The 57189-nt window shown below is 67.8% G+C and carries 53 protein-coding genes and 2 tRNA genes (2 of these 55 running past the window's edge); 24 read left to right on the top strand and 31 right to left on the bottom strand.

The genetic code is table 11. The annotated features are described in order from the left end of the window. Together WFM69_RS15570 and WFM69_RS15565 are read right to left on the bottom strand one after the other, a co-directional pair. On the bottom strand, positions 1 to 1130 hold the 5' portion of the coding sequence (locus WFM69_RS15570) for a DUF1254 domain-containing protein (protein WP_337006240.1). Its footprint begins 211 nt before the window's first position; 1130 of the gene's 1341 nt are visible here — the first part of the coding sequence; it begins with the start codon at positions 1128 to 1130; its stop codon lies off the left edge, out of view. Between the two features lie 156 nt (positions 1131 to 1286). Next, positions 1287 to 1369: transfer RNA gene (locus WFM69_RS15565), tRNA-Leu, on the bottom strand. A gap of 112 nt (positions 1370 to 1481) precedes the next feature. On the opposite strand from WFM69_RS15565, the gene WFM69_RS15560 reads away from it, so the two are divergent. Together WFM69_RS15560 and WFM69_RS15555 are read left to right on the top strand one after the other, a co-directional pair. After that, positions 1482 to 2777, top strand: a complete 1296-nt coding sequence (locus WFM69_RS15560; protein WP_337006238.1) for a M20/M25/M40 family metallo-hydrolase — start codon at positions 1482 to 1484, stop codon at positions 2775 to 2777. A gap of 41 nt (positions 2778 to 2818) precedes the next feature. Continuing rightward, positions 2819 to 3643 carry an undecaprenyl-diphosphate phosphatase gene (locus tag WFM69_RS15555; RefSeq protein ID WP_337006236.1) on the top strand — a complete coding sequence of 275 codons (825 nt, stop codon included), beginning with the start codon at positions 2819 to 2821 and terminating at the stop codon, positions 3641 to 3643. A 7-nt stretch (positions 3644 to 3650) separates the two neighbouring features. On the opposite strand, the gene WFM69_RS15550 is transcribed toward WFM69_RS15555, so the two are convergent. Next, complete coding sequence (locus tag WFM69_RS15550; protein WP_337006234.1) at positions 3651 to 4499, bottom strand: PAC2 family protein; 849 nt, start codon at positions 4497 to 4499, stop codon at positions 3651 to 3653. Positions 4500 to 4580: 81 nt separating this feature from the next. Between WFM69_RS15550 and WFM69_RS15545 the strand changes: the two genes are divergently transcribed. From WFM69_RS15545 to lnt, 9 genes are read left to right on the top strand one after another with little or no spacing between them, the layout of a single operon-like run. Then, a complete protein-coding gene (locus WFM69_RS15545; RefSeq protein ID WP_442928404.1) occupies positions 4581 to 5273 on the top strand; it encodes an HAD family hydrolase in 693 nt (230 codons plus the stop codon). Next, on the top strand, positions 5270 to 6289 hold the full coding sequence (locus WFM69_RS15540; RefSeq protein WP_337006230.1) for a tRNA (adenine-N1)-methyltransferase: 1020 nt from the start codon (positions 5270 to 5272) through the stop codon (positions 6287 to 6289). The genes WFM69_RS15545 and WFM69_RS15540 overlap by 4 nt, the downstream gene beginning before the upstream one ends. Before the next feature lie 10 nt (positions 6290 to 6299). After that, positions 6300 to 7214, top strand: coding sequence for a hypothetical protein (locus WFM69_RS15535; RefSeq protein WP_337006228.1), 915 nt, complete (start codon positions 6300 to 6302; stop codon positions 7212 to 7214). After that, positions 7214 to 8206 carry a helix-turn-helix transcriptional regulator gene (locus WFM69_RS15530; protein WP_337006226.1) on the top strand — a complete coding sequence of 331 codons (993 nt, stop codon included), beginning with the start codon at positions 7214 to 7216 and terminating at the stop codon, positions 8204 to 8206. Before WFM69_RS15535 ends, WFM69_RS15530 begins: the two co-directional genes overlap by 1 nt. Continuing rightward, positions 8203 to 9189, top strand: a complete 987-nt coding sequence (locus tag WFM69_RS15525) for a helix-turn-helix transcriptional regulator (RefSeq protein WP_337006224.1) — start codon at positions 8203 to 8205, stop codon at positions 9187 to 9189. The genes WFM69_RS15530 and WFM69_RS15525 overlap by 4 nt, the downstream gene beginning before the upstream one ends. Before the next feature lie 44 nt (positions 9190 to 9233). Beyond that, positions 9234 to 9470, top strand: coding sequence for a Sec-independent protein translocase subunit TatA (tatA, locus tag WFM69_RS15520; protein WP_337006222.1), 237 nt, complete (start codon positions 9234 to 9236; stop codon positions 9468 to 9470). Between the two features lie 57 nt (positions 9471 to 9527). Continuing rightward, the gene (gene tatC, locus WFM69_RS15515; protein ID WP_337006296.1) at positions 9528 to 10286 is read left to right on the top strand and encodes a twin-arginine translocase subunit TatC; all 759 of its coding nucleotides are present in this window, start codon (positions 9528 to 9530) and stop codon (positions 10284 to 10286) included. Further along, positions 10283 to 12757, top strand: coding sequence for a DEAD/DEAH box helicase (locus WFM69_RS15510; protein ID WP_337006220.1), 2475 nt, complete (start codon positions 10283 to 10285; stop codon positions 12755 to 12757). Before tatC ends, WFM69_RS15510 begins: the two co-directional genes overlap by 4 nt. Before the next feature lie 11 nt (positions 12758 to 12768). Continuing rightward, on the top strand, positions 12769 to 14292 hold the full coding sequence (gene lnt, locus WFM69_RS15505) for an apolipoprotein N-acyltransferase (protein ID WP_337006218.1): 1524 nt from the start codon (positions 12769 to 12771) through the stop codon (positions 14290 to 14292). Here lnt and WFM69_RS15500 read toward each other — a convergent pair. The 4 genes from WFM69_RS15500 to WFM69_RS15485 all read right to left on the bottom strand — a co-directional run bounded on the left by WFM69_RS15500 (position 14289) and on the right by WFM69_RS15485 (position 16983). After that, positions 14289 to 14672 carry an RNA polymerase-binding protein RbpA gene (locus WFM69_RS15500; protein WP_337006216.1) on the bottom strand — a complete coding sequence of 128 codons (384 nt, stop codon included), beginning with the start codon at positions 14670 to 14672 and terminating at the stop codon, positions 14289 to 14291. The genes lnt and WFM69_RS15500 overlap by 4 nt on opposite strands. 125 nt (positions 14673 to 14797) lie before the next feature. After that, a complete protein-coding gene (locus WFM69_RS15495; protein WP_337006214.1) occupies positions 14798 to 15574 on the bottom strand; it encodes a glycerophosphodiester phosphodiesterase family protein in 777 nt (258 codons plus the stop codon). Then, complete coding sequence (locus WFM69_RS15490; RefSeq protein WP_337006212.1) at positions 15571 to 16500, bottom strand: SPFH domain-containing protein; 930 nt, start codon at positions 16498 to 16500, stop codon at positions 15571 to 15573. The genes WFM69_RS15495 and WFM69_RS15490 overlap by 4 nt, the downstream gene beginning before the upstream one ends. A gap of 9 nt (positions 16501 to 16509) precedes the next feature. Then, entirely contained in the window at positions 16510 to 16983 is a 474-nt protein-coding gene (locus tag WFM69_RS15485; protein ID WP_337006210.1) for an NfeD family protein, read from the bottom strand. Positions 16984 to 17106: 123 nt separating this feature from the next. Between WFM69_RS15485 and WFM69_RS15480 the strand changes: the two genes are divergently transcribed. Continuing rightward, the gene (locus WFM69_RS15480) at positions 17107 to 17871 is read left to right on the top strand and encodes an SDR family oxidoreductase (RefSeq protein WP_337006208.1); all 765 of its coding nucleotides are present in this window, start codon (positions 17107 to 17109) and stop codon (positions 17869 to 17871) included. A gap of 75 nt (positions 17872 to 17946) precedes the next feature. Here the strand turns inward: WFM69_RS15480 and WFM69_RS15475 are convergent, their stop codons facing one another. Further along, on the bottom strand, positions 17947 to 18543 hold the full coding sequence (locus tag WFM69_RS15475) for an HdeD family acid-resistance protein (protein ID WP_337006206.1): 597 nt from the start codon (positions 18541 to 18543) through the stop codon (positions 17947 to 17949). 182 nt (positions 18544 to 18725) lie between these two features. On the opposite strand from WFM69_RS15475, the gene WFM69_RS15470 reads away from it, so the two are divergent. From WFM69_RS15470 to WFM69_RS15460, 3 genes are read left to right on the top strand one after another with little or no spacing between them, the layout of a single operon-like run. Further along, entirely contained in the window at positions 18726 to 19124 is a 399-nt protein-coding gene (locus WFM69_RS15470; protein ID WP_337006294.1) for a helix-turn-helix transcriptional regulator, read from the top strand. A 5-nt stretch (positions 19125 to 19129) separates the two neighbouring features. Beyond that, on the top strand, positions 19130 to 19540 hold the full coding sequence (locus tag WFM69_RS15465; protein WP_337006204.1) for a VOC family protein: 411 nt from the start codon (positions 19130 to 19132) through the stop codon (positions 19538 to 19540). 29 nt (positions 19541 to 19569) lie between these two features. Then, positions 19570 to 21927, top strand: a complete 2358-nt coding sequence (locus WFM69_RS15460; RefSeq protein WP_337006202.1) for an excinuclease ABC subunit UvrA — start codon at positions 19570 to 19572, stop codon at positions 21925 to 21927. A gap of 26 nt (positions 21928 to 21953) precedes the next feature. Here the strand turns inward: WFM69_RS15460 and WFM69_RS15455 are convergent, their stop codons facing one another. The 3 genes from WFM69_RS15455 to WFM69_RS15445 form a co-directional block, all read right to left on the bottom strand. Continuing rightward, positions 21954 to 22799, bottom strand: coding sequence for a class I SAM-dependent methyltransferase (locus WFM69_RS15455; RefSeq protein WP_337006200.1), 846 nt, complete (start codon positions 22797 to 22799; stop codon positions 21954 to 21956). A gap of 32 nt (positions 22800 to 22831) precedes the next feature. Continuing rightward, the gene (locus WFM69_RS15450; RefSeq protein ID WP_337006198.1) at positions 22832 to 23548 is read right to left on the bottom strand and encodes a tyrosine-protein phosphatase; all 717 of its coding nucleotides are present in this window, start codon (positions 23546 to 23548) and stop codon (positions 22832 to 22834) included. An 80-nt stretch (positions 23549 to 23628) separates the two neighbouring features. After that, a complete protein-coding gene (locus WFM69_RS15445) occupies positions 23629 to 24156 on the bottom strand; it encodes a hypothetical protein (RefSeq protein WP_337006196.1) in 528 nt (175 codons plus the stop codon). 91 nt (positions 24157 to 24247) lie between these two features. Between WFM69_RS15445 and WFM69_RS15440 the strand changes: the two genes are divergently transcribed. Beyond that, on the top strand, positions 24248 to 24997 hold the full coding sequence (locus WFM69_RS15440; protein ID WP_337006194.1) for an ABC transporter permease: 750 nt from the start codon (positions 24248 to 24250) through the stop codon (positions 24995 to 24997). A 17-nt stretch (positions 24998 to 25014) separates the two neighbouring features. On the opposite strand, the gene WFM69_RS15435 is transcribed toward WFM69_RS15440, so the two are convergent. Genes WFM69_RS15435 through WFM69_RS15425 form a run of 3 tightly spaced genes read right to left on the bottom strand, consistent with a single transcriptional unit; the run spans position 25015 to position 27882 of the window. Further along, positions 25015 to 26361 (bottom strand): sensor histidine kinase, encoded by a 1347-nt coding sequence (locus WFM69_RS15435; protein ID WP_337006193.1) that lies wholly within the window; start codon positions 26359 to 26361, stop codon positions 25015 to 25017. Then, a complete protein-coding gene (locus tag WFM69_RS15430; protein WP_337006191.1) occupies positions 26358 to 27038 on the bottom strand; it encodes a response regulator transcription factor in 681 nt (226 codons plus the stop codon). The genes WFM69_RS15435 and WFM69_RS15430 overlap by 4 nt, the downstream gene beginning before the upstream one ends. Positions 27039 to 27063: 25 nt before the next feature. Then, a complete protein-coding gene (locus WFM69_RS15425) occupies positions 27064 to 27882 on the bottom strand; it encodes a COG4705 family protein (RefSeq protein WP_337006189.1) in 819 nt (272 codons plus the stop codon). Between the two features lie 196 nt (positions 27883 to 28078). On the opposite strand from WFM69_RS15425, the gene WFM69_RS15420 reads away from it, so the two are divergent. Genes WFM69_RS15420 through WFM69_RS15410 form a run of 3 tightly spaced genes read left to right on the top strand, consistent with a single transcriptional unit; the run spans position 28079 to position 30814 of the window. After that, the gene (locus tag WFM69_RS15420; protein WP_337006187.1) at positions 28079 to 29599 is read left to right on the top strand and encodes a glycosyltransferase family 39 protein; all 1521 of its coding nucleotides are present in this window, start codon (positions 28079 to 28081) and stop codon (positions 29597 to 29599) included. A 2-nt stretch (positions 29600 to 29601) separates the two neighbouring features. Further along, the gene (locus tag WFM69_RS15415; protein ID WP_337006185.1) at positions 29602 to 30351 is read left to right on the top strand and encodes a polyprenol monophosphomannose synthase; all 750 of its coding nucleotides are present in this window, start codon (positions 29602 to 29604) and stop codon (positions 30349 to 30351) included. After that, a complete protein-coding gene (locus WFM69_RS15410; protein WP_337006183.1) occupies positions 30344 to 30814 on the top strand; it encodes a GtrA family protein in 471 nt (156 codons plus the stop codon). Before WFM69_RS15415 ends, WFM69_RS15410 begins: the two co-directional genes overlap by 8 nt. Before the next feature lie 9 nt (positions 30815 to 30823). On the opposite strand, the gene WFM69_RS15405 is transcribed toward WFM69_RS15410, so the two are convergent. After that, complete coding sequence (locus tag WFM69_RS15405; RefSeq protein ID WP_337006181.1) at positions 30824 to 31192, bottom strand: VOC family protein; 369 nt, start codon at positions 31190 to 31192, stop codon at positions 30824 to 30826. A gap of 60 nt (positions 31193 to 31252) precedes the next feature. Here WFM69_RS15405 and WFM69_RS15400 point away from each other — a divergent pair, with 60 nt between their 5' ends. Both WFM69_RS15400 and WFM69_RS15395 read left to right on the top strand, forming a co-directional pair. After that, complete coding sequence (locus tag WFM69_RS15400; protein ID WP_337006179.1) at positions 31253 to 32578, top strand: MFS transporter; 1326 nt, start codon at positions 31253 to 31255, stop codon at positions 32576 to 32578. A gap of 18 nt (positions 32579 to 32596) precedes the next feature. Next, entirely contained in the window at positions 32597 to 33781 is a 1185-nt protein-coding gene (locus tag WFM69_RS15395; protein ID WP_337006177.1) for a DUF4232 domain-containing protein, read from the top strand. A gap of 18 nt (positions 33782 to 33799) precedes the next feature. Here the strand turns inward: WFM69_RS15395 and WFM69_RS15390 are convergent, their stop codons facing one another. The 7 genes from WFM69_RS15390 to polA are packed head-to-tail and all read right to left on the bottom strand — an operon-like array spanning position 33800 to position 43075. Continuing rightward, complete coding sequence (locus WFM69_RS15390) at positions 33800 to 34612, bottom strand: arginase family protein (RefSeq protein ID WP_337006175.1); 813 nt, start codon at positions 34610 to 34612, stop codon at positions 33800 to 33802. Between the two features lie 57 nt (positions 34613 to 34669). Beyond that, on the bottom strand, positions 34670 to 35416 hold the full coding sequence (locus WFM69_RS15385) for a formylglycine-generating enzyme family protein (protein WP_337006173.1): 747 nt from the start codon (positions 35414 to 35416) through the stop codon (positions 34670 to 34672). A 25-nt stretch (positions 35417 to 35441) separates the two neighbouring features. After that, complete coding sequence (locus tag WFM69_RS15380) at positions 35442 to 36197, bottom strand: SGNH/GDSL hydrolase family protein (RefSeq protein WP_337006171.1); 756 nt, start codon at positions 36195 to 36197, stop codon at positions 35442 to 35444. A gap of 35 nt (positions 36198 to 36232) precedes the next feature. Continuing rightward, on the bottom strand, positions 36233 to 37585 hold the full coding sequence (locus WFM69_RS15375) for an MFS transporter (protein ID WP_337006168.1): 1353 nt from the start codon (positions 37583 to 37585) through the stop codon (positions 36233 to 36235). Positions 37586 to 37634: 49 nt separating this feature from the next. Next, positions 37635 to 38669, bottom strand: a complete 1035-nt coding sequence (locus WFM69_RS15370; protein WP_337006166.1) for an LLM class flavin-dependent oxidoreductase — start codon at positions 38667 to 38669, stop codon at positions 37635 to 37637. 54 nt (positions 38670 to 38723) lie between these two features. Further along, on the bottom strand, positions 38724 to 40400 hold the full coding sequence (locus WFM69_RS15365) for a DUF885 domain-containing protein (RefSeq protein WP_337006164.1): 1677 nt from the start codon (positions 40398 to 40400) through the stop codon (positions 38724 to 38726). Positions 40401 to 40441: 41 nt separating this feature from the next. Next, entirely contained in the window at positions 40442 to 43075 is a 2634-nt protein-coding gene (gene polA / locus WFM69_RS15360; protein WP_337006162.1) for a DNA polymerase I, read from the bottom strand. Between the two features lie 45 nt (positions 43076 to 43120). On the opposite strand from polA, the gene WFM69_RS15355 reads away from it, so the two are divergent. Next, complete coding sequence (locus WFM69_RS15355) at positions 43121 to 43549, top strand: hotdog fold thioesterase (RefSeq protein ID WP_337006160.1); 429 nt, start codon at positions 43121 to 43123, stop codon at positions 43547 to 43549. Here the strand turns inward: WFM69_RS15355 and WFM69_RS15350 are convergent. Together WFM69_RS15350 and WFM69_RS15345 are read right to left on the bottom strand one after the other, a co-directional pair. Further along, positions 43524 to 44087 carry a GNAT family N-acetyltransferase gene (locus tag WFM69_RS15350; RefSeq protein WP_337006158.1) on the bottom strand — a complete coding sequence of 188 codons (564 nt, stop codon included), beginning with the start codon at positions 44085 to 44087 and terminating at the stop codon, positions 43524 to 43526. The genes WFM69_RS15355 and WFM69_RS15350 overlap by 26 nt on opposite strands. 4 nt (positions 44088 to 44091) lie before the next feature. After that, complete coding sequence (locus WFM69_RS15345) at positions 44092 to 44712, bottom strand: ANTAR domain-containing response regulator (protein WP_017830602.1); 621 nt, start codon at positions 44710 to 44712, stop codon at positions 44092 to 44094. 99 nt (positions 44713 to 44811) lie between these two features. On the opposite strand from WFM69_RS15345, the gene WFM69_RS15340 reads away from it, so the two are divergent. Continuing rightward, positions 44812 to 44894 (top strand) — tRNA-Leu (locus tag WFM69_RS15340). Positions 44895 to 44994: 100 nt separating this feature from the next. Then, positions 44995 to 46254, top strand: a complete 1260-nt coding sequence (locus WFM69_RS15335) for an alpha/beta fold hydrolase (RefSeq protein ID WP_337006156.1) — start codon at positions 44995 to 44997, stop codon at positions 46252 to 46254. Between the two features lie 4 nt (positions 46255 to 46258). Here the strand turns inward: WFM69_RS15335 and WFM69_RS15330 are convergent, their stop codons facing one another. The 7 genes from WFM69_RS15330 to trpB all read right to left on the bottom strand — a co-directional run. Further along, on the bottom strand, positions 46259 to 46795 hold the full coding sequence (locus tag WFM69_RS15330) for an esterase/lipase family protein (RefSeq protein WP_337006154.1): 537 nt from the start codon (positions 46793 to 46795) through the stop codon (positions 46259 to 46261). A 222-nt stretch (positions 46796 to 47017) separates the two neighbouring features. Beyond that, positions 47018 to 48466, bottom strand: coding sequence for a pyruvate kinase (gene pyk, locus WFM69_RS15325; protein ID WP_337006152.1), 1449 nt, complete (start codon positions 48464 to 48466; stop codon positions 47018 to 47020). 58 nt (positions 48467 to 48524) lie between these two features. Beyond that, positions 48525 to 49991 carry a glutamate synthase subunit beta gene (locus WFM69_RS15320; protein ID WP_337006150.1) on the bottom strand — a complete coding sequence of 489 codons (1467 nt, stop codon included), beginning with the start codon at positions 49989 to 49991 and terminating at the stop codon, positions 48525 to 48527. Beyond that, positions 49984 to 54507, bottom strand: coding sequence for a glutamate synthase large subunit (gltB, locus tag WFM69_RS15315; RefSeq protein ID WP_337006292.1), 4524 nt, complete (start codon positions 54505 to 54507; stop codon positions 49984 to 49986). Before gltB ends, WFM69_RS15320 begins: the two co-directional genes overlap by 8 nt. Before the next feature lie 145 nt (positions 54508 to 54652). Then, positions 54653 to 55681, bottom strand: coding sequence for a prolipoprotein diacylglyceryl transferase (gene lgt, locus WFM69_RS15310; protein WP_337006148.1), 1029 nt, complete (start codon positions 55679 to 55681; stop codon positions 54653 to 54655). Between the two features lie 10 nt (positions 55682 to 55691). Then, a complete protein-coding gene (trpA, locus tag WFM69_RS15305; RefSeq protein ID WP_337006146.1) occupies positions 55692 to 56495 on the bottom strand; it encodes a tryptophan synthase subunit alpha in 804 nt (267 codons plus the stop codon). Next, positions 56492 to 57189, bottom strand: the 3' portion of a protein-coding gene (gene trpB, locus WFM69_RS15300) for a tryptophan synthase subunit beta (protein WP_337006144.1). The gene runs 511 nt beyond the window's last position; 698 of the gene's 1209 nt are visible here — the last part of the coding sequence; the start codon falls outside the window, past its right edge — the gene reads right to left on this strand; it ends in the stop codon at positions 56492 to 56494. The genes trpA and trpB overlap by 4 nt, the downstream gene beginning before the upstream one ends.

Here is a 57189-nt window from a genome sequence, read left to right as displayed (position 1 = left end):
ATCGAGTACCGGTCGATCGGGTTCTCGACGAGGTAGAAGTCCGGTACCGAGTACATCGTGAGCGACCAGAAGGCCGAGACCGGCGGTGGGGGAGAGAGGCGCAGCGTGTAGGTCCGCGCGCCAGTGAGCTGCTCACCGCGATCGTCGACGTACGTCATGATGTATGCCGCTTCGTAGGCATGGTTGCCCCAGAGACCGCCGAGGGCCGCGCCCGCCCGCTCGACGATCCGCCGTTCCGGGTCGTTGATCTTGTAGCGGTCATCGTCGACGGTGCCGAGCTCGAAAAAGTCGAGGTTGTAGTCGAAGGCGTGCAGCGTCAGCTTCCACCCGTTCACTTCGGGACTCGAACCGTGCGTGAGCACCGTGTGCAGAGTCTGTTTCGCCGACGCCAGATCGGCGGAGATCTGCTCGACCTGTTCCGCAGGAAGCGACGCATAGGGCGATGGACCCGATTCGGTGATCCCGGTCGAGGCGAACGATTGCTGAAGTGGAGCGTCACGCGGCGCGGGTGGGAACTGCTGGGACCACACGCGCAGCTTCTCGAGCGCGGAGATGCTTTCCGGTACACCCGGGTCGGGAACCGCGAGCCCCCGCGGTATCGCATCCGTATCGTGCGGCGTGAGCGTGGTGGCGTCCTGCAGCGCGTGCACGGCGGGGAGGTCGTCGTCGCCGCTCACCGCCCATCTCCCGACGAGGGAGGCGACCATGGTGGGGAAGCGGATGACGGGAACACCGTTCGCGTCGCCTGTCCACCCGGGAGGGACGAGGAGGAAGTCGCCTGCGGCGGTTCCTGTGGCGCGATGGCCGATGTAGGCGAAGTTGTTCGTCCATGCATCCACGAACTGGAGGACGTAGTAGCGCCCGGCCGCGTCCGGGACGTGCAGTGCCACCGGGCCCACGCTCAGGTCGAGCTGAGCCATCGAGTACACCGTGTCGTTGTTGATGGTGACGAACGTGTCGGCGGGGCCCGCGAGCGAGCGTGCGTGGCTGAACACATTGAATGGCGCTGCCGGGTTCTTGCCCACACCGGTGGTCGTGAAGCGCTCCACCTGTTCGAGGTTGAACACCAGAGGGAAACCGTAGAGGTAGGCGCGGACGATGTCGTCGCCTCCCGGGTTGGACTGTGCCATGTGGTCGACCTTTCGCTCGGAATGACCACACGCTAGCGCGCCTCCGACCGCCGACAAGGAGAGACGTCATCTGTCTCGGATGAGGACCCGTGGCTCCGTTCTGCCGCGAGCATGACGAAGGCCCCGGATCCGTGGATCCGGGGCCTTCGTCATCTGTGCGCGGAGGGGGACTTGAACCCCCACGCCCTTACGGGCACTACGACCTCAACGTAGCGCGTCTACCATTCCGCCACCCGCGCAGGTTTTGGATGATCGTTGCCGACCGAAGAATGACATTACCACGTCCTCAGCGGGCACTCGAACCGAGCCCACCGCCCGGGCGTGGCGCGTGGTTTCGATAGCCTGGAGCACATGACCGATCCCACTCTTCCGGAGGTCGTCCGCATCGCGAGCGACCTCATCCGCTTCGACACCTCCAACTTCGGCGGTGGCAACGCGAAGGGCGAGCGGGAGGCCGCGGAGTACGTCGGTGCCTACCTCGAGGGGCTCGACCTCGAGGTCGAGTACTTCGAGCCGATCCCGCGGCGCACCAACGTGATGGCGCGCGTCCCCGGGCGCGACCGCGACAAGCCGGCGCTGGTCGTGCACGGCCACCTCGACGTCGTACCGGCCATGGCGGAGGACTGGAGCGTCGATCCGTTCGCAGGCATCGTGCAGGACGGGATGCTGTGGGGCCGCGGTGCCGTCGACATGAAGAACATGAACGCGATGATCCTCACCTCCGTGGCGGAGATCCTGCGGGCGGGGGAGCAGCCGGAACGCGATCTGGTGCTGGCGTTCTTCGCCGATGAGGAGAACGGCGGAGTCGAGGGGTCGGCGCTGGTCGTGCAGAACCGTCCGGAGTGGTTCGAAGGGGCCACGGCGGCGATCAGCGAGGTCGGCGGCTACTCGATCACCGTCGACGACCGCCGCGCGTACCTGCTGCAGGTGGGGGAGAAGGCCCTGATCTGGATCCGGCTGGTCGCGAAGGGACGCGCGGGCCACGGCAGCCGTCTGCACGACGACAACGCGGTCACGAAGCTCGCCGAGGCCGTCGCCGCCATCGGTCGCACGCGCTGGCCGATCCGGCTCACCTCGACGACCCAAGCACTACTCGACGGCCTGAGCGCGCTGAGCGGACGCAGCGTCGACGATCCGGATGCGCTCGCGGCGGCAGCGGGCCCGGCGGAGGCGTTCCTGCGGTCATCCTTCCGCACCACCACGAACCCGACGGCGCTCACCGCAGGCTACAAGCACAACGTCATCCCGGAGCGTGCCGAAGCGCTCATCGACGTCAGGGTGATCCCGGGCACCGAGGACGACGTCCTCGCCGAGCTCCAGACCATCGTCGGAGATGACATCGTGATCGAGACCGTGGTGCGCGACATCGGCATGGAGACGCCGTTCGAGGGGGAGCTCGTCGAGGCCATGGTCGCGAGCATCGGCCGCCACGACCCCGGTGTCCCGGTGATCCCCTACCTGCTCGGCGCCGGGACCGACAACAAGGCGCTCGCGTACCTGGGCATCACGGGATACGGATTCGCGCCCCTCCGACTGCCTGCGGATCTGGACTTCACAGGAATGTTTCACGGAGTCGACGAGCGGGTGCCCGTAGACTCGCTTGTCTTCGGCCAGCGGGTGCTGACCGATCTGCTGCGCACGTTCTGAGCGCCGCGCGCTCCGTGCCGACACCGATCTGAAAGCCATCCATGCACCTGCTCGAAGCACTGATTCTCGGCATCGTCCAGGGACTCACCGAGTTCCTCCCGATCTCCTCCAGCGCGCACCTGCGCATCCTCGGGACGTTCCTCCCGTCCGGCGAGGATCCGGGCGCGGCGTTCACCGCGATCACGCAGATCGGCACAGAGGCCGCGGTGGTGGTGTTCTTCTGGCGCGACATCGTCCGTATCGTGCGGCAATGGTTCCGGTCGCTCATCGGGAAGGCGCCGCGCAACGATCCGGACGCCCGGATGGGCTGGCTGATCATCATCGGCAGTATCCCGATCGTCGTGCTCGGTCTGCTGTTCCAGGATCAGATCGAGAGCGTGCTGCGATCGATGTGGATCGTCGCGATCATGCTGATCGTCTTCGGCATCCTGCTCGGCGTCGCCGACTACGTGGGTGCGAAGCGTCGCAAGCTCGACGACCTGACCTACCCGCATGGCATCGCCTTCGGGTTCGCACAGGCGCTTGCCCTCATCCCCGGGGTCTCGCGCTCGGGTGGCACCATCACGATGGGGCTGTTCCTCGGCTACGAGCGTGCGGCAGCCGCCCGCTACGCGTTCCTCCTCGCGATTCCCGCGGTGTTCGGCAGCGGCTTCTACCAGGTGTTCAAGAGCTGGGACGAGCCGTCCTTCTTCTCGTTCGGCGACACGCTCGCTGCGACCGGCATCGCGTTCGTGGTCGCGCTCGGCGTGATCGCGTTCTTCATGAACTGGATCTCGAAGCGCAGCTTCCTGCCGTTCGTGATCTACCGGATCCTGCTCGGTACCGTGCTGCTGGTGCTGCTCGGTACCGGCGTGATCGCCGCCTGACTCGCGCTCAGCGCTTGCGGTCGCCGGGGCCGTCGTCGCGGCGACGGAGGTAGCGCTCGAACGCCTGGGCGATCGCATCGCCCGAAGCCTCGGGGGAATCCCACGTGTCGCGCGTGCGCTCCAGCTGCCGGATGTACTCGGCCATGTCCTCGTCCTCGGAGGCGGCAGCGTCGATCGAGGCCTCCCAGGCCGCGGCTTCGGTGCGCAACAGGGAGCGGTCGACGTCGACGCCGGTGAGCTCCTCGAGGCGATCGAGGAGGGCGAGGGTGACTTTGGGCGAAGGTGTCGCAGACGCGACGTAGTGCGGAACGCTCGCCCAGAGGCTCGCGGTCGGGATGCCGGCGTTCTCCGCGAAGTGCTCGAACACGGTGAGGATGCCGACAGGGCCTTCATAGAGCGATCTCTCGAGGCCATGCGCCTCGCGGACCTGCTCGTTCTGGCTCGACGCGAAGATCGAGATGGGCCGGGTGTGCGGCACGTCCGAGAGCATCGCGCCGAGCGTGACGAACCCGGTGATGTCGTCGCGCAGAGCCACATCGATGAACTCCGAGGCGAACGCCTGCCACGTGCGCGCGGGTTCCGCTCCTGTCAGCAACCAGAACTCCGGCCCGGGCGCGGGGTCGCGAGGGCGCCAGAGACCCGCCTCCGGCCAGCGGAGCTGACGGCGCCCTTCCGCATCCATGCGGGTCGACGGGCGCGTGTACTGGTAGTCGAAGTAGAGCTCCGGATCGACGGAGTGCACGAGGTCGTACTCCGACGATGCCCGCAAGGCCTCGATCGCCGCGCTCGCGGCTTCGCCCGCATCGTTCCAGCCGTCGAAGGCGGCGATGATGATACGTGGACCGAGAACATCCATCGAGGGCTCCCTTCGAGATCGGCGAGGTGATCCTTCCAGGCTAGTCCGCGAGGGCGGGATGCGGGCGGCACCACGGCTAGCATGGGTTCAGTGAGCAGAAAGCCCCGCGCGGTCCTCTGGGACATGGATGGAACACTCGTCGACACCGAGCCGTATTGGATGGCGGCCGAGACGGCGCTGGTCGAGCGCTTCGGAGGCACCTGGAGCCACGAGGATGCTCTTCAGCTCGTCGGAAGCGGTCTGATCGACAGCGCGGTGATCCTGCAGAACGCGGGCGTCGCGATGGAGGCCGAGGCGATCGTCTCGCATCTGACCGATGTCGTGCAGGACTCCCTCCGCACCCAGGGGGTGCCCTTCCGCCCGGGCGCACGTGAGCTCCTCCGCGACCTCCGTGCGGCCGGCATTCGGACGGGATTGGTGACGATGTCGCTGCGTCGGATGGCGCTGAGCGTCGTCGAGCTGATCGACTTCGAAGCCTTCGACATCGTGGTCGCCGGCGACGACGTGGACAATCCGAAGCCGCACCCGGAGCCGTACCTGCAGGCGGCCGCACTGCTCGACGTCGACATCGCCGACGTGATCGTGATCGAAGACTCTCCGACGGGCGTCCGGGCCGGACTCGCGTCGGGGGCCTTCACTCTCGCGGTGCCTCACATCGTGCCGCTGGACCACCTCGGCGCCCACGAGCTCTGGCCCACGCTCGACGGTCGGGGCGCCGACGACCTCGCCGACCTCTTCGACAGCAGCACCACCGTGACGGGAGCAGTCCGATGACCGAGACCCGCGCACAGCGACCGAGTGGTCCGTTCCGCGAGGGCGACCGCGTCCAGCTGACCGGCCCGAAGGGTCGCCTGCACACGGTGACTCTCCGTGAAGACGGTGCACTGCACACTCACCAGGGCGTGCTTCGGCATCGCGACCTGATCGGTCTCCCCGATGGCTCCGTCGTGGCGAACAGCTCCGGACACGACTACCTCGCGTTGCGCCCGCTGCTCCGGGACTTCGCGATGTCGATGCCGCGAGGCGCCGCGATCGTGTATCCGAAGGATGCGGCGCAGATCGTCATGCAGGCCGACATCTTCCCCGGCTCGGTCGTCGTGGAAGCCGGCGTCGGGTCGGGTGCGCTGTCGCTCTCACTGCTGCGCGCCGTCGGAGCCTCCGGATCCCTCATCTCGTTCGAGCGGCGCGAGGACTTCGCCGATGTCGCCCGCGGCAACGTCGAGACCTTCTTCGGTGAACAGCCGGACACCTGGCGCGTCGTGGTCGGCGATCTCGTCGAGTCGCTCCCGCTCGAGGCCGCAGCGGGCTCTGTCGACCGTGTCGTCCTCGACATGCTCGCTCCCTGGGAGTGCATGGACGTGGTGGCCGACGCGCTCACCCCGGGCGGAGTCGTCCTCTGCTACGTGGCGACGGCGACACAGCTCTCGCGGGTGGCGGAGTACATCCGCGGGACCGGTCTGTTCACGGAGCCCGAAGCCTCGGAGACGATGGTGCGCGGATGGCACGTCGAAGGACTCGCGGTGCGCCCGGACCACCGTATGGTCGCGCACACCGGATTCCTCCTCACCGCCCGCCGTCTGGCGCCGGGTGCTGTCGCGCCGTCGGTCAAGCGACGCGCGTCGAAGAGCAGCTACGGCGATGAGGACGTGGAGGCGTGGACGCCGGGTGCCGTGGGCGACCGCGAGATCAGCGACAAGAACCTTCGCAAGCGCGCCAGGGAGGCCGAGAAGGCCGCGGAAGGGGCACGCCTGGCGGCGGCCTCGCGCGAATCAGGGGACGCGACGGAATAGACTGGAGCGCGTGCGTAAAACGTCCGCCGTTCTGGCGTCTCTCAGCCTCGTCGTCCTCGCCCTGACCGGGTGCACCGCGACCGCGTCCTACGATGGTGCGGCCTGCGATCGCAGCGCCGGTGGCGATGAGATCTCGAACATCGCCGATGTGAGCGGTGACCTCGGCTCGGTGCCCGATGTCACGGTCTTCAGCCCGGTCAAGCTCGACAAGAGCGGATTCGCGGACGTCACCGTCGGCGAGGGCCGTGCTCTCGAGACGCCGTTCCAGCCGCTCGTGATGGACATCGCATTCTTCAGCGGCAACAGCGGTAAGCCGCTGTACAAGTCCGAGTTCAACGGCGACCCGACCAGGGTGCACAGCATCGACTACTGGGCCCAGCGCTCGCCCGGATTGAGCGATGTGCTGTCCTGCGCGACCGCAGGGAGCCGGGTCCTCGCCGTGCTGACGCCCGAGGACTTCGGCCCGCAGAACGTCGAGGGATTCGGACTCGCCAAGGGCGAGGACATCGTCGCGGTGATCGACGTGCTCGACGTCATGCCTGCGAAGGCCTCCGGTGCGCTGCAGTTCAACGACGCGCGGGGCCTGCCGACGGTCGTGCGCGCACCTGACGGCACCCCGGGCATCATCATCCCCGACGTCGCGGCGCCGAAGGAGATCACGACGCAGACCCTCATCAAGGGAGACGGCGCGACGGTGAAGGCCGACGACGCGCTCGTCACCAACGTGATGGGCGTGAGTTGGGATGACAAGACCGTCACCACGAACACCTGGGGTTCCGACGCTGCTCTCACGCAGGTGAACCCGCAGCTCATCGGTGCGACCGTGGGCTCTCAGGTGCTCATCGTGACCCCGGCCAGCGGGTCCACCCCGGCCACCGCCTTCGTCATCGACATCCTGGGCGCAGTGACGGCGCCCACGCAGTGATGGCCGCCCGGATCCCTGCGGAGGAGCGTCTGACGAATCTCGTCGTGGCGCTCATGTCCACGGAGATCGGGCTGACCAAGCAGCAGATCCTCGACAACGTCTCGGGGTATCGCCAGCGCGCGGATGCCGGAACACGGTCGGATGCGCTCGAGAAGATGTTCGAGCGCGACAAGGATGAGCTCCGCGCTCTCGGGGTCCCGATCGAGACGATCGGTGATGCTGCGGATCCGAATGACCTCCGCGAGGCCCGCTACCGTATTCCCCAGGCGGAATACGACCTGCCCGACGACATCGATTTCTCTCCGGCCGAGTTGGCGGTGCTCCGTCTGGCCGGGAGTGTGTGGAGCGCGGAATCGGTCTCGGGCGATGCGCAGTCCGGTGTGCGCAAGATCCGCGCGCTGGGCATCGACGGCGACGAGCCGATCATCGGATTCGCCCCGCGCATCACGGCTCGCGATGCAGCGTTCTCGCCGTTGCAGGATGCCATCGAGCGCAGCAGAGTGGTCTCCTTCGACTACCTCAAGCCCGGTGAGGACGCCCCTCGTCGCCGCAGCATCCGCCCGCTGGCGCTCGTGGACTACGAAGCGCGCTGGCACGTCTTCGGCGTGGACGTGGAGGTCGACGAGGATCGGACATTCCTCCTCAGCCGGATCATCGGCGAGGTGCGCCTGAGCTCCGCCGCCTTCGATCCCGCACTCCGCGACGGCGCGGGGGAGCGCGCGCTCTCCGGCCTGGAACGCGTTGCCGCCGAGAACTCGGCCCTGCTGGAGATCACGCCCGGCACCGAGGCGGCACTCCGACTGGGACGTCGTGCCACCCCGGCGACGCAGGGCATCATGGTGCCGTTCGTGGACCTGCACATCCTCGCGGACGAACTCGCGTCCTACGGCCCAGAGGTGCGGGTCGTCGAACCCGCCCCGCTGCGGGAAGCCGTCATCGCGCGGCTCCGTTCCGTCGTGAGCGCTCACACCGACGTCGAGGAGCCGCGATGACCGCCCAGCCGAAGCCGCTGCTCGCCGCGGACCGCGTGCGCCTCTATCTGACGCTCGTGCCCTACCTGCTCGAGCACGGGCAGGTCTCCCTCGCCGAAGCCGCCGACGACTTCGGCGTCACCCCGCGCGAAATGCGCAGCATGGTCGAGAAGCTCACGGTCATCGGGCTGCCTGGCGAGTCGGGCTACTGGCAGCAACCGCAGGAGATGTTCGACATCAACTGGGATCTGCTCGATCACGAGGACGTCATCGAGATCACCAACGACGTCGCGCTGCGGCGGGTACCGCGGTTCACCGCACGAGAGGCCGCCGCGCTGCTGGCCGGTCTGCAGATGGTCGCCGCCGTACCCGCGGTGTCCGACTCCGGACTCGTCGCGGGCCTCATCTCGAAGCTCTCCCGCGGTGCGGCGGACGCACCGGCGGATGTGGTCGTCGCGCCCAGCGCGGTGGACGAGGTGCGGGAAGCCGTCGCTCGTGGTCTGCAGCAGGGCGTCGCGATCTCGTTCACGTATCAGGCGCCGGACACGACACCGACGACGCGCACCGTCGACCCGGTGCAGATCCTGATCACGAACGGCCAGTGGTATCTGCAGGGGTGGTGCCACCTGCGGCAGGCGATGCGCACCTTCCATCTCGATCGTGTCAGCACGCCGACGCTGACCGACATCCCGATCACTCATGGCGGGGACGCTGTTCCCGAGGCGTTCGCCGGACTCGATCAGGAACGCGTCGTGACAGTGCGGGTGCCTGAACGCCTCGCCCCGCTGCTGTCGGGGTTCCTGCCCTCCGACACGGTCGACGTCGTGGTCGACGGTGAGGTGACGATGCAGCTGCATCTCGCGGATCCTCGCGCGATCAAGAGGCTCGCCGCCCGTTTCGGGGGCGCGATGGAGGTCCTCGATCCCGGTGTCGCGCGCACCGCGACGAGGGAGTGGGCGGCATCAGGACTCGCGCTGTACCACCGACCCGATGCAAAGGTTTGATCTGTAGACTGGGTCGAACGCACATCGACGACGGGAATCCTGACATGTTTGCTGGAATGCAAGGCTGGCACCTGCTGATCGTGCTGGCTGTGATCCTCCTTCTGTTCGGTGCTGCCAAGCTGCCGGCTCTCGCGAAGAGCATGGGCCAGTCCGCCCGGGTCTTCAAGGGTGAGATGAAGGCGATGAAGGAAGACGACGCTGCTCGCGCCGACTCCACGGTCGCTGAGCCCACCACGGTGAAGGACTCGGGGATCGAGCCTGAGACTCCGCCTCGCGCCTGACCGGCCGTGGCAGCCATCGAACCGACCGTGATGCCGAAGGCGGATCGGGATCGACGGATGTCGCTGGGCGCGCATCTGGTCGAACTGCGCAAGCGCCTGATGATCGCCGCGATGGCGCTCGTGGTCGGCATGGTGCTCGCCTTCCTGATCACCGACCCTGTGATCAGCTTCATCACGAAGCCGATCAACGACATCGCTGAGCAGCGCGGCGAGGATGTCGCGGCTCTCGTCTACTCGACGATCACCGGCCCGTTCGACATGCGGATGCGGATCGCCTTCTCGCTCGGTCTCTTCATCTCCGCGCCGGTGTGGCTCTGGCAGATCTGGGCCTTCATCATGCCCGGCCTCACCCGCAAGGAGATCCGCTACACGGTGGCGTTCGTCGCCGCGGCTGTTCCGCTGTTCTTCGCGGGCTGCTACGTCGGCGTCATGATCCAACCGCACATCATCGAGCTGATGGCGAGCTTCACGCCGGAGGGGGCGAAGAACCTCTTCCAGGCGCAGGAGTACTACGACTTCATCTTCAAGCTGATGATCGTGATCGGGATCTCCTTCGTCCTGCCCGTGTTCCTGGTCGCGCTGAACGTCGCCGGCGTGATGTCGGGGCGGGCGATCCTCAAGGGATGGCGGGTCGCCATCATCATCGCCACGGTCTTCGCCGCTCTCGCGACTCCCGCTGCCGATGTGATCAGCATGCTGATGCTGGCAGGGATCCTGATCGTGCTCTTCTTCGCCGCCGCGGGTCTGTCTCTGCTCTTCGACCGCCGCAAGCGCAAGCGCGACGAGGCGTCCGGCCTCCTGCCTGGCGCCGCATGAGCTCGCCGTCCGAGCGGTACGCGCAGGCACAGGTCGCGGCCGAGCACCCGCAGTCCACGGCCTTCGCAGCGCTGCAGCGATTCCAGCTCGATCCCTTCCAGGTGGCCGGGTGCCACGCATTGGAGAACGGTCGCAGCGTGCTCGTCGCCGCTCCCACCGGCGCCGGCAAGACCGTCGTGGGGGAGTTCGCGATCCATCTCGCGATGCAGACCCCCCACGACAAGGCGTTCTACACGACGCCGATGAAGGCGCTGTCGAACCAGAAGTTCCGCGAGCTGGTCGAGGTCTACGGCGCCGACCAGGTCGGGCTCCTGACCGGCGACACGAACATCAACGGCAATGCCCGCATCGTCGTGATGACCACCGAAGTGCTGCGGAACATGATCTACGCCGACTCCACGGCACTGCGTGAGCTGCGCTACGTGATCATGGACGAGGTCCACTACCTCGCCGATCGCTTCCGCGGGGCGGTGTGGGAAGAGGTGATCATCCATCTGCCCGCGCGCGTGCGTCTCGTGTCGCTGAGCGCGACCGTGTCGAACGCGGAGGAGTTCGGCGACTGGCTCGACACCGTCCGTGGAGACACCGAGGTGATCGTCTCGGAGATCCGGCCGGTGCCGCTCGAACAGCACGTCCTCGTGCGGGACGACCTGCTGCCCCTCTTCGACGATCGGGCGGGTCTCGCGACCGCGCAGGTGAACCAGGAGCTGATGCGCATCCGCTCCTCGACGGGATCGAACTACGACGGCAACCGACGAGCGCAGTCGTATCGGAGCGATCGGCACGCGGGTCGCGAGGCCAAACGGCCCGCTCGCGGAGGACGCCGCCCCGTCCGCGCCTCCAACGCCCGTCGCATCGAGCGGATGGATCGGCCGGACGTCATCCGCCTCCTGGAGCGCGCGAACCTCCTGCCGGCGATCTTCTTCATCTTCAGCCGTGTGGGTTGCGATGCCGCGGTGCAACAGGTGCGGCGCTCCGGCATCCGGCTCACGTCGGCGGAGGAGAGAGCCGAGATCCGCGCCATCGTCGAGGACCGCACTCGCACCCTCCAGGATGAGGATCTGGACGTGCTGGGGTACTGGGAGTGGCTCGACAACCTCGAGCGCGGTGTGGCATCTCACCACGCCGGCCTCCTGCCCGCGTTCAAGGAGGTCGTCGAGGAGCTTTTCCGACGCAAACTGATCAAAGTCGTCTTCGCCACCGAGACCCTGGCACTGGGCATCAACATGCCCGCCCGGACGGTCGTGCTCGAGAAGATGGAGAAGTTCAACGGTGAAGCGCGGGTCGCGATCACGTCGGGGGAGTACACGCAGCTGACCGGACGCGCAGGTCGCCGCGGCATCGACGTCGAAGGTCATGCGGTCGTGCAGTGGACCGAGGGCATGGATCCGCAAGCGGTCGCCGCGCTCGCCTCACGTCGCACCTATCCGCTCAACTCCAGCTTCCGGCCCACGTACAACATGGCCGTGAATCTGATCGACATGTTCGGCAAGGCGAGGGCGCGCGAGATCCTGGAGTCCTCGTTCGCGCAGTTCCAGGCCGATCGAGCGGTCGTCGGGCTCGCCCGGCAGGTCCGTGAGGCCGAGGAGTCGCTGACGGGCTATCAGAGCGCGATGGCCTGCGAGCACGGAGACTTCCCGGAGTACGCCGCCATCCGCCGTGAGCTGAGCGACCTCGAGAAGAAGAATCGCCAGGAGTCCCACGCTCCGCGCGCATCGCGCGACAAGCGCATGAAGCGCATCCAGACGTTGCGGACCCAGATGCAGCGGCACCCGTGCCATCGCTGCCCCGACCGGGAGGCGCACGCGCGGTGGGCGGAGCGCTACTGGAAGCTCAAGCGTCAGACGGATCGGACCCGTCGGCAGATCGAGGCCCGCACCGGAACGGTCGCGCGCGTGTTCGACCGGGTCGTGGAGGTGCTCGAGACGCTGGACTATCTGGTCCAGGAGGACGGTGAGACCGCGCTGACGGAAGCTGGGCGCACGATGCGGCGCATCTACGGCGAACGCGATCTGCTGGTGGCCGAGTCGCTCCGGCAGGGACTGTGGTCGGGCCTCGATGCCCCATCGCTCGCGGCCATGGCCTGCTGCCTCGTGTACGAACCCCGCCGGGACGAGGCGAACTCCGGTGAGCGAGGACTCCCGCGCGGAGCCTTCCGCGCGGCGTACGAGAAGACGACCACTCTGTGGGCGGAGCTCGATGACCTCGAGCAGGACCACCATCTTCCCGGGAGTGAGCCTCTCGCCGCCGGTCTCGCCGGTGCGATGCACTCCTGGGCACGCGGCGGCACGCTCGACCGGGTGCTGATCGACGCCGACATGGCGGCGGGCGATTTCGTGCGGTGGGCGAAGCAGACGATCGATCTGTTGGACCAGCTGTCGATCGTGGCGGAGGATGCCGCTGTCGCGCGGACCGCGCGTACGGCACTCGACCGCGTGCGCCGCGGCATCGTCGCGTACTCGTCGATGTGAGAATGGACGGGATGACCGAGTCCCGAGCGCCCCGGCGCGCCCTCCTGCCGCTCTGGGCCGCGGTGCTCGCTGCCGCAGTCGCTGCGCTGCTGATGAACCTCGCCTACCCGGGGGCGGCGGTGTGGGCGCTCGCGTTCCCTGCGGTCGCGCTGCTGCTTCTCGCACTGATCGGGCGCCGATTCGGCGGGGCATTGCTGGTCGGGCTGGTCTACGGCATCCTCTTCTTCGCCCTCCTGGTCTCGTGGACCTCGCGCTACCTCGGACCGATTCCGTGGGCGGCGCTGAGCGTCGTGGAGGGCGGACTCACCGCGTTCGCGCTGATCCCGATCGCTCTGGCCTACCGCTGGCTGCCACGGGCGTTCCCCGGGACCGCAGGGCGCCTTCTGGCGCTTCCGAGTCTCGTCGCGGCGCTCTGGGTCGGGCGGGAGCTCTTCATCGGCTCCTGGCCCTACGGGGGCTTCCCCTGGGCACGGATCGGCATGAGCCAGGCCGAGAGTCCGCTCGCCCCGATCTCATCGTGGGTGGGGGTGAGCGGACTGAGCTTCCTGATGGTCCTGTTCGTCGCGATGCTCATCGAGCTGGGACGGACGGGGGAGTGGCGTCGACCGGTGCGGCTCATCGTCCCGGCCGCGCTCATGGTTGTGCTTCTGCTGACCCCTCTCTTCCCCACGTCGTCGGCCGGCTCGATGCGGATCGCGGCGGTGCAGGGGAACGGCCCGACCGGCTACTTCGACGACCGGGAACCGTTCTCCGTCATCCAGGCGCAGACCGACGCGACGGTTCCCCTGTACGGAGAGGACGTGGACCTCCTCGTGTGGCCGGAGGGTTCGCTCGATGCCGATCCGTTCCAGAACGACGCCATCGCGCGCCGGATGACGCTGATCACCACGCGGATCAGTGCGCCGCTGCTGGCCAACGCGGCGACCGGGCGTGACGACCTGTACTTCAACACTTCGATGCTCTGGACCTCCGACGGCACCGCGACCCAGACGCACGACAAGCGCCATCCCGTGCCGTTCGGGGAGTACGTGCCGGATCGTGCGTTCTACAACGCAATCGTGCCCGATCTGATCGGACTCATCCAACGCGAGTACACGCCCGGGTCCAACCCTCCATTGATGGAGGTCGACGGTGTCCAGGTGGGGCTGGCCATCTGCTTCGACGTGATCTACGACGACGTGATCTGGGAGGGAATCAACGGGGGTGCGCAGGTGCTCGTGTTCCAGACGAACAACGCCGATTTCCGGGGCACGGATGAGAACCTTCAGCAGTTGGCCTTCGCCCGGATGCGTGCGATCGAGACCGGACGCAGCGTCGTGAACGTGTCGACCGTGGGCACGAGCCAGGTCATCCGTGCGAACGGGTCGACGGTCACGAGCCTGGACGCAGGAGAGGCCGGCGCGATGCTCGAGGATGTCGAGCTTCGTACCGGCCTCACAGCGGGTGTGGTCCTGGGCCCCTGGATTCAGCAACTGCTGCTCTGGGGCGGTCTGGGCGCGCTCCTCGTCGGGTGGTGGCGCGCCCGGAGGCGCTAGGCCCCGATCTTCTCGCGGGTGGGGTCTTCCCCGGCGCCTCGGCGGGCACGGATGAAGGCGAGACGCTCCTCGAGGAGCTCTTCGAGCTCGGCGCGGGTGCGGCGCTCCATGAGCATGTCCCAGTGGGTGCGCGCGGCCTTCTCGTCACTGACCTCGAGCGTGACGGCCTGGCCGTCGACGTTCAGGCGGGCTTCCGCGCCGCATGCGCGGCACTCCCAGGTCTGGGGCGGTTCGGCGTCCGCCGCGAACATCAGGTTCGTGACGTGGCCGCAGGTGTCACAGGTGTAGGTGGTCTCACGGCGCTCCATGAAAACGACGCCCTCTTCGCTCTGTAGGCTCTGGGCGCCGAGTCGGATGCCGCGCAGGCTGCGATCTGCCATTGTGTGGTCCTCTCGTCGCTGTCAGGTATAACGCTCCAGCCTGTGCGCTTCATCCACGCCAGCGTCTTCTCGGCGGGATTCACAGGGTAATCCCAGCGCCAGAGGTTATGGGGCGCGTCGTCCTGTCAGCGCGGAGAGAGGGTCTTCAGTGCCACGTCGGCCCGGTCCGACACGATTCCGTCGGCGCCGGCCGCCACGAGTCGGGCCATATCAGCAGGATCGTTCACCGTCCAGATGTGAACCTCCACGCCGAAACGGTGTGCCGCCTTCAGCAGAGCCGGGGTGAGCACGGTGAGCGGCCCGTAGCGCTCGGGGATCTGGAGGGCGTCGATGTCCCGGAGAATGCGGGCGGGGGAGAGGCGGAGCGCCGACAGCGCTCGCAGGCTCGCGATCGTCCTGCTGCCACCCGAGGTCGCCGGACGCAGGGACGCGCCCGCGCGCAGCACCGAAGAGACGGTTGCGCGACGGTTGGCGTCCGAGAAACTCGTCACGAGAACCCGGTGCGTGTCGTCGACGAGGATCGGGCCGAGTGGAGAGACGGCGGCGTCCGTCTTCACATCGATGTTGAAGCGCACGTCAGGGAGCGACGCCAGCGCCTCGCCGACCGTCAGCAGCCCCCCATGATCGGCGAACATCGCCCGCAGCTCGCGTGTGCGGACCTCGCGGACCGCGCGGGGATCGTCGACGAGACGGGTCAAAGTCGCGTCGTGGAACAGCACGACATCACCGTCCGCCGTGACCTGGCAGTCGGTCTCGATGTACTCGACGCCCGCGGCATGGGCGGCGGCGAACGCGGCGGCGGAATTCTCCCAGACGCCCGAGTCCTCGCCTGCCGCGGTGATCAGACCACGGTGGGCGAGGACTCGGGGATGCCGCGTCTTCGAGAAGTAGGGGTGCGTCAAGCGCCCGGAAGCGTGTTCATCGGGCCCTGGCCCGGCTTCGGCGTGAATGCGCTTCCGATCCCCTTGAGCGCCTCGGTCAGCTCGCTCGGGATGATCCACAGCTTGTTGGACTGTCCTTCGCTGATCTTCGGCAGCATCTGCAGGTACTGGTAGGCGAGGAGCTTGTCGTCCGGCGCACCCTGGTGGATCGCACTGAACACGTTCTGGATCGCCTCGGCCTCACCCTGTGCACGGAGCACGGCGGCCTGCTTGTCACCTTCTGCGCGCAGGATCTCGGCCTGCCGAGCACCCTCGGCTTCGAGGATCGCCGACTGTTTGGTGCCCTCCGCCGTCAGGATGGCCGCACGACGATCACGCTCGGCGCGCATCTGCTTCTCCATCGAGTCCTGGATCGAGATGGGCGGGTCGATCGCCTTGAGCTCGACACGTCCGACGCGGATACCCCATTTGCCGGTCGCCTCATCGAGGACCACACGGAGCTGGCCGTTGATGTTGTCGCGGCTGGTGAGGGCCTCTTCGAGGTTGAGACCACCGACGACGTTACGCAGGGTCGTGGTCGTGAGCTGCTCGACCGCGCCGAGGTAGTTGGCGATCTCGTACGTCGCAGCGCGGGCGTCGGTCACCTGGAAGTAGACGACGGTGTCGATCGAGACGACGAGGTTGTCCTCGGTGATCACCGGCTGCGGCGGGAAGGAGACGACCTGCTCGCGCATGTCGATCAGGGGGCGCAGCCGATCGATGAACGGGACGAGCACGTTCAGTCCGGGCGTGAGGGTCTTGTGGTAGCGCCCGAGGCGCTCCACCACGCCGGCCGTGGCCTGGGGGATGATGCGGATCGCACGCGCGATCGTGACCACCACGAAGATGATGACCGCGATGACGAGTATCCAGCCGATCGCGGCGGGGATGAACGAGGTGTCGTTCACGGGGTGCTCCTAGTCGTTGACGGGGCGGACGATGGCTGTCGCACCGTTGATCGCGCTCACGGCGACCGGGGCGCCCTGCGGGATCGGGACGGGCGTGGCGGTGCGGGCGGTCCAGGTGTCGCCGTTGGCGAGCTTGACCTGTCCGGAGATCTGGGTGATGTCGTCCAGCGCGATGCCGCGCAGATCGAGGAGGGCGTCGACGTTGGACTTCGTGGGATCCTCACCACGGTGGAGCCGCCGGAGCAGCGGTGGTCGCAGGAACAGGATGAAGAGCGCGGCCGCGGCGGCCGCGATGAGCACCTGGATCCAGACCGGGATGCCGATGAAGTCGGTCAACAGGCCGACGACGGCGCCGAAGCTCAGCATGAGGAACGTGAAGTCGAGCGAGAGCATCTCGATCACGAGGAAGACGGCGATCAGGACCAGCCAGCCGATCCAAGCCCATTGGTCGATGAACGTGACGAATGTCGTGAAGTTGTCCATGCGGCCTCCTTTCTGGTCAACGTATCACGCGCAGGACCGCCGATCGCGGTGCCACAGCGCACGCTTGGTAGTGTGTGAAGGCCGTGCGATCACGGCGTTTTTCACGCATCATGAGGAGTCACCGTGACCGACGTTCTTCCCGCAGGATCCCTCGACGGCAAGGTCGCTCTTGTCACCGGTTCATCACGCGGGATCGGCGCCGACACCGTCCGCTACCTCGCCGAGGCCGGCGCCGATGTCGTCATCAACTTCCGCAACAAGGCGCCGCGTGCCGAGAAGCTCGCCTCGCAGCTGCGAGAGCTCGGACGTCGAGCCCTCGTCGTCGGTGCCGACCTCACCGATCCGGCATCGGTGGCCGAGATGTTCGAGGCGATCCGTGCCGAGTACGGGCGGCTCGATGTGCTCGTGCTCAACGCCTCCGGTGGCATGGAATCCGGGATGGCGGAGGACTACGCCCTCACACTGAACCGCGACGCGCAGCTGAACGTCCTGAACGCCGCGACGCCGCTCCTGGGCGAGGGCGCGCGCGTCGTGTTCGTGACCAGCCACCAGGCGCACTTCATCCGCACCACGCCGACCATGCCCGAGTACGAGCCGGTCGCGCTGTCGAAGCGCGCGGGAGAGGATGCGCTCCGTGAGCTCATCCCGGGCCTGGCCGAGAAGGGGATCGGGTTCACGGTCGTCTCCGGCGACATGATCGAGGGCACGATCACCGCCACACTGCTCGAGCGCGCCAATCCCGGTGCGATCGCCGAGCGCCGTGAGTCCGCGGGCAAGCTCTACAACGTGTCGGAGTTCGCAGCGGAGGTCGCCAAGGCCGCCGTCGATCCAGTCCCGGCCGACAACACGCGCTTGGTCGGCGACGTGAGCGCATTCGTCGCCGAATAGGCACCGAAGACAGAGAATCGGCCCCGTCCTGCACGATGCAGGACGGGGCCGATCTCGTTGCTCGATCGAGCCCGGTCAGCTCGCGGCGCCACCCTGTGCGGCGGCGACGAACTCCTTGGCGTCCTTGCCGAGCGTGATGGCACGCACGATCTGGACGATTCCGAGGATCACGAGCGAGATGCCCAGCAGCAGCCAGAAGGCGAAGCCGGCGATCAGCGGCGAGAACAGGACGATGATTCCGGCGACGATGCTGAGGATCGCGTACAGGAGCGTCCAGACGCGGGAGCCGTCGCTGCCGAGGAGGGTCAGCGCGACGATTCCGTCGATGATCCAGCTGACACCGATGAAGATCACGACGACGAACGCCAGCGTCGCCGCGGCGACGTTGAGGTTGAAGAACGCGATGACACCGGCGGCGATGTAGAGCAGCCCGAGGACGATGTGTCCCACGCGTGCCCACCCGCCCTTGGTGCTCGAGAAGATGCCGAGTCCGATGTAGACCAGACCGGCGATGACGAGGTAGGACGCGAAGATCGCCGTCACGATGACCGCGGACTTCACCGGCCACACGAGGAGGACGATTCCCGCGATCAGCGCGAGAACACCGGCGACGGCCAGCGTGACACGGATCGACTTGAACAACGACTTCGCCTCGGTGAGTGGTTCAGACATGGTGGGGACCCCTTTCTGAGAAGATCCTGTGAGGATGCACCCTCAGGGTAGCGCTCGGAGAGGCGGGTGCGGGGGAGAAGCGGCCGCCCGCGTTTCTCTCCGTCATGTCGAGACACGCGGCGACATGACAAAATCGACTCGTGACAGCCGTGGACGAAGCCCGCCTGCGCGAGCTCATCGTGATGCGGAAGGTCAGGGACCGCATCGACCGGGAGTACGCGAAGCCTCTCGACGTGGAGGCGCTGGCGCGCGGTGTGCACATGTCCGCCGGGCATCTGAGCCGGCAGTTCCGCGAGGCGTACGGCGAGTCCCCGTACTCGTATCTGATGACGCGCCGCATCGAACGGGCCATGGCGCTTCTGCGACGAGGCGACCTCACGGTGACCGAGGTGTGCTTCGAAGTGGGGTGCTCCTCGCTCGGGACCTTCAGCACGCGCTTCTCTGAACTCGTCGGTGTCTCACCCCGCGTGTACCGTGAACGCGCTGCCACCGTCGAGGGGATTCCCTCGTTCCAGGCCAAGCAGGTCACCAGACCGATCAGGAATCAAGAAGCGCCGCGCACGACAGCGCACCTAACGTGAAGACCATGAACATCAGCATCCACTACGCATTCCTTCCGCACACCGACGCCGAGGCCGCGCTCACGTTCTACCGCGACACGCTCGGCTTCGAGGTGCGCAACGACGTCGGATACGACGGCCTGCGCTGGCTCACGGTCGGCCCTGAGGGGCAGCCCGAGACGTCGATCGTGCTGCACCCGCCGGCAACCGACCCCGGCATCACGGATGCTGAGCGCCAGACGATCCTCGAACTCATCGCCAAGGGCAGCTACGGAGCCCTCACCCTTGCGAGCGATGACGTCGACGGTCTCTTCGAGCGCCTCGTCGCAGGAGGCGCCGATGTCGTGCAGGAGCCGATGGATCAGCCCTACGGCGTGCGCGACTGCGCGTTCCGCGATCCTGCGGGCAACCTGCTCCGTATCAATCAGGCTGCCTGACCGAGCTCCGACACGAACGAAGGACACCGATGACCGCTGACGTGCATCCCGCCGACACCCACGACCTGATCCGCGTCCAGGGCGCACGGGAGAACAACCTCAAGGACGTCAGCGTCGACATCCCGAAGCGGCGTCTGACGGTGTTCACCGGGGTGTCGGGCTCGGGGAAGAGCTCGCTCGTGTTCGACACGATCGCGGCGGAGTCGCGGCGCATGATCGACGAGACCTACAGCGCCTTCGTGCAGGGCTTCATGCCGTCGGTCCCGCGCCCGGATGTGGACGTGCTCGACGGACTGACCACTGCGATCATCGTCGACCAGGAGCGCCTGGGCGCGAATCCCCGCTCGACCGTCGGCACGGTGACCGACGCCAACGCCATGCTGCGCATCCTGTTCAGCAAGCTCGGACAGCCGTACATCGGCGGACCGACGGCGTTCTCGTTCAACATCCCCACGCAGCGGGCCAGCGGCGTGATGACCGGGCCTGGCGGCGAGAAGAAGATCGTCAAGGATGCGATCTACCTCGGCGGGATGTGCCCCCGGTGCGAGGGCAGGGGAGCGGTGTCGGACCTCGACCTGGCACAGATCGTCGACGAGTCGAAGTCGCTCGACGAGGGTGCGATCATGGTGCCCGGATACACGGCGGACGGGTGGATGGTGAAGGGCTTCTCGCAGTCGGGGTTCTATCCCGGCGACACGCCGATCGCCGAGTTCACCGAGAAGCAGCGTCATCTCTTCCTCTACGGCGAGGTCACGAAGGTCAAGATCTCGGGCATCAACATGACCTACGAGGGCCTGATCCCCAAGATCACCAAGTCGATGCTGTCGAAGGATCTCGACGCGCTCCAGCCGCACATCCGCGCCTTCGTCGAGCGGGTCGCGACCTTCGCGGTCTGCCCCGGGTGCGATGGGACGCGGCTCACAGAGGGCGCGCGGTCGTCGAAGATCGACGGGGTCAGCATCGCAGACGCGTGCCGCATGCAGGTGACGGACCTCGCCGCGTGGGTGCGCGGCCTCGATCTCCCGGGCGCCGGCCCTCTGCTCCAGGCGCTCAGCGCGAACCTCGATGCGTTCGTGACGCTCGGCCTCGGGTACCTGAGCCTGGAGCGCCCCTCGGGAACCCTGTCCGGCGGGGAAGCGCAGCGGATCAAGATGCTGCGTCATCTCGGATCGTCGTTGACCGACGTCACCTACGTCTTCGACGAGCCCACGATCGGTCTGCACCCGCACGACATCCAGCGCATGAACGGCCTCCTGCTGCAGTTGCGCGACAAGGGCAACACGGTGCTGGTCGTGGAGCACAAGCCGGAGACCATCGCGATCGGCGATCATGTGATCGATCTCGGACCGGGCGCGGGAAGCGCCGGGGGAGAGATCTGCTTCGAGGGCACGGTCGAGGGGCTGAAGGCCAGCGGCACCCGCACCGGAGACCACCTCGAGGACCGCGCTCAGCTGAAAAGCGCGGTGCGTGCGGGCCAGGCCGCGATCGAGGTGCGCGGCGCCAACGCCAACAACCTCCAGGACGTCGACGTCGACATCCCCAGCGGAGTGCTGACCGTGGTCACGGGCGTCGCCGGGTCCGGGAAGAGCTCACTCATCCACGGGTCGGTGTCGAAGCGCGAGGGCGTGGTGGCGATCGACCAGGGCGCGATCAAGGGCTCACGACGGAGCAACCCGGCGACCTACACCGGGCTGCTGGAGCCGATCCGAAAGGCGTTCGCGAAGGCCAACGGCGTGAAGCCGGCCCTGTTCAGCGCGAACTCCGAGGGCGCCTGTCCGTCGTGCAAGGGGGCGGGCGTCATCATCACCGAGCTCGGCTTCATGGACACCATCGAGACACCCTGCGAAGACTGCGGTGGCAAGCGATTCCAGGCGAGCGTGCTCGAGTACAAGCTCGCCGGCAAGGACATCACGGAAGTGCTCGACCTGCCGGTGGCCGAGGCACGTGTGTTCTTCAGCGACGGCGAGGCCAAGCTTCCGGCTGCCACCGCCATCCTCAGCCGGATGGAGGATGTCGGGCTCGGCTACCTCTCGCTCGGGCAGCCGCTGTCGACGCTGTCCGGCGGCGAGCGGCAGAGGATCAAGCTCGCGATCCAGATGGGGGAGAAGGGCGACGTCTACGTCCTCGACGAACCCACGACGGGGCTCCACCTCGCCGATGTGGACAAGATCCTCGGTCTGCTCGACCGACTGGTCGACGCGGGCAAGACGGTGATCGTGATCGAGCATCACCAGGCCGTCATGGCGCACGCCGACTGGATCATCGACATCGGCCCCGGTGCCGGTCATGACGGAGGCCGCGTGGTCTTCGAAGGGACGCCGAGCGATCTGGTATCCCAGAAGTCGACGCTCACGGGGGAGCACTTGGCCGCGTACGTCGGCGCCTGAGCGTTCGACCAGGCGTCGGGACGGCCTCAGTCGAGACGCGCGATGATCGTGTAGGTGCAGGGGAGGAGGTCGCGCTCGGCTTCCGGCCAGGCGTAGCCACCCGGGACTTCGACCATGCGCTCGCTGAACCGCCACGGCAACGTCCTGCCCTCGTCGAAGTGCACGATCCGGAGTCCTGCGCGCAGCAGAGCTCCGAGTATCTCGGACAGCGAGTGCGGCCACTCGTAGGTGCGCGCATGGGCGACCTGACCTGTTCCCGCGTACGTCGAGGCGTCGTCCCACTGCTGGGCGTGGCCGGTGGCGAAGTACGGATACCGCGCCGTGAGCGTTGGAGCCTCCTCGTCAAGCGCATTCAGAGCGGGGTGACCGTCACGGATGAAGAAGGTGCCGCCAGTCCGCAGCAGCCCGACGATCTGTGCCGCCCACTTGTCCAGGTCGTCGAGCCAGCAGATCGTGCCGATGCTCGTGTACACGACATCGAAGTCGCCGGAGACGGCGGCACGTGCGTCCAGAACGTCGGTCTCGACCCACGTCGCGTCCACGCCGACGCGCGCGGCGAGCTGCGCCGCAACGCGGAGGGCGGACGGTGAGAAGTCGACTCCCGTCACGCGCGCTCCCACTCGGGCGAAGGAGACGGTGTCGGTGCCGATGTGGCACTGCAGGTGGCAGAGCTCGAGTCCTGACACGCTTTTCGACGGCAGGAACGGCGTCAGGGCGTCGAGGTCGTCGCGGACGACGTCGCTGAGGTGGTCCGGGTCGTCGAAGGCGTCGAGGCCATAGGCCGCCTCGTGCAGTGGTACGCGATCCTCCCAGTTCTCCTGGTTCGCGCGGCGCGCGGACTCCCAGCCGATCTCCACGTTGCTTCCGTTCACGGTGTGAGCCTACCGGGGGTGAGGGGAGGTGATCAGGCTGGCGGAGACACCGACCCGCGCCAGGACTCGATCGCCGCACGCGTTCGGGGTGCAACGTCGGCGTGGTGGAACCAGGCGTCAAGGTCGAGGCCGGCGTACGCCTCCCGGAACGCCGACTCGGGCGTGTGTCCGAATCGGCGCAGGACCTCGTGGCGTGCTGCGACTTCGGACGAGCGACCGTGGAGCACTGCGGCCGCATCGGCAGTCGCGAAAGAGTCGAGGTAGTCGGCGGTCGCGGCGTCTTCGGTGGTGTCGAGCGCACGCAGCAGCACGGCGGAGACGAGTCCGGTCCGATCCCACCCGGCAGAACAGTGGAAGAGGACGGCTCCTTCTTCGGCGGCCGCCAGCGCGTCAAGGACGGCAGTGAGCCGGTGCGGGAGATCGTCGAGGTGGGGAAGATAGTATAGCGGCGTTCCCCAGCGTCCATCCGCCTCGTACTGTGCCCAGAAATCGGCCTCGTCGCCGTCGAGATCGACCTGCACGTGATCGACCGGTGGAGGGATTCGGCCGGAGCGCTCATCGGGCCTCCGGAGGTCGACCACCGTACGGACGCCGATGGCGCGGAGGCTTCGCCAACCGTCGGCGTCCACGCGGTCGAGTCGCTCCGCACGGATGAACACACCCGTCGGCGTCTCCGCGCCGTCCCGGCGCTCGAGGCCGCCGAGGTCGCGGGCGTTGGCGAGTCCGCTGATGTGGAGCGTGCGTGTCATGGCGGGCAGTCTCGCATCAGGAGCCGGGGTTCCGGCTAGGGCTATGCCCCTCTTGAATATCTCCGATAATGCACATTATGTCAGATTGTATGAGACTGTCGCGACCGTGCAATGCTGCGCGCGCTCCTCCATCGCACCGGCCAGACGAAGTGCGCGACGGAGAACGCGAACACGAACCATGCGGCCCAGAGCAGCCAGAGAGGTACCGATCCGCCCGCAGTCGACGACAGATCGCTCATCACTCCGGATGCCACCATGACGACACAGCCGATGAATCCCGATACCGCCCCGGCGACCGTGATCTCCCCGTGCGCGAGCCATCGAGACCGGATCGCGGGCACGAGGCGGAGTGGCAGCCCGACGATGAGTGCGCCGAGCATCGAGGGCACGGCGACCACGACGCCGATGATGTTCCACCCGATGAGCGTCACGCCGCCGTCGTATTCCTGCGCGCTCGGCGCGATCAACAAGAGAACCTGCATCGCTACGAACAGCACCAGGCCGCCGACGAAGAACTGGACCGCGGTCAGTGCCCTCATCGCTGCGCCGCGCCGTGGCGCACGCTCCTCGGCAGTGTTCGTCTGCTCCCCCGTCAGGTCTTCACTCACGCCGCGAGTCTATGCCGGGCGGCCTGCGCCGCTGAGGGCCCTCCCCTCCGGGCGCGCCGATCGGTCTGGCCGATCGCCCTAAGCTGTGCTCATGAGCGGGCTCGACGAGTATCTGCCGACGCTGTGGGGCGTCGGTGCGCTCGTCGTCATCACGACCGGTTTGCTCCTGGCCTATCGTGTGCGGAGCGGCTGGTCCCCCGCCCTGGCGATCCTGCGCGGCGCTCTCCAGCTCGCCGTGATCAGCCTGATCCTGAGCGGGGTGATCGAGAATCTCTGGCTCGTGGGTTGCGCTCTAGCGGTGATGTTCATCGTGGCGACCACCACCGCCACCCGACGGCTGGGCTGGACGACGAAGCACTATGCGGTGGTCTGCTGCGCTATGGGTACGGGTATCGCCGTGTCGCTCGGCATCGTCTTCCTCACCGGCGCACTCGAACCCACACCTCGATACCTGCTGGCCATCGGCGGCATCGTCATCGGGAGCGCGATGGGGATGGCGACCGTCTCCGGTCGGACGCTCATCGAATCGATCGGCGTGCGGTGGGAGCAGGTCGAAGGGTGGCTCGCGCTCGGCGCCACACCGCGACAGGCGACCCTCCCTCTCGCCCGCGGTGCTGTGCACACAGCACTGGTGCCGGCAGTCGACCAGACGAACACCACCGGACTCGTCACGCTCCCCGGCGCCTTCGTCGGCGCGATCTTCGGTGGCATCTCCCCGATCGAGGCGGGGCGCTTCCAGATCGTCGTGCTCGCCGCCGTCCTCGCCACGGGAGCGATCACCGCCGTGATCACCGCCAGCTGGCTCGCCCCCGTGCGACAGCGCCCCCTCGCGATCGCCTGAACCGACGGGCCAACGCGTCACGCCGTCGGCAACCACACCTCGACACGGAGCCCCACGGTCGGCGTGTTGACGAGCGAGACCGATCCACCGGCGTTGGCCGCGATGCCCGCCACGATCGAGAGTCCGAGCCCTGCGCCACCCTTCGAGCGGGCTTCGCTCTGCCGGGCGAACCGATCGAGCGCGAACGGCACGAACTCCTCGTCCATGCCGCCGCCATCATCGTTGACCGCGAGGATGACGCCACCGCTCCCCTGCGTCAGGCGGAGCTCGATCGCTCCTTCGTCACCGATCGCGTTGGCCGCGTTGCCGATCAGGTTGTCGCAGATGCGCCCGAAGTCGTCGACGCTCACCGAGACGACCGCGCCGGGCAGCCTGATGTCGTCGGCGTAGTCGATGCGGACCCGCCGCCCCGCCACGCGCAACCGACCGCGATCCGCGGCGTCCGCCAGTTCCTCAGCAAGGGCCGCGATGGAAGCGCTTCCACGAGTGGTCTGGGCGTCGATCCGGGACAGCTCCAGCAGGGAGGTCGCAAGAGACGACAGCCGGGTGAGGGTGCGCTGTGCGGCCGCGACATCGCTCTTCATGTCGTCGAGGGTCAAGGACTGCCGCTGCGCCAACTCCAGCCGCGTCTGGATGATCGCGAGCGGTGTGCGGAACTCGTGGCTCGCGTCCGACACGATCTGGCGCTCCCTCTCTGCCGAGGCGCGCAGCTGCACGATGAGCTCGTTCAGGGTCTCGGCGAGCTCGGAGATCTCGTCGTGTGCGGGCCCGACCGGCAACAGCTCTGCGCCGGGCGCGGCGACCAGTTCGGACGCGCTCCGCCGCAGTCGCGAGACCGGGCTGAGTGCTGCTGACCCGATCAGCCACGAGGACGCGGCGAACGCGACGTTGATCCCCGCGATGCTCGCGATGAGCAGCCAGGCGAGCGCGCTGAGGACAGCCGAGTCGGCCTCGTCGGCGGTGACGACACGCCACGTCCCCTCCCCCGCGTCCACCGACGTCGAGCGCACGACGAACCGTGACGACGCTGCGTCGACCGTGCGGTCGCCGTCCGGTTCCGCGGCGAGTTCCGAGACCCTCTCCGACAGCCCCTCCGGCAACGTGTCGAGCGCGACCGTTCCCGACGGGTCGATGACCGCCACGTACTGACCGGGTCCGGGCATGTCGAGTTCCGCCGTGTCGCCAGTGGTGATGGCCGTGACGTATTGCCCCTCGATCCCCTCGAGCACGCGGATCTGGCTCTCATCGACGATCCTCGCCACCTGGGAGTAGATGACGATGCCGGCGACGATGGAGATGAGGATCGCGATCAGGAGGCTTCCACCCGTGATCCGCGCTCGGATCGTCAGCCGGGAGAGGTTCATGGGCCGCCCGCGATCAGCTCGAACCCGATCCCCCTGATCGTGACGATCCGCGCAGGGGCGCCGACCGCGTCGAGCTTGCGACGGACATAGCTGACGTACTGATCGACGATGTTGGCGTCGATGAAGGCGCTCGAGCCCCAGATCGCATCGAGGATCTCTCCGCGCGGGAGCACGCGGCCGACGTTCGAGGCGAGGAGACGGAGCAGATCGAACTCCGTGCGGCTGAGACGCAGCTCACCGCCGTCGGTCGAGATCTGATGCCTGGTCATGTCGATGTGCAGACCGCCGACGTCCAGGCGCGTGCTGCCGATCGCATCCCGACGGCGGAGAGCACGCAGCCGTGCGGCGAGCTCCACGAACTCGAACGGCTTGGTGAGGTAGTCGTCGGCGCCGGCGTCGAGTCCGCGCACGCGGTCGTCCACCGCGTCCCGCGCTGTGAGGAGGATGATCGCCAGGCCGGCGTGCTGTCGACGCAGCCAACGGCAGAGCTCGAACCCGGACATCCCGGGCAGCATCACATCGAGGATCGCGATGTCGTAGCCGCCGTCGCCCGCCAGAGCCATCGCTTCGACACCGTCGACCGCCACGTCGACGTCGTACCCCTCGCCGCGGAGACCGCGGGCGATCAGGTCGGCCATCTCTGGCTCGTCCTCGACCGTCAGGATGCGCAGTGCCACGTGCTCGACCTCCCTCGTGCCGATCCTACGGCGCGACCGCGAGACGGGACGGTGCATCGGCGAGCTCAGCCTCACGGCGTTGCCGGGACACCTTCACACCGAGGCACGTCGCCACCGCCACGATGATCCCCAGGAACACCACGCTCGTGACGGTCGTGCCGACGCCCAGACCACCGTCCGCCGGATTCTGCGAGAGCAGGTCACCCACGGATGCACCCAGCGGCCGAGTGAGGATGTACGCCGTCCAGAAGCAGGCGACAGCGTTCGCCTTGAGCGCGAACCGAGCGATGACGATCACACCGATCAGCGCTGCGAAGAAGATCGTGCCGAAGACGTACCCGAGGCCCAGGCCTTCGGAGACGAGGTCGCCCGCCGCCGTGCCGAGCGCGAACGTGAACAGGATCGCGACCCAGTAGAACGCCTCGCGGCGGCGCGTGAAGATGGTGTGGATCGACAGCGTCCGCTCGCGCGCGAACCAGATCCCGAAGGTCACGGCGAGCACGATGGTGAAGATGATCGTGCTGACCCAGAGGGGGACGCCCAGCACATCGGTGAGGTTGTCTGTGAGGAGTGTGCCGACGATGCTGATCAGCACCACGACCGTCCAGTAGATCCCGGAGGTGTAGCGCTTCGTGGCGAACTGCGCCGCGAGTGCGAGGAGCAGCGCACCTCCCATCACACAGGTGGTGATGGTGAGCCCCCATCCCAGATCGACGTTGAGGAAGTCGGCGAACGTCTCCCCCGTCGTGGTGGAGAGCACCTTGATCAACCAGAACGCGAACGTCACCTCGGGTACGCGGTTGAACAGGACGGTGCGGGCATGGTCACGTCCGGAAGCTGTCATGGGGTCAGGTTCTCGGCGCTTGCTTGACGTTCCCTCCGTTGCGATGCGGTATCCGGTGAGCGTTCTTTCAGAGATTCGGCTCGTCGCGGCGATCCTGAGAGCCTTCTCACGCAGTTGCCCGCTGCGCCGAGGTGGCTCCGATGTTCGGCGGGCAGTGTGACGAGCACACACAGCTCGTCGGGGCGGAGGACATCGGATGCTGGACACGCAGGTCGCCCGCACTGACGTCCGCCCGGTGGCGGTGCCGCGGGTCCCGCGCGCGTCGGTTCCGTGGCTGCTCGGGGCTCTCGGTGCCGTGTTCGGTTTCACGGGTTCGTGGATCCCGTCGTATTGGGGTGATGAAGCCGCGAGTGTGATGTCGGCGGAGAGATCGTGGTCGAGCCTGACCGGACTGCTCGGGAACATCGATGCGGTGCACGGTGTGTACTACGCGCTGCTCCATGTCTGGGTGGGCGCCTTCGGCGCGACGGAACTCGCCACCCGGCTGCCGAGCGCCATCGCGGTGGGGCTGATGGTGGCGGGCACGGTGTTCCTCGTGCGGGAGTTCGCCGTTCCGCGTGTGGCCGTCATCGCGGGCGTGGTCGCGATCGTGCTCCCCCGCACCACCTCGATGGCCACCGAGACGCGCTCCTATGCGATGGGCGCGGCGGCCGCCGTCTGGCTCACCGTGTTGCTCGTCCGACTGCTCCGACGTCGTGCGGGTCGCGGCGGCTGGGCCGGGTACGCCGTGGCCGCCGCCGCGTGCATGTACCTCTTCCTGTACCTCGGGCTGATCCTCCTGGTCCACGGTCTCTACGTCGCGATCGTGTATCGCGATCGTGTCCGTGCATGGCTCGGTTCCTGTGCCGCCGCGCTGGTGCTGGCACTGCCGATCATCATGCTCGGCTATCGCCAGCGGTCCCAGATCGCGTTTCTGGCGCGGCGCGACTACACGACCCTGCACAATGTGCTCGTCTCGCAATGGTTCGGCACCACCCTCGTCGCGGTCGTCGGCTGGCTGCTGATCGCGGCAGCCGTGGTGGCGTTCGTCGTCGCTGCAGCCCGTCGAGGCGTGAGCCTTCCGCCGGCGCAGCGGCTCGCCGGGCTCGCCCTCGCCTGGCTCGCGCTTCCGACGACGATCTTGCTGACGGGGAACGCGGCCCTCTCGCCGATGTACAACGTGCGGTACCTCTCCTTCTGCGTCCCGGCTGCCGCGATCCTGATCGCACTCGGTGCCGAGATACTCGGCGCGCGCCTCGCCCGACCCGCACAGCACGTCCTCCCCATCGCCCTCATCGCGGTGCTCGTGATCGCGTGCCTGCCGGTCTACACAAGCCAGCACACACCGTGGGCGAAAGATGGTGGCAGCGATTGGCGTGCCGTCGCCGCCTACGTGTCCGCGAACGCCACCACCGGCGACGCCGTCCTCTTCGATCAGACGACCAAGCCTTCGAGAGACCCGCGCATCATGCTGTCGCTCTATCCGAGCGACTTCGCCGGGCTCCGCGATGTCGCGCTCGCCGTGCCGTACGCGGAGCGCACGCACCTGTGGGATGCGGTGATCTCGAATGCCGACGCCGTCGCGGCAGACCGCACCCTGACGAGCGTCTGGGCGATGGAGCTCCCGGCGGCGGCCGGCCAGCCGACCGACATCACGATGCTCCTGCACCACGGCTTCACGCTCGACACCGCCCAGCGCATCAACCGCACAACCGTGTACCACCTGACCAAGGAGTAGCCATGTCCGCGCACACGCTCGTCATCCTCCCGACCTACAACGAGGCGGAGAACATCGCGCACGTCGTCGAGCGCATCCGACGCAGCGCCGCAGACGTCGACATCCTGATCGTCGACGACGGCTCGCCCGACGGAACCGGAGACATCGCCGATGCGATCGCCGATACCGACGCTGCCGTGCACGTGGCACACCGCCCGGGAAAGTCGGGCCTCGGCGCCGCCTATCTGTACGGCTTCGAGTGGGCCGCGCTCCGTGGGTACGAGGCGGTCGTGGAGTGCGACGCCGACGGTTCCCACCACCCGGAAGAGCTCGAACGACTGCTCTCCGCGCTCCGCACAGCCGATGTCGTCGTCGGCTCCCGGTGGGTACCGGGCGGCCTGGTCGAGGATTGGCCCCTCTCCCGGAGGCTGCTGTCGCAGATGGGAAGCGCCTACGCCCGCGCGGCCCTGCGTCTGCCACAGCACGACATCACCGGCGGCTACCGGGCGTACCGCATCGCGGCGCTGGAGCGGATCCGCCTCGACACGATCCAGAGCGAGGGGTACTGCTTCCAGATCGAGATGCTGTGGCGGGCTCGCGATGCGGGGCTGCGGATCGCAGAGGTGCCGATCACCTTCACCGAGCGACGCCGGGGAGCCTCGAAGATGCGCGGTGGCATCGTGATCGAAGCGATGTGGCGGGTGACACTCTGGGGTCTGCAGGCACGCATTCCGCGGAGGCCCCGGAGCAGGACGGCTCCTCGCCATGTCTGAGATCTTCGACCGTCCGATCGTTCGTGAGCTCATCCGGTTCGCTGCCGTCGGAGGCGTGGGCGTGCTCGTCGACTTCGTGGTCTTCAACGTGCTGCGCGCCACCATCCTCGTCCCCGGCAGCATCGCCGGCGCGGTATTGATCGCCAAGGCGGTGGCGACGCTTCTGGCGATCTTCGCCAACTGGGCCGGGAATCGCTGGTGGACGTTCCGCGATCGGCGCAGCACGAACATCGCCGCTGAGATGGCGTCGTTCGTGACGGTCAGCCTCATCGGCAGCGGGATCGCACTCGGCTGCCTGGCCATCAGCCACTACGTGCTGGGACTCACCTCGGTCCTCGCCGACAACATCTCGGCGAACGTCATCGGACTCCTGCTCGGCTCGCTGTTCCGTTTCGCCGCTTCCCGCCGGTGGGTGTTCCGCGCTCCGGCTCTCGTGCACACGGGACCGCGGGGCCTCGCCTGACGATGCCGTCTACTGCGAAGACCACACACCGAGTTCGTTGCCGCTGGGATCGGCGAAATGCAGGCGTCGGCCTCCAGGGAACGCGTAGGCCTCCTGAAGGATCGAGCCACCGGCTGCCACGATGCCCTTCGCAGTCGCGTCGAGATTCTCCGAGTAGAGCAGCACGAGCGGGCCGCCCGCGGGCCGCGGCTCATCGGCGAGAAGGAGGCCGCCCACCTCGGTGCCGTCGCCACTCGGTGAAGCGATGCCCGCGTAGCCCGGGCCGTAGTCGTTGAACGTCCAGTCGAACGCGTCGGCGTAGAAGTGCTTCGCCGCGTCGAGATCGGTCACGACGAGTTCGACGTAGTCGAGGGAGTGATGCAGAGGAGAACTGGTCATGCGGTCACGCTAGCCCCTGGCGCGGACATTCGCGCTCCGACGCAGGAGTACCGTGGAAGGGTGCCGCAGGTCTCCCGCTCCCCCGTGTCCGCACCGGGGTGGCGCGCATGGGTGATCTGGGCCGTGGGAGTCGCCGCCTACGTCCTCGCGATCACCAACCGCACCTCGCTCGGTGCCGTCGGTGTCGAGGCGGCCGATCGGTTCCAGGCCGACGCCTCCACGCTCGCACTCTTCGCGGTCGTGCAGCTCGCGGTGTACGGCGGTATGCAGATCCCCGTCGGGATCCTCCTCGATCGATTCGGATCTCGCCCGATCATGACGATCGGCATGCTGCTCATGGCCGCCGGACAGCTGACCATGGCCGTCTCCCCCAGCATCGGAGTGGCGATCGTCGCGCGCATCCTGTTGGGAGCCGGCGACGCCGCGATCTTCCCGGCCGTCCTGCGGCTGGTGGCCACGTGGTTCCCTGCGCAGCGGGGACCGGTGATGGTGCAGTTCACCGGGATCATCGGCCAGACCGGACAGCTGATCGCGTTGGTGCCGCTCGCCGCGCTGCTTCATGCCACGACGTGGACCATCACGTTCGGGAGCATCGCCGGCCTCGGAGTGCTCTTCACGATCCTGGTCGCGCTGATCATCCGCAACCACCCGGCGGAGCGCGGCGCCGATGTCACCGTGAACACCGACACGGGTGTGGTGCGCGTGGTGACCTCGGCGATCGACACCGGCGTCGGAATCCGCGCGGCGTGGGCGCACCCGGGCACGCGCCTTGCGTTCTGGTCGCACTTCACGACGCCGTTCGCCGGCACCGCGTTCGTCCTGCTGTGGGGCATGCCCTTCCTGACATCGGCGGAAGGACTCGACACCGCCCACGCCGCCGGCATCATCTCCGTATATGTCGTTGCCGGCATGCTTCTCGGACCGATCATCGGAGACCTCTCCCGACGGCTCCCGAACCACCGCTCGCTTGCGCTTGTCCTCCCCGCCGTCGGCGTGCAGATGGCCGCGTGGATCGCCGTGATCGCGCTGCCGGGTGCCGCACCGACCTGGCTGCTCTACGTGTTGGCGATCGCGCTCGCGACGGGTGGTCCCGCGTCCATGATCGCGTTCGACCACGCCCGCACCCACAACCCGAGCCACCGCCTCAGCACGGCGACCGGCGTCACCAACGCCGGCGGTTTCATCGCCGCACTCATCGCCATCTTCCTGATCGGTCTCGCTCTCGACCTGCAGGGCGCCGGCACCCCGGAGACATACACGCTCGAGGCGTTCCGGATCGCGTTCCTCATGCCGATCCCGTTGTGGATCATCGGAACGGTGTTCATCCTGATCGAGCGGAAGCGGACACGGATCCGGATGGGCCTCGATCCCGAACGGCGCCGCTGACCGCTCATAGGATGAGGCATGCCCTCCCCTCCCCTGCTCTCCACCCTGCCTTCGAACGACGGGGCTCAACGCAGCGGTCGGCTGGTGACGATGCTCCGCAACCCCGGTGTCCGCGCGGGACTCATCCTGTCCGCGCTGTGGCTGATCAGCGGTGGTCTCGCCCGCCTCACCGGGGCGGACATCGTGCTCTCGAGGCTCTTCAGCTTCCTCGGCGTCGGGTATCTGCACACGCAGCCGTGGGAGTACCCGGGACCGTGGGCGATCCTCTCTCTGCTGTCCACCGTCGCCGTGCTCACATCGACCACGTGGCTCATCACCACGTGGGCCGCACGCGGCGGTCACGCCTTCGTCGCGCTCTGGTTCGCCGCGATCCTCGCCTGCACGACGCTCGGTCTGGTGGTCGATATCCGCAGCGTCATCGACTATCTGCAGGACTTCGGTCTGCAGGCCCTCACGACTGCCTCGGTCGAGGCAGCTCCTGCCACCGCCTACTGGGGCGTCGTCTGGGGATGGATCCCCGCTCTCCTGCTCCGTCGTCGACGGAAGACCGGCGACACTGCCGCCATCGTCTCCGTGGCGGAGACGCTGATGAGCATTGTCCTGGCCATCGTGCTCGGTCTCTTCGCCACCGATGCGTGGCGGGACGAGATCGCGCGCGAGAACGCCGAAGCCCAGGGCCTCAGTGAAGAGGACGGCGCCTATCCGGATCCTGGCGCGGAAGGAGAGCCTGTCCCCGAGGTCGCCCCGGGCGCGAGCGAACCACGACTCGCCGACGATCGATGCACACCGGACACCTCGACGCTGCTGCTCGGCGGCAGCGACGCGGCGACCGGTCACCGCATCCAGGTCATCACCCTGCTCAACTTCACGGACGAGCCATGCGTGATCGAGGGGTATCCGGACATCGCGTTCGCGGACCAGAACGGGAACGAGCTCGACGTCACCGTCGTCCCGGGTTCGTCGTTCATGGCTCAGGACCCGGGCGCTGCTCCCGTGATCGTGCCCGCACAGGGTGAAGCGAAGACGACGATCTCCTGGGATGCGAACGCCACGGCTGGTGCCCTGGTCGCGCGCCAGCTCCACGCAGCGTCGCTGCCGGGCTTCACACGGGGATCCTGGCCGGTGGAGCTCGACGTCGTCGCAGGGTCGGAGGTGACGATCACCGCCTGGGAGCTCAACGACGCGGCCGACGGCACACCGTGAGGCAGCCTCGAGCGCGAGTCAGCGGCGCAGGTGCTGGAAGGTCTCCACGATCAGTTCGACACTGACGCGCTCCGGCACCTCCGCATCGCCCGCCTCGAACTCGGCGAGCTCCACACCCCGCACGCTTCCAGCGGGAAGGGCGGCGAAGATCGCAGCGATCTGGTGCGGGAGGAGGCCGTCGCCGACCCGGTATGCGGCCGGGATATAGCCCGGCTCGAGCACGTCCCAGTCGACATGGATCCACACCGGCCGTCCGGCGACGAGTTCGAGGAGACGCTCCGGGGTGCTCTCCGCGGGGGCGAGCACCGTGACGCCGGCCTCGTCGAGGAGGTCGCCCTCCGCGGGGTCGATGTCGCGGCCCCCGACGACGATGACCCGGCGAGGATCGATGCCCGCGCCGTGACCGCTGTCCCAGAGCCCGCACGCCGCAGCGAGCACCATGCCGCCGAGGTAGCCGGAGTCGGTCGTCGCCGGGGTGTTGAAGTCGCCGTGCGCGTCGATCCAGAGCACGACTGCGTCCGGGTGGTGTTCGGCCACGGTCGGCAGCGTGCCGAGGCTCGCCGCGCAGGTGTTCGTGACGAGGAGCGGCGTCGTCTCCGCGGCGATCGCCTCCTGCACCGCGGCGCGGAGTCCGCGGAGCGTCTCCTCGGCCTCCGGAAGCGCCGTCGACCAATCGTCGACCGCGCTCGGCGTCGGCGCACCGATCACCCGCGGCTCGACCGCGAGCAGCGTGGAGAGCGCAGCCCCCACGCGTCGTGCGCCGACGAGGGCCCCGTCGGTGCGGTCGGCGACGCGACCCTGATTGACGATCAGCGAGAAGGAAGAGGACATGCCTCCCAGCCTCTCACCCGCCTCCCGCTTCGGGCAAAACAGCGGAGTGCGGCGTCATCAGCGTCGTCGTGGGGTCCACCCCGAAGGCAACGGCGCGTCGTACGCCGCTCTTTCGCGATCGCTTCGTGCCGACCACCCCTGCGCCTCGTCCGGCGTGTCGAAAGCACCTCGTGCGAGTCGGAGACCGACGTCCTCGTGGTGCATCCGCGGCGCGCCTCCGCGGCGTACCGACGCGCGAACGCTCCAGGCGTCGTCGGCGAACCCGCCGCCGCGGAACACGCGGTAGTCGTCGTAGCGGGCGGGATCGAGCAAGTCCCAGCACCACTCCCAGACGTTGCCGAGCGTGTCGAACAGTCCGTTCAGGTTCGGCAGCTTGCCGCCGATGTCCTGGGGCGAGGAGACGCCGTCGGCGCTCGTCCACGCGGCATCCGCGAGGGGAGCGTAGTGGGGGCCGGTCGATCCCGCACGGCAGGCGTACTCCCACTCCGCTTCCGTGGGCAGGCGGTAACCGTCGGCGGTCGTATCCCAGGTCACGTCCTCGCCGTCGAACACGTAGACCCGGTCCAGCCCCTCCCACTCCGATGCGGCGTTGCAGAAGTGCACGGCGCGCAGCCAGCTCAGATCGGCGGCCGGCCGTCGCTGATGACGCATCGGGATCCCGAGCACCTCGGTGAGCTGCTCCTCCGTGACCGGGTACACGCCGATCTCGAACGGTTGGAGCACGACCTCGCGCTGCTCTTTCCGGCGGGCATCACTCAGCGTCAGACGTCCACCGGGGATACGTGCGAGTTCGATGTCGGTCACGGCACGATCCGCGCCGACCGGTGGCTCACGAGGGAACCCGCTCGCTCCATGTCGGGAACTTCGCCGTCCGTCCATCGCCGGAGGACGTGCGCGTGACCCGGCGCCGCACCCACGGACCCACGAACTCGCGATAGTAGGCCAGCCCCGAGGGTCCGGTGCCGAGGCGGTCGCTCGGCGCCCACCACGTCTCCGGCGGTTCGAAGCCGAGTGCGTGCAGAACCCGCGCCGCGACGCGGTGATGGCCTGCCGCATTCATGTGCAGACGGTCGTCGGCCCAGTACGCGCCTCGCGACAGCTCACGATCCGGCCAGTTCAGGGCGCGGATGACATCCGGCCGATCCTCGATCCGCCGCAGCACGGCGTCGGAGAGGAGATCGCCGCGACGCTGCACCAAGGAGCCCATCGGAAGCTGCCCGCTCGGGTTGGCCCCGGAGAGCAGGATCATCGTCACGCCCTCCTCGTCGCACCGGCGCAGCACACGGCTGAAGGCGTCGGCGATGTGCTCGACGTCCGTGCGAGGACGCAGCATGTCGTTGCCACCGCCGTTGAAGCTCAGGTGCGTGGGACGAAGGGCCAGGGCGGGTTCGAGCTGCTGCTCGACGATGGGCCAGGCGAGTTTGCCGCGGATCGCGAGGTTCGCGTACTGGATCGGGTGACCGGCAGCATCAGCCCATCCTTGGGCCGCGAGATCTGCCCATCCGCGTTCGCGCCCGTCCGGGAGCACGTCTCCCACGCCCTCGGTGAAGGAGTCGCCGATCGCCACGAAACGCACATCTGCCATCCGACAAGCCTATTGCGGACAGCCGACACGAAGCGTCAACGGTCGTCGAGCGCCACACCGCCCCGATCGACGAGTCCCCACGCCGCGGCCGCAGCGCCCAGGAAGCAGATGCCGAACACGGCGAACAGCAATGGCGCTCCGCCGGCGACCAACAGCACGGGAACCGACAGCGGGGCGACGATCGAGGCGATCCGGCCGACCCCTGCTGCCCATCCTGCGCCGGTGCCCCGCAGCGACGTCGGATAGATCTCCGGGGTCACGGCATACAGCGCGCCCCACGCCCCGAGGTTGAAGAAGGACAGTGCCATGCCCGCGGCGATGATCATGTTCTCCGTCGTCGCTGTGCCGAACACGGCCGCCGAGACTGCGGACCCGAGCAGGAAGACCGAGAGCGTCACCCTCCTCCCCCACACCTCGATGAGCCAGGCCGCGACGGCGTAGCCGGGGAGTTGGGCGAGCGTGATGATCAGCGTGAACCCGAAGGAGCGGACCAGGTCGAAACCGGCGTCCACCAGGATGCTCGGTATCCAGATGAACGCGCCGTAATAGGCGAAGTTCACGCCGAGCCAGACCAGCCAGAGACAGAGCGTACGAAGACGGAACTCCCGGTTCCACAGCGTCGCCAGACGCGCGCGCGTGGTGATCGCGATTGATCGCGAAGCGGGTTCCTTGCGGATCGCCGGACCTGAGACGACGCCCGCATCGGCTTCGAACGCGGACACGATCCGATCCGCCTCTGCGATGCGTCCGCGCGCCGCGAGCCAGCGGGGCGACTCCGGCATCCGCCACCTCACGAACAGTGCGTAGACTGCCGGGATGGCTCCCAGCGCGAACGCCCAGCGCCAGCCGTCGTCGGATGCCGGGATGACCAGGAATCCGATCACGGCGGCGGCCGTCCAGCCGAGCGCCCAGAACGCCTCCAGCACGACGATCACGCGGCCGCGGATGCGTGCGGGAGCGAACTCGCTGACATATGTCGACGCGACCGGCAGCTCCGCTCCGAGTCCCAGGCCGACGAGGAACCGCAGCACCAGCAGCGCGGCGATGCCGCCGACGAGCGCGCTCGCACCGGTCGCGATGCCGTACAGGAGGAGCGTGAGAGCGAAGACCTGGCGCCGACCGAAGCGATCGGCGAGCAGACCGCCGAGGGTCGCCCCGATCGCCATGCCGAGGAAGCCGATCGAGGCGATCCAGCCGGCATCGCCCTTGCTCAGCCCCCACTGCTGGGTGAGCGCGGCGAGGATGAACGAGATGAGTCCGACATCCATCGCATCCAGCGCCCAGCCGAGGCCGGAGCCGGTGAGCAGGCGGAGGTGTCGACGCGTGAACGGCAGGACGTCCAGGCGCTCAGCCAGAGAGGCGCGGCTCGGCAGGGCGGTGTTGGCCATGCTTCACATCGTAGAGCCGCGCCTGCACCGCCCCACCCCGGGTGACGCCTCAGTCGCGGTCGGCGAGGAGCCGGCGGACCCGCGGGATGACCTCGGTGCCGTACAACTCGATGCTGCGCAGCATCGATTCGTGCGACAGGGTTCCGGTGGCGTACTTCAGGTCGAAGCGTCCGAGTCCGAGCGTCGTGATCGTGTCGGCGATCTTCGCAGCCACACGATCGGGCGATCCCGCGTAGATCGCGCCCTCCGGGCCGACGTCGTTCTGGAACCGCGCGCGACTGTATGCGGGCCAGCCGCGTTCCCGACCGATCGTGTTGTTCATGGCCTCGAAGCCCGAGTACGCGGCGTCCCACGCCTCGTCGTCGGTCTCGGCGATGTGCCCGGGCGAGTGCACGGAGATCGGGTGGGAGGTGGTGCCGAAGGATGCCACCGAACGGTGGTAGAGATCCACGAAGGGCTTGAAGCGATACGCCGGGCCGCCGATGATCGCGAGCATGAGACCGAGACCGTGGCGGGCCACCCGCACGACCGACTCCGGGCTGCCGCCCACGCCGACCCAGGTGCGCAGCCCCTTCTCGGTCTTGGGGAACACATCTGCGTTCTCGAGCGAGGCGCGCATCGTCCCCGACCAGGTCACCGGCTCCTCCTTCAACAGCTCGACGAAGAGCTCGAGCTTCTGCTCGAAGAGGGCATCGTAATCGCGCAGGTCGTAGCCGAACAGCGGGAACGACTCGATGAACGAACCGCGTCCGAGCACGACCTCCGCCCGGCCGTTCGACAGCGCGTCGAGCGTCGAGAACCGCTCGAACACGCGCACCGGGTCGTCCGAGGAGAGCACCGTCACCGCCGTCCCGAGTCGGATGTGCTCGGTGCGCGCGGCGATCGCGGCGAGCACCATCTCCGGTGCCGAGACCGCGAACTCGGTGCGGTGGTGCTCCCCCACCCCGAAGAAGTCGACCCCGACGGTGTCGGCGAGTTCCGCCTGCGCGACGATGTTGCGGATCGTCTGCGCCGCAGTGAGGAGCTCTCCGTCCGCGTCTCTAGTGATGTCGCCGAACGTGTCCAACCCGAATTCGATGCTCATGTCAGCCTTTCCTATTCAGGTGAATGAACACGGCGACGCCGGATGGCATTCCCGTCAGCGCGGCAGGAGTGTGCTGCGGAGCGTGTCGAGGCCGACACCGCCCATGTCGAGCGCGCGCTTGTGGAAGTCCTTGAACGAGAACGCCTCGCCCTGCGCCGCACGCACGCCGTCGCGCACCTGTTCCCAGATGCGCTGACCGACCTTGTACGACGGCGCCTGACCGGGCCAGCCGAGGTAGCGGTTCACCTCGAACTGCACGAACTGGTCGGACATGTTGACGTTCTGGCCGAGGAAGTCGAGCGCGTACTCCGCATCCCACACGCCGGTGCCGTCGAGTCGGGGCTTGCCGAGGTGCACGCCGATGTCGAGCACGACACGGGCCGCGCGCAGACGCTGGCCATCGAGCATGCCGAGGCGATCGGCCGGATCGTCGAGGTAGCCGAGCTGCTCCATCAGACGCTCGGCGTACAGAGCCCACCCCTCCGCGTGGCCGGACGTGCCGGCCAGCAGCCGCCGCCAGGTGTTGAGCTCGGCCCGGTTGTACACCGCCTGCGCGATCTGCAGGTGGTGTCCGGGAACGCCCTCGTGGAAGACGGTGGTGAGCTCGCGCCAGGTGTCGAACTCCGTGACACCCTCCGGCACCGACCACCACATCCGACCGGGGCGGGAGAAGTCATCGGTCGGCCCGGTGTAGTAGATGCCGCCCTCCTGCGTGGGGGCGATCATGCACTCGAGCGTGCGGATCTGCTCCGGGATGTCGAAGTGCGACGCGCCGAGTTCGGCGACAGCACGGTCGCTCGTCTCCTGCATCCACTTCTGCAGCGCGTCGGTGCCGACCAGCTTCCGGGCCGGGTCCGCCTCCAGGTGCGCGACGGCCTCCTCGACCGACGCACCCGGCAGGATCTCGTTCGCGATCGCGGTCTGCTCCGCGACCATGCGAGCGAGTTCTTCACGGCCCCACTCGTAGGTCTCGTCGAGGTCGATCGTCGCGCCGAGGAAGCGGCGGGAGTTGAGCGCGTACAGCTCGCGCCCGACGGCGTCGACCTCACTCGCGGCAGGGGCGAGTTCCTCCGCGAGGAACCGACGGAGCTCGTCGTACGCCACTCGCGCGGCTGCCGAGTTGTCGGCCAGCGTGCGGGCGAGCGATGCGGGCAGCTGTCCTTCCTCGGGATCGGCGTGCGCGACGAACGCAGCGAAGAATCCATCGTCGGCGGTGTACCGGTCGATCTGCGTCGCGACCTCGACGACCTGGCGTCGCGCGGGCGTCACGCCCTCGGCGATACCGGTGCGGAGCGTCTCGACGTAGCCGCGGAGTGCATCAGGGACAGCAGCGAGACGCGTGGCGATGACATCCCAGTCGTCGACGGTCGACGTGGGCATGAGGTCGAAGGCGGAGCGCACGTCCTGCGCCGCGGAGGCGATGACGTTGAGGTCGCGCAGGTGCCACTTCGCATCGTGGAGCTCGAGATCCAGTCGCAGTTCGGCGCTGAGGTCGGTCTTGGTGACCTCATCGATCGCGTCGACGGGCTCGAGCGCCGACAACCGATCGAGCGTGGCGCGGGTCGCCGCGGCGATCTCCTCGTGACCGGCGGGACTGAGGTCGTCGAAGCGGTCGTTCACCTCGTCGCGGCCGATGTACGTGCCGACGGTGGGCGCCAGAACCGCGATCGTGTCGACCCATTCATCGGCGACGGCGTCGATGGCGGTGGGGGTACGGGGGGCTGAAGTCATACCTTCCAGCCTAATCCCCGACCCCCTTCCGCTGTCGGAGGTCAGTGCGCGGCTTCGTTCCAGTCGCGTCCACGGCCGACCTGCACGTCGAGCGGCACGGAGAGGGATGCGGCATCGCCCATGCGGGCACGCACGATGCGCTCGGTGGCATCCCATTCGCCCGGCGCGACCTCGACGACGAGTTCGTCGTGGATCTGCAGCAGGACGCGCGAGGCGAGCTGCTCCTCACGGAGATCGTCGTGGATGTGCAGCAGCGCGATCTTCATGATGTCGGCGGCACTGCCCTGGATCGGCGCATTGAGCGCGGCACGTTCGGCGTTCTCGCGCAGCACCCGGTTCGGGCTCGCGAGATCGGGGAAGGGACGACGACGCCCGAAGATCGTCTCGGTGTATCCGACCTCCTTGGCCTTCATCACCGAGGCGCGCAGGTAGTCGCGCACCGCGCCGAAGCGAGCGAAGTACTCGACCATGAGCTGCTTGGCCTCGGACTGCTCGATACGCAGCTGCTTGGAGAGACCGAACGCCGACAGGCCGTAGACGAGGCCGTACGACATCGCCTTCACCTTGGTGCGCATCGCCGCGGTCACGTCGCTCGGCTCCACGCCGAACACGCGGGCACCGACGAACCGGTGCAGGTCCTCGCCGCTGTTGAACGCCTCGATCAGGCCCTCGTCGCCGGAGAGGTGCGCCATGATGCGCATCTCGATCTGCGAATAGTCGGCCGTGAGGAGCGCCTCGTAGCCTTCGCCGACCTCGAACGCGCTGCGGATGCGACGGGACTCCTCGGTACGGACCGGGATGTTCTGCAGGTTCGGGTCGGTGCTGGAGAGCCGCCCGGTCTGGCTCCCGGTCTGCACGTAGGTCGTGTGCACGCGGTGGTCCGCACCGATCGCGCTGTCCAACGACTCGATGATCTGCCGGAGCTTCGTGGCCTCGCGGTGCTGCAGCAGCAGACTCAGGAACGGATGCGGGTTGGTCTCCTGCAGGTCGGCGAGCACGGCGGCATCCGTCGAGTACCCCGTCTTGGTCTTGCGGGTCTTCGGGAGCTGGAGGTCTTCGAACAGCACCTCCTGCAACTGCTTGGGCGACCCGAGGTTGAACTCACGGCCGACCACCGAGAACGCTTCCTGCGCGAGAGTCTCCGCACGCGCGGCGAGCTCACCGGAGAACGTCGAGAGCACGTCGTGGGAGACCGCGACACCCGCGACCTCCATGTCGGCGAGCGTGAGCAGCGTGGGCAGCTCGATGTCGACGAGGACCGCAGCGACCGACTCGGGGATGTCTTCCCGGAGAGCGTCGGCGACCCGCAGGGCGAACCATGCCTCCTGAGACGGAGTGGCGCCCTCGGTCTCCGGCACGAGCTGGGACGGATCGGCTTCGGGGAGCTTCTCGCCCAGGTAGCGTTCGACCAGATCGGCGAGCGTCTTGTCGGGGAAGCTCGGCCGCAGCAGCCAGCCGGCGAGGCTCGTGTCGTACGACAGCCCGCCCAGGCGGATGCCCTGCCGGACGAGCGCCTTGACCTGCGGCTTCGCATCATGCAGCACCTTCGGGGCCGCGGATTCGATCCATTCGCGCAGAGCTTCCGGTGCGAGGTCGGACCAGTCTGCCTCGCGAAGTTCTGTCAGGGTGGCGGCGCCGATGCGCACGGGTGCTCCGCCCTGGGTCGTGATCCGCAGTGCGACATCGCCCTCCTGGGCGGCAGCCCACGACGCGAGATCGGCGGGTGATACCTCGGCCGGCTCGGGGAGCACGACCGTGGCCGCGGGATCGTCGGCGACCTCGCCGGCACCGACGGCCTCGAACACGCGCGGCAGCAGCGTGCGGAACTCGAGTCGCGCGAAGATGTCGCGGACAGCCTGCGCATCGATCGGCGCGACCGCGAGGTCGCCCGGCCCCACCGGGAGCTCCACATCCGTGAGCAGACGGTTGAGCTTGCGGTTACGACGGACATCGTCGATGTGATCACGCAGGTTGCCGCCGACGACGCCCTTGATCTCATCCGCACGCGCGATCAGGTCGTCGAGCGAGCCGAACTGCGTGAGCCACTTGACCGCGGTCTTCTCGCCAACTTTCGGCACGCCGGGGAGGTTGTCGCTGGTCTCGCCGACGAGCGCCGCGATGTCGGGGTACTGCTCGGGGCGGACCCCGTAGCGCTCCTGCACGGTGGCGGGGTCGTAGCGCTTGAGCTGGGACACCCCCTGCACCGACGGGTAGAGCAGAGTGACGTCGTCGGTGACGAGCTGGATCGTGTCGCGGTCGCCGGAGACGACCAGCACGTCATAGCCCTGCTCGGCGCCCTGCGAGGACAGGGTCGCGAGGATGTCGTCGGCCTCGATCCCCTCCTTCGTCAGGACCGGGATCGACATGGCCGCGAGGCAGTCCTGCAACAGCGGGATCTGCCCCTTGAACTCCTGCGGCGACTCAGAGCGTGTGGCCTTGTACTCGGGGTACTCGTCGGTGCGGAACGAGTGCCGCGAGGTGTCGAAGGCGATCGCCATGTGCGTCGGTTGCTCGGCTTTGATGAGGTTCACGAGCATCGACAGGAAGCCGTAGATGGCGTTCGTGTGCTGGTTGTCCTTGGTCGTGAAGTTCTCGACCGGGAGGGCGAAGAAGGCACGGTAGGCGAGCGAGTGGCCGTCGACGACCATGAGGGTAGGCTTTGCGGAGTCCGTCACCCTGTCAGCCTAACGAGGACGACAGACACCCGCTGAGGAGGATGCATGAGCGACGTCGCGACGAGCGAGGGTCTCGACTGGGCCACGGCCCGCGGGATGGGTGCGCTTGCCGAGAAGATGGGCATGAAGTTCACCGAGTTCACCATCGACAGGTGCGTCGCGACGATGCCGGTCGAGGGGAACACCCAGCCCGTCGGACTCATGCACGGTGGCGCGTACGTCGTGCTCGGCGAATCGCTCGGCTCGATGGCCGCGAACCTCCACGCGGGTGCCGGCCGTCTCGCGGTCGGGGTCGACATCAACGCCACGCACACGCGTTCGGCGACATCCGGGATCGTCACCGGCGTCTGCACCCCCGTTCATCTCGGGCGCAGCATCACGGTGCACGAGATCGTGGTGACCGACGATCAGGGGCGCCGCTGCTCCACGATCCGCATCACGAACATGATCAAGGACCGTCCCGCCGAGGGCTGAGCGGTTCCTCCAGCAGCAGCTGGAAGAGCAGGTGGTCCTGCCACTCCCCCGCGATGCGGAGGTACTTCGGAGCGAGCCCGATGCGCTCGAAGCCGTTGCCGAGCAGCACGCGCTGCGATCCGACGTTGTGGAGCAGCGTCGCCGCTTGCAGCCGATGCAGGCCGAGCTCGTTCCGCGCATACGCGGCCACATCGCCCACGGCGTGTGCGGCCAGTCCTCGACGCAGCCGTGTCGCGTCGATCCAGTAGCCCAGGTCAGCGCTCCAGAATGCGCCGCGGACGATGTTGTTCACGTTCATGCGGCCGCGGATCTCGCCGTCGCCCGACTCGATCACGAAGCGGATGCTGCGTCCGGCAGCGGCATCATCGACGCTCTGCCGGGCATGCTCCTCTTGCGACGCGACCGTGTAGAACGCCTCGGTGCGCGTCGGTTCCCACGGAGCAAGATGCTCGCGATTCGAGAGGTAGGCCCGCGAGAGGGCGGCACCGTCGCCGATGCGGACCGGCCGCAGGACGTGCTCCGAATCGAGTCGGAACACCGCTCTACTTCTTGGGGGCGAGCTGCTCGATGATCGCCTTGGCGACATCCTGCATCGTCAGACGACGATCCATGGACGCCTTCTGGATCCAGCGGAAGGCCTCGGGCTCGCTCAGGCCCATCTTCTCGTTGAGCAGGCCCTTGGCACGGTCGACGAGCTTGCGGGTCTCGAAGCGCTCGACCATGTCGGCGACCTCGGCCTCGAGCGTGATGATCTGCTCGTGACGGGCCAGCGCGATCTCGATCGCGGGGAGCAGGTCGTTCGGGGTGAAAGGCTTCACGACGTAGGCGAGTGCACCCGCCTCACTCGCACGCTCGACGAGCTCCTTCTGGCTGAACGCCGTGAGGAGCACGACCGGTGCGATGTTGCCCTTGTGCAGCTTCTCGGCGGCGCTGATGCCGTCGAGCTGAGGCATCTTGACATCCATGATGACGAGGTCGGGGCGCAACTCGGTCGCCAGTGCGACCGCGGTCTCACCGTCACCGGCCTCGCCGACGACATCGAAGCCGTTGTCGCGGAGGATCTCGACGATGTCGAGGCGGATCAGCGACTCATCTTCGGCGACGACGACGCGTCGGGGTGCGGATGACGTGGGCTGCTCGGCCTGCTCTTCTTGCTCTGTCACACGACCATCCTAGTGGAGTGCCCTGACAGCGGGCCGTAGGCGGTCGGCGCGGACGGCCGCGTCGCTCCTCTGCGCTAAAGTCGTAGACGCGACACACGAGCCGGCGTGGCGGAATGGCAGACGCGGAGCACTCAAAATGCTTTGTCCGAAAGGGCGTGTGGGTTCGAGTCCCACCGCCGGCACCCCGTAGTGAGCGGCAGGATCCTCTACTACTGACTCCTGCGCACTCCTCCCGCGAGATTCCGCTCCCGCCGGATGACCGCGGTGCGCTAGACAGTCCTTATGCACAACGGCGACGCCCCGCCCGCGGCACACGCCCGGCGACCGCGACGGCGACGACGCGCCCTCCTCGTGATCGGCGCTATCCTCCTCGTTGCGCTCGCACTCATCGCGGCGGAGGTGACGTGCAGGACCCTCGCCGAGCAGGACGACGCCCGCACCGATCCCGCGTTCTACGCGATCCCGTCGCCGCTGCCCACGGGTGCTCCAGGTACCCTCATCCGCATCGAACCGATCGCGAGTGCCCCCATCGGGACGCACGCGTGGCGGGTGATCTACCACTCCCGCGACCTCGCAGGCTCCGACATCCCGGTCTCCGGCCTGGTCATCGTGCCAGACACGCCCGCGCCAGATCGCGGACGAACCGTGGTCTCGTGGGGCCATCCCACGACCGGAGCGGCGACGCAATGCGCGCCCTCGCTCGGGATGGATCCCTTCCAGTACATCGAGGGGATGCACGAACTGCTCGCCGAGGGATACGCCATCGCGGCCACCGACTACCCCGGTCTCGGCGTCGAAGGCGCCTCGTCATACCTGCTCGGGGTCCCGGAATCCAACAGCGTGCTCGACATCGTGCGCGCCGCACGACAGATCGACGAAGCCGGAGTGAGTGATCGCGTCGTGCTCTGGGGGCATTCGCAGGGCGGACAAGCGGTGCTGTTCGCGGCGGAGCGCGCGGCGGGCTACGCGCCCGAGCTCGAGGTGCAGGGCGTCGCCGTGGCCGCGCCGGCCGCGAACCTGAACGCGCTGATGACCGACGACATCGTGAACATCTCCGGAGTCACGATCGCGTCGTTCGCGATCCCGGCATACGAGACCGCGTACGCCGAGCGATACGGGACCGCCGACATCACCGACATCCTCACCCCGGCCGGCCTCGCCGCGACCCCCGACATGGCGGCCCTCTGTCTCCTCACGCAGACAGAACAGATCCACGCGATCGCGGATCCGCTCATCGGCGGCTACGTCCGCAGCGATCCGGCCACCACGGAGCCCTGGCAGACCATGTTGCGGGAGAACAGCGCAGGGAGCAGTCCGCTCACGGTTCCGGTCTTCGTCGGGCAGGGCGAGGCCGATGAACTCGTACGCCCGAGCGCGACGGAGGGCTACGTGACGCTGCTGTGCACCCAGGGCGTCGATGTCGCGTTCCATCGCTATCCCGACGTCACCCATGGCCTCGCCGCCTATGCCGCGCTGCCAGACCTCCTCCTGTGGCTCCCCACGCTCGGCGGGGACACACCCCCGCGCAGCGACTGCCCTTGAGCCGCTACTCGGCGAGTACCGCCAACTCCGCCAGCACCCGCGGGTTCGCGAGGATACGGAAATGCCCACCCGTGTCGAGGCGGACGTTCTTCGCTCCCGCCAGCTCGCTCCCCTCCGGGATATGCGGGTCGAAAGCGGCGTAGACCGACACGATCCGTGCGTTCACCGCGAGCTGCTGTCCGATGCTCACGATCGAGGAGTCGTCAGGCGCGAAGGCGCGAAGCGTGCGCGACATCATGAATCGTGCGTAGCGGGAGCCTCCGAACGGCGTCGCGATCGCGAGCATGGACCGAACGCGCTCGGCAGCGGGGCCCGTCATCGCGAGCTTGCCGGCCAGACCGCCCTTGCTGTGCGCCACCAGGATCACATCGGAGAGCTCACGTCTCTCGAGGAACTCAGCGACCCGCTCCGCCATCTCCGTCACCGGACGCTCGTTTCGATGAAGCGTATCGACGATGTGCACCGGATGCCCGCGCGCGTGCATCGCCGAGACGAGCGGATGCATGAAGCGCCAGGTCTCGTACACGCCGGGAAGGACCACGATCGGACGAGCACTCCCCCACCCGAAGGAAGCTGGATCGGTGCGGTCGAACAGCGCACGTAGCTGCCAGTACCCCGCGTACACGTAGTCGGCCGCCCACCAGCCGGCGTTCCTCAGCGCGCCGATGTCAGGCTCCTCGGACCACGACGCACGCTCATGAGGAGAAACTACCCGACCGCACGCGAAAGGGGCGGGACCGAAGTCCCGCCCCTCGAGCGTGCGTCAGACGCCGGCCTTATAGATCGGCGCCGCGCCACCGAGGGCGTCGCCGACCTTGTGCACGCGCAGGTCGTTCGTCGAACCGATGATCCCGGGAGGGGATCCGGAGATCACGACGACCTTGTCGCCTTCGGCAGCGAGACCGTTGCCGAGCAGATACTCGTCGACCTGGTGATACATCAGGTCGGTGTGCTGCACCATGTCGACCAGCGTCGAGCGGATACCCCACGTCAGCGCCATACGACGACGGATGCCGGGCTCCGGCGTGAAGGCGATCATCGGGATACGCGAGCGCAGGCGCGAGAGGCGACGAGCCGAGTCGCCCGACTGCGTGAACACGCAGAGGAACTTCGCATCGACGAACTCGGCGACCTCGAGGGCGGCCAACGTGATGGCACCACCCTGCGTGCGGGGCTTCGATGTGAGGGGCGCGATGCGCTCCAGGCCGTGCTCCTCGGTCGACTCGATGATGCGGGCCATCGTCTCGACCACGACGACGGGGTAGTCGCCGACGCTGGTCTCGCCGGACAGCATGACCGCGTCCGCGCCGTCGAGCACTGCGTTCGCGACGTCCGAGGTCTCGGCGCGCGTCGGAACGGGGCTGTTGATCATCGACTCGAGCATCTGCGTCGCGACGATGACCGGCTTGGCCATGCGACGGGCGATCTCCACCGCCCGCTTCTGCACGATCGGCACGGCCTCGAGCGGGAGCTCGACGCCGAGGTCACCACGAGCGACCATGATCGCGTCGAAGGCGTCCACGATCTCCTCGAGCGCATCGACAGCCTGCGGCTTCTCGACCTTGGCGATGACGGGGACGCGCACGCCCTCCTCCGCCATGATCTCGTGGACCCGCGTGACATCGGCAGCGTTGCGCACGAACGACAGCGCGATCAGGTCGGCCCCGATGCGCAGACCCCAGCGCAGGTCTTCCTCGTCCTTCTCGCTCAGTGCGGGGACGTTGACGGCGACGCCGGGCAGGTTGATGCCCTTGTTGTTGGAGACCGCACCGGCCACGATGACCTTGGTGGTGACCGTGACGCCGTCGGTCTCGACGACCTCGACACGGACCTTGCCGTCGTCGATCAGGAGGAAGTCTCCCGGCTTGACGTCCTGGGGCAGACCCTTGAAGGTCGTTCCGCAGATGTCCTTGTTGCCGATGATGTCCTCGGTCGTGATCTTGAAGATGTCGCCTTCGGCGAGCTCGTAGGGACCGTCCTCGAAACGACCGAGGCGGATCTTCGGTCCCTGCAGATCGACGAGGATCGCCACGGCACGGCCGGCATCCTCTGCCGCGCGACGCACGTTGGCGTAGTTGTTCTCGTGCACGGAGTAGTCGCCGTGGCTGAGGTTCAGTCGGGCGACGTCCACTCCGGCATCGATCAGTGCGCGCACCGTCTCATATGTCGAAGTAGCGGGGCCCAGGGTGGCGACGATTTTCGCGCGTCTCAACAGATTCTCCAGGGTAGAAGTGGGGGAAGGTAAATCAGGCGACGGTGCCGGGCTCAGCCTACGCGGGCTGGAGACCGATCGCGACATCGCTCGGACGCACCGGCTCGGGGAGCACGGTGGTGCCCATGAGGTACCGGTCCACGTTCGCTGCGGCCGCGCGTCCCTCCGCGATCGCCCAGACGATGAGCGACTGCCCGCGTCCGGCGTCGCCGGCGACGAACACACCGGGAACCGTGGACTCGTACGAGGAGTCACGACGGAAAGCGCCCCGGTCCGTGACCTGCGGGAGCGTGTCCTCCGTGTAGCCGTCCTGCTCCGGGCCGGTGAAGCCCATCGCGATGAGGATCAGGTCAGCCGGGATCTCCCGCTCGGTGCCGCTCTTGGGCACCCGGCGTCCGTCAACGAACTCGGTCTCGGCCACGCGCAGCGCCCGGACCTCGCCGACCTCGTTGCCGAGGAACTCGACCGTGGACGCGAGGAACACGCGCTCACCGCCCTCCTCGTGCGCAGAGGACACCTCGAAGAGCGTCGGCATCATCGGCCACGGCTGGTGGTCGGGACGCGTGTCCCCCGGCTGCCTGCCGATCGCGAGGTTGGTGACGCTGAGGGCTCCCTGACGGTGCGCGGTGCCGATGCAGTCCGCACCCGTGTCTCCACCGCCGATCACGATGACGTGCTTGCCCTCGGCGCTGATCTGATCGGCGACCTTGTCGCCGGCGACCGCGTGGTTCGACTCCACGAGGTACTCCATCGCGAAGTGCACGCCGTCGAGATCGCGGCCGGGGATCGCCAGGTCACGCGGGACGGTGGATCCGGTCGCGATGATGACGGCGTCGTAGCGCGCGCGCAGGTCGGGCCAGGAGATGTCCTTGCCGATCTCGACACCGGCGCGGAACCGCGTGCCCTCCTCCTGCATCTGGCGAAGACGTGCTTCCAGCTGCGTCTTCTCCATCTTGAAGTCCGGGATACCGTAGCGCAGCAGTCCGCCGATGCGGTCGTCCCGCTCGAAGACCGCGACCGTGTGACCGGCGCGCGTGAGCTGCTGGGCGGCGGCGAGCCCGGCGGGGCCCGATCCGACCACAGCGACCGTCTTTCCGGTGAGACGCTCCGGGGGCTCCGGCTCGACCCATCCCTTGGCGAACGCCTCGTCGATGATCGACACCTCGACCTGCTTGATCGTGACAGCAGGCTGGTTGATGCCGAGCACGCACGAGCTCTCGCACGGTGCCGGGCATAGGCGTCCCGTGAACTCCGGGAAGTTGTTCGTGGCGTGCAGACGCTCGATCGCCGCGCGGCCCTCGCCGCGCCAGGTCAGGTCGTTCCATTCCGGGATCAGGTTGCCGAGCGGGCATCCCTGATGACAGAACGGCACACCGCAGTCCATGCAGCGGCCCGCCTGGCGGCGCAGAACCTGCTTGTCGCCGGGCTCGTAGACCTCTTTCCAGTCCATGATGCGCACCGGCACCGGACGTCGTGCGGGAAGCTCCCGCTCGGTCACCTTCAGGAAGCCTTTGGGGTCAGCCACCGGTCACCTCCAGGATGCGGTTCCACACGATGTCGCCGTCGGGGTCGATCCCCTCGGCCAATGCCTCCTCGCGCATGCTCCGCACGGCGGCGAAGTCGCGAGGCAGGACCTTCACGAACTCGGTCGCGGTCTCCTCGAAGCTCTCGAGAAGCGCGGCGGCTCGCGGAGACGCGGTGCGCTCGACGTGCGCGACCAGCAGACTGCGCAGCACCTCGAGGTCGGCGCGGTCCAGAGGCTCCAGCAGCAGTTCCCCGCTGCCGAGCGACTGGGCGTTCACCTTGCTGGTGTCCAGCGCGTGGACGTACGCCACTCCCCCGGACATGCCGGCACCGAAGTTGCGCCCGGTCGATCCGAGGATGACCGCGAGACCACCGGTCATGTACTCCAGGGCGTGGTCTCCCACACCCTCGACGACAGCGGTCGCACCGGAGTTGCGCACCAGGAATCGCTCGCCGACGACACCGGAGATGAACATCGTCCCCGACGTAGCACCGTAGCCGATCACGTTTCCGGCGATCACGTTCTCGTGCGGCGCGATGGCCGATCCGCGCGGCGGGCGGATCGTGATGTCACCACCGGAGAGCCCCTTGCCGACGTAGTCGTTCGCGTCGCCCTCCAGCCGGAGCACGATACCCGGTGGCAGGAAGGCGCCGAGCGACTGTCCCGCGGTCCCGTGCAACGTCACGTCGATCGTGCCCTGCGGCAACCCGCCCGCGCCGTGACGCGAGGTCACCTGGTGGCCCAGCATCGTTCCGACGGCGCGCTCCGTGTTGGCGATCGGCAGCTCGACGACGACGGGTTCGCCGTTGAGCAGCGCACCCTTCGCGATATCGATCAGCTGCACATCGAAGTGCTTCTCGAGCTCGTGGTCCTGCGTGCGAGCATTGCGGCGCGGCTCACCCGCCGGGAACACCGGTCCTTCGAGCACCGGTGCGAGGTCGAGACCCTCGGCCTTCCAATGCTCCACGGCCGCGTTCACCTCGATCAGGTCGGCCCGCCCGACGATCTCATCGATCGACCGGTAGCCGAGCTCTGCCAGGAGCTCGCGCACCTCTTCGGCGATGAACTCCATGAAGTTCACGACGAACTCCGGCTTGCCGGTGAAGCGCTCGCGCAGCACAGGGTTCTGCGTGGCGACACCCACCGGACACGTGTCGAGGTGGCACACGCGCATCATGATGCAGCCGCTCACCACGAGCGGAGCGGTCGCGAAACCGAACTCCTCCGCACCGAGCAGCGCGCCGATGATGACATCGCGACCGGTCTTGAGCTGACCGTCGACCTGCACGACCACACGATCGCGCATGCCGTTGAGCATCAGCGTCTGCTGGGTCTCGGCGAGACCGAGCTCCCACGGGGTGCCGGCGTGCTTGAGCGAGTTCAGCGGGCTCGCACCCGTTCCCCCGTCGTGGCCGGAGACGAGGATCACGTCGCTGAGCGCCTTGGCGACACCGGCCGACACCGCGCCGATACCGGACTGGCTGACCAGCTTGGTGTGGATGCGCGCCTCAGGATTCGCCCGCTTCAGGTCGAAGATGAGCTGCTTGAGGTCTTCGATCGAATAGATGTCGTGGTGAGGCGGGGGCGAGATGAGCCCGACGCCCGCTGTCGCATGACGGGTGCGCGCGACCCACGGGTAAACCTTGGTGGGAGGCAGCTGACCGCCCTCACCGGGCTTCGCGCCCTGGGCGAGCTTGATCTGGATGTCCTCCGCCTCAGTGAGGTAGAGGCTCGTCACGCCGAAGCGTCCGGAGGCGACCTGCTTGATCGCGCTCCGCCGTTCGGGATCGACGAGGCGGTCCGGATCCTCACCGCCCTCACCCGTGTTCGACTTGCCGCCGATCCGGTTCATCGCGATCGCCAGGGTCTCATGGGCCTCACGGGAGATCGAGCCGTAGCTCATCGCACCGGTCGAGAACCGCTTGACGATCGCCGACACGGGTTCGACCTCGTCCAGCGGAACGGGCTTGCGGGTGCCCGTGCGCAGCGTGAACAGTCCTCGCAGCGTCTTCAGCTCCGCGGCCTGCTCATCGACGAGCTTGGTGTACTCGCGGAAGATGTCGTAGCGGCGCGTCCGCGTGGAGTGCTGCAGCTTGAACACCGTCTCCGGGTTGAACAGGTGCGGTGAGCCATCGCGACGCCACTGGTACTCGCCGCCCGTCCACAGGCGCTCGTGGGCACGGGCCGCTGCGTCCTCGGGGTAGGCGTAGTCGTGACGAGCCTGGTTCTCGGCGAAGATCTCCTCGATCCCGATGCCGCCGAGCTTCGACTCGGTGCGCGTGAAGTACGCGTCGATGAACTCCTGGCTGAGGCCGATCGCCTCGAACACCTGGGCGCCCGCATAGGACGACACGGTGGAGATGCCCATCTTCGACATGATCTTCAGCACGCCCTTGCCGAGCGCGTAGATCAGGTTCTTGACGGCCTTCTCCGGCGTGATCCCGGTGATGTACCCGGTGCGCACGAGGTGCTCGACCGTCTCCATCGCGAGGTACGGGTTGACCGCCGAAGCGCCGTAGCCGATGAGGGTCGCGACGTGGTGGACCTCGCGCACATCGCCCGCTTCGACGATGAGACCGACCTTCATGCGGTTCTCGCGCCGGATCAGGTGGTGATGGATCGCCGACACCATGAGCAGCGACGGGATCGGCGTGAGGTCCTTGTTCGAGTCGCGGTCGGACAGGATGATGAACTCGGTGCCGTTCTCGATCGCCGCATCGACCTCGGCGCACATCTCGGTGAGACGCTCCTGCAGGGTCTGGGGTCCGGCGTCGAAGTGGTACAGCCCACGGATCGTCGCGCTCGACCGACCCGGCATCGCCTTGTCGATGTGGCGGATCTTCGCGAGCTCGTCGTTGTCGATCACCGGGAAGTCGAGCGACACCGTGCGCGTGTGCTCCGGGCCCCACGACAGCAGGTTGCTCTCCGGGCCGAGGCCCAGCTTGAGGCTCGTGACGACCTCTTCGCGGATGGAGTCGAGCGGCGGGTTCGTCACCTGCGCGAACTGCTGCGTGAAGTAGTCGAACAACAGGCGGGGGCGCTTGCTGAGCACGGCGATGGGTGTGTCGGAACCCATGGCGCCGAGAGGCTCGACGCCCGTCTGCCCCATCGGGGTCAGCAGGATACGCACCTCCTCCTCGGTGTAGCCGAAGGTGCGCTGACGACGAGTGATCGATGCGGGCGGGTGCACGATGTGCTCGCGCTCCGGAAGCTCCGCGAGGCGCACGGCACCAGCGTCGAGCCACTCCTGCCACGGGTGCATGGTCGAGAGGTCGCGCTTGATCTCGCTGTCCTCGACGATGCGGCGCTCGGACGTGTCGACGAGGAACATCTTGCCGGGCTGCAGTCGACCGCGGCGCTTGATGCGCTCCGGCTCGAACTGCAGCACACCCGTCTCGGATCCGATCACGACGAGACCGTCGGTCGTCTCGGTCCAGCGTCCCGGGCGCAGGCCGTTGCGGTCGAGCGTGGCGCCGACGAGAGTGCCGTCGGTGAAGATGAGGGCAGCCGGACCGTCCCACGGCTCCATCTGGTTGGAGTGGTACTCGTAGAACGAGCGCAGCTCCGGCGTGATGTCGGCCTGCTTCTCATAGGCCTCGGGGACCATCATCATGATGGCGTGGGGCAGGCTGCGGCCGGTGAGGGTGAGCAGCTCGAGAACCTCGTCGAACGAGGCGGAGTCGCTCGCGCCATCGGTGCAGATGGGCAGCAACGGCGAGATGTCTCCGAGCAGCTCGGACTCGAGCTGCGACTGGCGTGCGCGCATCCAGTTGCGGTTTCCGCCCACCGTGTTGATCTCGCCGTTGTGGGCGAGCATGCGCAGCGGCTGGGCGAGCGGCCACGACGGGAAGGTGTTGGTGGAGTAGCGCGAGTGCACGACCGCGAGCTCGGAGGCGAAACGCTCATCCTGCAGGTCGGGGTAGAACGGCTCCAGCTGGAGTGTCGTGACCATGCCCTTGTACCCGAGCGTGCGGGCCGAGAGGGAGACGAAATAGGCGCCGAGCTCGTGGCCTGCGCGCTTGCGCAGACGGTAGGCGACGCGGTCGAGGGCGATGCCGGTGAGCGGGGCATCAGCATGAGTGGCCCCGCCGGCGCTGACGAACAGCTGCTCGAACGCGGGGCGCGCCTCATCGGCGAGCTTGCCGAGGTTCTCGTTCGCCGTGGGGACCTCGCGCCAGCCCAGGACGCGCAGTCCCTCGGAGCGGGCGATCTTCTCGATCCCGGCCTTCTGCTGGCGGCGCTCGCTCGAATCGCGAGGCAGGAACGCCAGTCCGGCGGCGTACTCCCCCACGGGCGGCAGTTCGAAGCCGGCGACTGCGCGGAGGAATGCATCGGGCATCTGCGTCAGGATGCCAGCGCCGTCCCCGGTGCCCGCGTCGGAGCCGATGGCTCCGCGGTGCTCCAGGTTGCGCAGGGCCTCGAGGGCCAACGCGATGATGTCGTGCCCGGCTTCGCCGCGCAGGGTCGCGACCATGGCGAGGCCGCAGGCGTCCTTCTCGAACGCCGGGTTGTACATGCCCTGCTTCGGGGGGTAAGCGCCGGAAGCGCCATAGGGTGGCTGGAAGTACACCAGTTACCGTCCTCAGATCTTCAGTGAAACCCGGGGACGACGTCGGCCCGCTCGTTCAGTGCAATGGTTCTCCCGCCACGAGATGGCGTTGTTATCGGGAGCCGTCCTCGCTCGTGGTTCCAGTGCTTGTGGCAGTGGCTCCTGCGGCGACTTCTTCGGTCGGAGGCTCGCTCACGTCCACGAAGTCAGAGGGATTGTTCTGCGATTGTACATCAGCGTCGGCGTTCGGCTTCTCGCGCCCCGGCCGATACGGCGAGGGCTCCAGACCGGGGTGCCGGCGGGTCTGCACGATGAGGATCACGAGGCCGACGACGACGCCGATGATCGCTGCCCAGACGTTGCTGCGCAGCCCGAGGATGATCTCGCTCGGATCGATGCGGATCGACTCCCACACGATGCGACCGGCGCTGTACCACATCAGGTAGATCGCGAACAGGCGACCCCACTGGAAGAAGAGCTTGCGTCCGAGCCACAGCAGCACGAGCACGCCGAGACCGTTCCAGATGACCTCGTACAGGAAGGTGGGGTGGAAGAGCGTGCCTTCGGGGAGGCCAGGGGGGAAGGCCGAGTTCGTCGACTCGATCTCCAGGCCCCACGGCAAGTCGGTCGGCAGGCCGAACAGCTCGTGGTTGAACCAGTTGCCGAAGCGTCCCATGGCCTGCGCCAGCAGCAGGCCGGGAGCCAGCGCGTCCGCGAACGTCCAGAAGCGGATGCCGGTCCACCGGCAGCCCAGGTACGCGCCGACGGCGCCGCCGATGAGGGCGCCGAAGATGGCGATGCCCCCCTCCCAGATCGCCCACACCGAACCGGGCTCGAACGGGTTCCAGGTGTTCTTGCCCTCGCCGAAGTAGAAGTTCGGGTGGGTGAGCACGTGGAAGATGCGCGCACCGATGATCGCGAGCGGCACGGCCAGGATCGAGATGTCGATCACGACCCACGGCTCCGCGCCGCGCTTCGTCAGGCGTCGGTTGGTCAGCAGCGTGGCGACGATGATGCCCGCGATGATGCACAGCGCGTAGTAGTGGATGCGGAAGCCCGGCCACGGGTCCCAGTACGAGACCGGGGGGCTCGGGATGCTGGCGAGCACGCCGTTGATGCTGCTGTGGAGCGCGAGTGACATGAGTGCGATTCTAGTTCTCGTGATCGGGGCGTGCCGACGCGGTGCCGGAGGCCAGGTTTCGGGTGACTTCGGCGAGGGCGGGGACGCCGCCGTCGCGCAGGGCGCGGACCAGCGCGGTGCCCACGATCGCGCCGTCGGCGTACTCCGACACCCCGGCGATCTGCTCGGGCGTGGAGATGCCGATGCCGACGCACGCGCGGTGGGCGCCGTGCTCGCGCAGACGGGAGACGAGCGTGCGGGCGGCACGGTCGAGCTCGGTGCGCTCGCCCGTGATGCCCATGGTCGAGACGGTGTAGACGAACCCGGTCGACGACTTCACGACCAGATCGAGGCGCTCATCGGACGATGTGGGCGCGGCCAGGAACACACGGTCGAGCCCCGTGCGCTCGCTCGCGGCGATCCACTCCGCTGCCGCCTCCGGCGTGATGTCGGGAGTGATCAGGCCTGCACCGCCAGCTGCCAGGAGATCGTCCGCGTAGCGGTCGACGCCGTACTGCAGCACCGGGTTCCAGTAGGTCATCACGAGGACAGGGACGTCCGTCGCCGCGGTGATCGCGCGGATCGCCGTGAAGAGATCGGCCATCCGGAAGCCCGCAGCGAGAGCCTTGGTGGTGGCCTCCTGGATGATCGCGCCGTCCATCACCGGGTCGCTGTAGGGCGGGCCCAGCTCGATGATGTCGACGCCGTTCTCGGCGAGGGCGATGGCCGCCTGGATGCTCGTCTCGAGGTCGGGGAAGCCGACCGGGAGGTAGCCGACGAAGGCGCTGCGACCCGCGGCCTGCGCACGCTGGATCGCCTCTTCCACACGGCTCACTGTGCCGTCCCCTCGTCGTACAGCTCGAAGTAGCGAGCCGCGGTGTCCATGTCCTTGTCGCCGCGACCGGAGAGGCAGACCGCGATCAGCCCGTGGGGGCCGAGGTCCCGTCCGATCCGGAGCGCGCCGGCGAGGGCGTGCGCGGACTCGATCGCGGGGATGATGCCCTCGGTGCGGCTGAGCAGGCGCAGCGCCTGCATGGCCTCGTCGTCCGTGGCCGGGATGTACTCCGCCCGGCCGATGTCAGCCAGCCAGGAGTGCTCCGGTCCGACTCCCGGGTAGTCGAGCCCTGCCGAGATCGAATGGGACTCGATCGTCTGGCCGTCCTCGTCCTGGAGGACGTACGTCTTCGCGCCGTGCAGCACGCCGGGGCGCCCACGCTCGATGGAGGCCGCATGCTTCTCGGTGTCCACGCCGTCGCCTGCTGCCTCGACACCGTAGAGCCTGACGCCCTCGTCGTCGAGGAACGCGTCGAACATGCCGATCGCATTGGACCCGCCGCCCACGCACGCGACGACGGCGTCGGGGAGTCGACCGACCTCGTCGAGCAGCTGCGCGCGCGCCTCCTCGCCGATGATCTTCTGGAAGTCGCGGACCATCGCGGGGAACGGGTGCGGACCGGCCGCCGTGCCGAAGATGTAGTTGGTCGTCTCTACCGAGGCCACCCAGTCCCGGTACGCGTCGTTGATCGCGT

The sequence above is a fragment of the Microbacterium sp. LB12 genome (assembly GCF_037150835.1).
In the GTDB taxonomy this organism is placed as follows: Bacteria; Actinomycetota; Actinomycetes; order Actinomycetales; family Microbacteriaceae; genus Microbacterium.
This window is presented reverse-complemented; position numbering and strand designations above follow the sequence as displayed.

Bases quoted from the DNA above. Each gene is read 5' to 3' on its own strand.
- WFM69_RS15560 (WP_337006238.1), top strand. From the start codon at position 1,482: ATGACCGATCCCACTCTTCCGGAGGTCGTCCGCATCGCGAGCGACCTC.
- WFM69_RS15555 (WP_337006236.1), top strand. From the start codon at position 2,819: ATGCACCTGCTCGAAGCACTGATTCTCGGCATCGTCCAGGGACTCACC.
- WFM69_RS15550 (WP_337006234.1), bottom strand. From the start codon at position 4,499: ATGGATGTTCTCGGTCCACGTATCATCATCGCCGCCTTCGACGGCTGG.
- WFM69_RS15545 (WP_442928404.1), top strand. From the start codon at position 4,581: ATGGGTTCAGTGAGCAGAAAGCCCCGCGCGGTCCTCTGGGACATGGAT.
- WFM69_RS15540 (WP_337006230.1), top strand. From the start codon at position 5,270: ATGACCGAGACCCGCGCACAGCGACCGAGTGGTCCGTTCCGCGAGGGC.
- WFM69_RS15530 (WP_337006226.1), top strand. From the start codon at position 7,214: ATGGCCGCCCGGATCCCTGCGGAGGAGCGTCTGACGAATCTCGTCGTG.
- WFM69_RS15525 (WP_337006224.1), top strand. From the start codon at position 8,203: ATGACCGCCCAGCCGAAGCCGCTGCTCGCCGCGGACCGCGTGCGCCTC.
- tatA (WP_337006222.1), top strand. From the start codon at position 9,234: ATGTTTGCTGGAATGCAAGGCTGGCACCTGCTGATCGTGCTGGCTGTG.
- tatC (WP_337006296.1), top strand. From the start codon at position 9,528: ATGTCGCTGGGCGCGCATCTGGTCGAACTGCGCAAGCGCCTGATGATC.
- WFM69_RS15510 (WP_337006220.1), top strand. From the start codon at position 10,283: ATGAGCTCGCCGTCCGAGCGGTACGCGCAGGCACAGGTCGCGGCCGAG.
- lnt (WP_337006218.1), top strand. From the start codon at position 12,769: ATGACCGAGTCCCGAGCGCCCCGGCGCGCCCTCCTGCCGCTCTGGGCC.
- WFM69_RS15500 (WP_337006216.1), bottom strand. From the start codon at position 14,672: ATGGCAGATCGCAGCCTGCGCGGCATCCGACTCGGCGCCCAGAGCCTA.
- WFM69_RS15485 (WP_337006210.1), bottom strand. From the start codon at position 16,983: ATGGACAACTTCACGACATTCGTCACGTTCATCGACCAATGGGCTTGG.
- WFM69_RS15475 (WP_337006206.1), bottom strand. From the start codon at position 18,543: ATGTCTGAACCACTCACCGAGGCGAAGTCGTTGTTCAAGTCGATCCGT.
- WFM69_RS15470 (WP_337006294.1), top strand. From the start codon at position 18,726: ATGCGGAAGGTCAGGGACCGCATCGACCGGGAGTACGCGAAGCCTCTC.
- WFM69_RS15465 (WP_337006204.1), top strand. From the start codon at position 19,130: ATGAACATCAGCATCCACTACGCATTCCTTCCGCACACCGACGCCGAG.
- WFM69_RS15460 (WP_337006202.1), top strand. From the start codon at position 19,570: ATGACCGCTGACGTGCATCCCGCCGACACCCACGACCTGATCCGCGTC.
- WFM69_RS15450 (WP_337006198.1), bottom strand. From the start codon at position 23,548: ATGACACGCACGCTCCACATCAGCGGACTCGCCAACGCCCGCGACCTC.
- WFM69_RS15440 (WP_337006194.1), top strand. From the start codon at position 24,248: ATGAGCGGGCTCGACGAGTATCTGCCGACGCTGTGGGGCGTCGGTGCG.
- WFM69_RS15435 (WP_337006193.1), bottom strand. From the start codon at position 26,361: ATGAACCTCTCCCGGCTGACGATCCGAGCGCGGATCACGGGTGGAAGC.
- WFM69_RS15425 (WP_337006189.1), bottom strand. From the start codon at position 27,882: ATGACAGCTTCCGGACGTGACCATGCCCGCACCGTCCTGTTCAACCGC.
- WFM69_RS15420 (WP_337006187.1), top strand. From the start codon at position 28,079: ATGCTGGACACGCAGGTCGCCCGCACTGACGTCCGCCCGGTGGCGGTG.
- WFM69_RS15415 (WP_337006185.1), top strand. From the start codon at position 29,602: ATGTCCGCGCACACGCTCGTCATCCTCCCGACCTACAACGAGGCGGAG.
- WFM69_RS15410 (WP_337006183.1), top strand. From the start codon at position 30,344: ATGTCTGAGATCTTCGACCGTCCGATCGTTCGTGAGCTCATCCGGTTC.
- WFM69_RS15405 (WP_337006181.1), bottom strand. From the start codon at position 31,192: ATGACCAGTTCTCCTCTGCATCACTCCCTCGACTACGTCGAACTCGTC.
- WFM69_RS15395 (WP_337006177.1), top strand. From the start codon at position 32,597: ATGCCCTCCCCTCCCCTGCTCTCCACCCTGCCTTCGAACGACGGGGCT.
- WFM69_RS15390 (WP_337006175.1), bottom strand. From the start codon at position 34,612: ATGTCCTCTTCCTTCTCGCTGATCGTCAATCAGGGTCGCGTCGCCGAC.
- WFM69_RS15380 (WP_337006171.1), bottom strand. From the start codon at position 36,197: ATGGCAGATGTGCGTTTCGTGGCGATCGGCGACTCCTTCACCGAGGGC.
- WFM69_RS15375 (WP_337006168.1), bottom strand. From the start codon at position 37,585: ATGGCCAACACCGCCCTGCCGAGCCGCGCCTCTCTGGCTGAGCGCCTG.
- WFM69_RS15370 (WP_337006166.1), bottom strand. From the start codon at position 38,669: ATGAGCATCGAATTCGGGTTGGACACGTTCGGCGACATCACTAGAGAC.
- WFM69_RS15365 (WP_337006164.1), bottom strand. From the start codon at position 40,400: ATGACTTCAGCCCCCCGTACCCCCACCGCCATCGACGCCGTCGCCGAT.
- WFM69_RS15355 (WP_337006160.1), top strand. From the start codon at position 43,121: ATGAGCGACGTCGCGACGAGCGAGGGTCTCGACTGGGCCACGGCCCGC.
- WFM69_RS15335 (WP_337006156.1), top strand. From the start codon at position 44,995: ATGCACAACGGCGACGCCCCGCCCGCGGCACACGCCCGGCGACCGCGA.
- gltB (WP_337006292.1), bottom strand. From the start codon at position 54,507: ATGTACAACCCGGCGTTCGAGAAGGACGCCTGCGGCCTCGCCATGGTC.
- lgt (WP_337006148.1), bottom strand. From the start codon at position 55,681: ATGTCACTCGCGCTCCACAGCAGCATCAACGGCGTGCTCGCCAGCATC.